We start from the raw sequence: 57,671 nt of genomic DNA, 5'->3' as shown, positions 1-57,671 counted from the left end.
GTCGAGGTTGCCGTCGTCGAGGAATCGCCGCTGGGTCGTGTCGATGCGGCTGGTGTCGCGCTGGGGGTCTTCGTGCTTCATCGCCTTGCGGTGGAGGTTCAGGAAGGCATCGAGGTAGGTCTTCTCCGTGCCGCCCTGGGACGGGATGTCCGCCTCGGCCATGGCTGTCTCGCGCAGGCCGTAGAAGCCGCGTGGGCCGGTGCCGGGGCCGTGCAGGACCATCGCGTCGTAGTAGATGAACTGACCCAGCGTGCCGAGCCCGTCGAGCTTCGCGAGGCGCACGGCGGGGTCGAAGTAGATGCGGTCGCGCTCGGTGTCCTGGGCCTTGCGGAAGGCGGCCTTCTGCGCCTCCTTCGCCCAGGCAGTGGTGAATCCCGGGTCCAGTCCCTCGTGGGAGTCGCTGCCGTCGACCTCGCGCAGGGCGGGCAGATAGCGGGCGAGGCCGTTGTCCGGGTGGCTCTTCGTGTAGCGCTCGACCAGCGTGAGCAGGTCGTGGGTGCCGGTGCAGAAGCCGACGATGCCGGCCGTGTAGCCGTTGCCGTCGCCGAGGTCCTCGATGTAGTCGTACTGGCCGCGCCAGTCGAGCGTGGAGTTCTCCGCGGTCGCCAGGATCTGCTGCGCGAGTTCCTTCTTGGCCGGGGCGCCGAGGCCGGGCGGCAGCTTGGCGATCAGGGCGTCGTCCCTCGCCCGTTCCGCCTCCGTTGTCGGTCCGGTGCCGGGCCGGCCCGCGCCGGAGGCCTGGGCTCCGCCGCTGTCCGACGAGCCCGGCAAGGGCGTCGAGCCGCAGCCGGACACCAAGAGGAAGATCGCCGCCGTGGCCACCGGGGCGACGGCGCGAAGGAGACGACGCGGACGATTCATGCCGCACAGAGTACGGGCGGTCGAAAGAGTGCTCGACCGCGGGTTTCCGTACCGGGGTGTGATCATGGCGGGGTGCCTCCGCTCAGAGCACCCCGCCCACTCAGAGCACCCCGCCCGCCTCGTCCCGGAACGCCTCGGTCCAGTAGTGCCGGCCTGCCTGCGTCGTCGTCCCCGTCGGGTCGACGGTCGACAGGACCTGGATCATCGTCGCGGCCAGTTGGTCGTGCGTGTCCGCGGTCAGGCCGTGGGAGAGGTCCTCGTCGATGGCTCGCTCGCGGTGGAGCAGCCAGAGGGTGAAGCCCAGGGTGGAGATGTCCGTGTTGAGGGGGTGGAGGGTGGCGTCGGACTCGCTCCAGTCGAGGACCGCGCCCGTCTCGCCGTCGAGCACGAGGCTGTGGTTCTCGACGAGACCGCCCAGGCGTATCAAGTGGGCTGCCCGGGGCGGGAGTTCGGCGGAGGGGTGTTCGGCGTGGTACTCGGCCAGCGTGGCCAGCGGCACGTCCGTGTCGAGGTGGAAGGGGAAGGCGTCCTCGGGCAGGCCCGTCTCGCGCAGGAAGCGGCGGGTCGCCTCGTGGGTGAGGGTGGCGGGGAAGTCGACGTCCTCGAAGCGGGCCACCTTGCCCCGGCCGAACTCCTGGTCCAGCAGGCGGGCCGGAAGGTCCAGGGCGAGCCCGGACAGCGTGCCCGGTCCGGCGACCAGGGACAGGGGGCGGATCAGCGCGGCCATCTTCCAGAACGGCGGCACCTCACCGCCCGTCCCCTCCTGGAACACGGCCAGCAGTTGGCGTGACGCCTCCGCCACGGTCTTCGGGCCGAAGCGGCCGGCGTAGGAGGCGAACCGGCCTCGCAGCGAGGCCAGTTCGTCCGTCGCGGTCGCGAACCGCAGCAGCCGCTCCAGCGACGGCGCGAGTGGGCGGCGGCCCATCAGGTCGGGGCGGTCGTGGAGGAAGTAGGTCGTCGAGATCTCGCCGGTCGTGCCGTTCAGCAGGACGGACTCCGTCTCCAGGCCGCCGGGGCCCACCAGTTCGCCTATGACCAGCTGGTCGCACAGGTCCGAGGCCAGGCGGTCGGTGTCGCCGGTCGAGTCCGCCACCGTCCTGAGGCCGTCCCGGCTCAGTTCCGCGAAGGTGAACAGGCCGCTGTCGCCCGGGAGTCCGGGTCCCGTCAGCCAGCGGCGCGTCGACGCGTGTGTGACGTACGGATCCAGCTCGGCCTCGGTCAGCGTGATCGTCGCCGGGCCGGCGTAGGTCGTGCTCATGTGTTCCCCCGAATGTGCTTCTCTCAAGTCCCGCGCAGGGCACGCGCAGCCGCCCCGTTCCGGCGGCCGTCCCAGCCGTCCCCACTGCCCAGAACACTACGCGGCACCACTGACAACGCCCCGGACCCGACGCGCCCCGGCCCACCGGATCAAGCGCCCCGTCCCAGGAGACGCTCAGACCACCCTCGCGCGTTCCCTTCCGGCGAGGATCTTCGCCACGGTTTCCTCCACCGCCAGTTCCGAGGAGTCCAGCCACAGCCCGATGCGCGGCGTCTTCGCCCGCAGCGCCCCGTCCAACTCCTCGACCGTCCAGGCCCCGTACCCCGTCTTCGCCCGCCCCGACTCACGCGCCGCGACGGCCTCCGGGCTCGGCGCCAGGACGACCACGTACAGCGGGCGGGTGCGCACCAGTTGGACGTACGCGATCAGGTCCGCGCCCAGCACCACGTCCTGCACCACGGCGGTGAAACCGGCTTCGGCGTACGCGTCCGCGGTCGCCGCCGACAGCCGGTACCGGAGCCGGAGTTGGGCCTCGCCCCCGCCGCCGATCTCACCCTCGCCGCCGATCCCACCCTCGCCACCGGGCTCGTACTCCTCGCGCCCGGACACGATCATGCGCCGGAACACGTCACCGCGGACATGCGCCGCCCGCGGCAAACTCTCCGCCGGCGCCTGCGCGACCGTCGACTTGCCGGAGGCCATCCCGCCCGTGATCAGTACGACGCCGCGCATCACACGAGGTACACGCCGCCCAGCACCACGATGATCGCCGCCAGCAGGAACAGCAGGACCCACACCGCGAACTTGCCCACGCTCGGCGCGGGTTCGTAGCGCGGCTCCTCCTCGGTCTCCGGCTCGGGCGTGCTCACTGTCCCGTCACCACCGCGGCCTGCGGCCGGATCGGCAGCCGGTTGACCGGGCGGCCCGTCGCGGCGCGGACCGCGGCGGCGATCGCTGCGGGCGACGTCACCACCGGCACCGCGCTGACCGCCTTCGCCCCGAAGGGGGCGACCACGTCCCGTTCCTCGACCAGCTTCACGATGCGGATCTCGGGCGCGTCCAGGGCGGTCGGCAGGGCGTAGCCGGTGAGGTCCGGATGGCGGATCAGCCCGCGCGCGCTGCGCAGGTTCTCCGTGAGGGCGATGCCCAGCCCCTGGGTGACGGCGCCCTCGATACGGGCCACCAGCTGGGTCGGGTTCAGGATCCGGCCGACGTCCTGGGCGAGCGCCAGCTCCACCACCCGCACCGAGCCCAGCTCGATGTCGACGTCCACCACCGCGCGGATCGCGCAGAACGCGAGGCCCACGAAGGCGTCGCCCTGGCCGGTCTCGTCCAGTGGTTCCGTCGGGTGCGGGCGGCACTGGGCGGTCGCCCACAGTTCCTTGCCGTCCATCGCCTCGGTGACGGTGGTCGACAGGACGCCGTCGTACGACGTGATCTTGCCGTCGGTGATCTGGAGCAGCTCGGTGGACATGCCGAACTTGTGCGCCAGGGGCTGCAGAAGCTGGGTGCGGACCATCTTGGCCGCCCGCTCCACCGCGCCGCCCGACACCCAGGTGTGGCGGCCGCGGCTGCCCGGGCCGGCCGGCGGCTGGTCGGTGTCGACCGGGGCCACGTGGACCTCGTCGATACCGAGGGTCTCCTGGACGATCTGCCGGGCCAGTGTGGTGAAGCCCTGTCCCGTCTCGACCGCCGCGCACAGCACCGTCGCCACGCCGTCCTGGACCCGGACCGTGGCCGTGGAGACCTCGTCCGCGCCCTCCGCGCCCAGCATGTGCACCATGCCCAGGCCGTAGCCGACGCCCCGGCGCACCGCGCCCGGTTCGCCCGCGCCCTCGGGGCCGCCGGGCAGCAGCCACTCGTCCTCGGGGGTGTCCTTGGGGAGCGTGGGCAGCGGGAAGTCCCGTACGGCCTGGAGCAGTTCGGCGACCGGCGCCGGGCAGGTCACCGTCTGGCCGGTCGGCAGGACATCGCCGGTGGCCATGACGTTGCGCAGGCGCAGCTCCGCCGGGTCCACGCCCAGCTTCTTCGCCAGCTTGTCCATCTGCGCCTCGTAGGCGGCGCACACCTGAAGGGCGCCCTCGCCGCGTACGTGGCCGGAGGGCGGGTTGTTGGTGCGTACGGCCCAGCCCTCGATGAACGCGTTCGGGACGACGTACGGCCCGCAGGCGAACGAGACGGCGGCGGCCAGCGCCTCCGACGAGGTGTCCGCGTAGGCGCCCGCGTCGAGCAGGATCTGCGCCTCGACCTTCACCAGCTTGCCCTCGGCGTCGGCGTGGTGGCGGTATCTCAGCAGGGTGGGGTGTCTGTGGACGTGCCCCAGGAAGGACTCTTCGCGCGTCGCGGTGAGCTTGACCGGGCAGCCGGTCTTCAACGCCAGCAGGCCCAGCGGGAGCTGGAAGCCCTGGTCCTCGCGGTCGGCGGTGGCGCCGGGGACGCCGGTGACGACGACCTTCACGCGCTCGGGTTCCAGGCCGTAGCAGGCGGCGGCCGTGTCGCGGTCGGTGTGCGGGTCGGTGGAGGCCACGTACAGCTCGACGCCGCCGTCGGGGCGCGGTACGGCGAGGCCGGCCTCGGCGCCGATCGGGGCGGGGTCCTGGCGGCCGATGCGGTAGAGGCCCTCGACGACGATCTCGCCGGCCGCGTCCGGGTCGCCGTGGCGCAGCGGGATGTGCCGGATCAGGTTGCCGTCGGGGTGCAGGGGCTCGGCCTCGAAGGCCTGCTCGGGGTCGGTGACCGGGTCGAGTACTTCGTACTCGACGATGACGGCGGCCGCCGCCATGCGCGCGGTGTCGGGGTGGTCGGCGGCGACGGCCGCGAGGGGCTCGCCGTGGTGGCGCACGACCTCGGAGGCGAACACCGGACGGTCGGCCTTGCCGCGGCCGTGGACCGGCCTGCCGGGCACGTCCTCGTGGGTGATGACGGCCCGTACGCCGGGCATCTCGCGCGCGTGGCTGGTGTCGATGGACACGATGCGCGCGTGCGCGTGTGGTGAGCGCAGTACGGCCGCCCACAGCAGGCCCTCGGCCCACAGGTCGGCCGCGTAGGGGAAGGTGCCCTCGGTCTTCGCACGGGCGTCGGCGGCCGGCAGAGCGGCTCCGAGGCCGTGCGGGATCGATTCGGGGGCGGGGGCTGCCTCCGCGGCGGTGGTCGCGGTGGCGGCTTCGTTGCTCACGCCTGGCCTCCGTCCTGTCCCTGTCCATTGCGGTACGAATGGTCGTGCCGTTCGACGGGTTCGAACGCCGACGGGTTGACGCCGCCGGCTCCCGGACCCGCCTGGTGCGGAATACGTGCCTCGTCCGCGTCCGTCTCAGTGTCCGCCGCGGAGTGCGCCTCGCGTTCCGCGACGACCTCCTTGACGGCCTCCACGACGCCCCGGTAGCCGGAGCAGCGGCACAGGTTGCCGCACAGCGCCTGGCGGGTCGCCATCTCGCTCGGCGCCGGGTTGCCCTCCAGGAGGTCGTGCAGGGTCATCGCCATGCCGGGCACGCAGAAGCCGCACTGCACGGCGCCGCACCTGGCGAGCGCCCGCTGCACGTCCGAGGGCTGTCCGTCGACGGCCAGGCCCTCGACCGTACGGACCTCGCTGCCGGCCGCGGTCACGGCGGGCACCAGGCAGGAGGCGACGAGCCGTCCGTCGACCTGCACGTTGCAGGCTCCGCACTCGCCCTGCGAGCAGCCGTCCTTGGCACCGGCGAGACCGAGCCGCTCACGCAGCACGTAGAGCAGGGACTCGCCGATCCACGCGTCGGTGACGGGGCGGTCGACGCCGTTGACGCGCAGGACGTAGGAGGCGAGGGGGTGTTCCTCGCCGGAGGGCGGGGGCGGGGGCGCGGCCTCGCCGTCCGGAGTCCGCGCGCTCTCCTCGTCGGCGTCCGCCTCCAAGGCGTGCTCGACGGGAGGCTCCGCGGCCTCGTCAACGGCCTCAGCGGCCCCCTGAGCCTCCTCGGACGCCTCGTCCGGCTCTCCGGCCTCACCGCCCCCGTGAGCGGCCTGTGAGGCGGCTACGACGGGCTCGGCGGGCGCTTCGGTGTACGGCGGCTCGGTGGGAGCGTCCGATGCTTCGGCGTACGACGGCCGGGCGGGCGCCTCGGACGTGTGCGACCGGGGCTGTTCGTGGTCGTGTCCGGCCGGGCCGGGCTCGACGGGTGCGTCGGTGTCCGGGGCGAACCCCCGCGGCGCGTGCGCGGCCGAGGCGAGGCCGCCTTCGCCGGGGGCGTGCGCGGCGGGCTGCTCGTGCGCGTGCCCCGCCTCCGCCGAGGGGTCGGCCGCGGGCACCTGCTGCGCCCACGGCTGTCCCGCGCCCTCCGTCGCCCACGGGGCGGGCGCGCCGCCCGGGAGCGTGGCCGGCGGGGTGCCGCCCCACTGCTCGACCAGGGACGACGTGGTGAACTCGCCCGATTCGTCCGGCAGGTCACCGCCGGCGACGGGGATCGACCACTGCCCGGTCACGTCGTGACCGGGCGCCGGAGCGCCCGTCTCCTCGAAGTTCCACTGCCCCGTGGCGCCCGGGTTGTACGTGAACCGGTCGTTGCCGGCGTCCTGGGGCGCCGCGTTCGGGTCGGGCCACTGGACACCCTCGGCGGGCCTCGCCCAGGCGTCCGTCGCCGCCGGGTCGTTGCCCGCGGGGCCGGCCGGGTTGGCCGTTATCTGCGGCGGCACATAGCCGTGACCGGGTGCGGCGAGCGGGTCGGCGGAGGCCAGAAGGGCGTCGATACCGCCTTCGGGGAGCTTCACGAAGGCGGTGGCGCCGTCGTCGTAGTCGCCCTGGGGCAGCGGGTCCCAGCGGCCCGCGCCCTGGGGCGTGCCTTCTCCGTGCTGGTCGTCGGTCACGACAGCGCCCTCCCCAGTGCTCGTCGGGCCAGCGCGGCGACGGTGCGCCGCAGGTGCAGTACGGCGGGCGGAAGCTGTTGTACGGAGCCGTCCTCGGCCGGGCCCGGTTCGGGGATGCAGGCCGCGGCGACGTACTCGCCGAAGGCGCTGAGGGCCTCCGGGACGATCGTGCGGCTGTTGTCCCAGTCGATCAGCCGGGCCACCCACTGCTCGGCGTCCAGGGGCCTGAGCGGCATCGGCGCTATGGCGCCCACCGCGCACCGGACCCCGCGGCGGGCGGGGTCGAGGACCAGGGCGACGGACGCGAGGGCCCGGCCGGGGCCGGTGCGGCCGGTCGCCTTGAGGAAGACCTGCGGCGCGTGCAGCAGGGGCACGCGCACGTAGCCGATGAGCTCGCCGGCGCGCAGCATCTCCATGCCGGCCAGCAGGTGCGACACCGGGATCTCCCGGCGGGCCCCGCCCGGGCCCGCGATGATCAGCGTCGCCTCCAGGGCGGCCAGCACCGGAAGCGCGTCCCCGGTGGGGGACGCCGAGGCGATGTTGCCGCCCAGGGTGCCCGCGTTGCGGATCTGCGGCGGGCCGGCGGCGCGCGCGGAGGCCGCGAGCGCCGGGATGAGGGCGGCGAAGTCGGGTCGGCCCATGCGCGCGTGGGTGAGTCCCGCGCCGAGCAGGGCGTGGCCGTCCTGGTACTGCCAGCCGCGGATCTCGCTGATCCGCCCGAGGCCGACCAGTGCGGCGGGCCTGAGCTGTCCGGAGTTGACGGCGGCCATCAGGTCGGTGCCGCCGGCCACGGGCACGGCGGCGGGCATGGCGGCCAGTGCCGCCACGGCCTCGTCCAGCGATGTGGGCAGCGTCACGGCCTGCGCCGCCTGCGGTGCGTGCGTGGTCAAAACCGGCTGCCCCTTCCCGCTGCCCCACCTGGTCCCACCTGTGTTGCCGTACGGTACGTGCTGACAGGGCGGACGTGGCAACTCTGGCACATCTTCGCAGGACCCGAGCGCGGGGGTCCGCTAGGAGGCATTCGCCCACCTCACCAGGGAGATGGTCCGTTTTCGTACGGCATCACCGGTGCGTACTGATTGACACTCTTCGTTGACTCTTGCGGGTTTTCTCCCTTACCTGTTCGGGGGCGGTCCGTCGATCGGGCGGCCGAGCACACCGGGCCGCCGCTGCCACGGCAGGGGCCCCGCCGGCGGCCGGTAGCCGACCCCCAGGGCGTCAAGTCGCCGGTAGTGGACGGCCATCCGCCGCTCGAAGTCGGCGAAGTCCCGTGCCGCCGGGGCGGTCAGGGGACTCCAGGCCACTTCCGCGAAGGCCGCCAGCCGGGGGAAGGTCTGGTAGTCCACACGCCCTTGGTCCTCCATCACCTCGGTCCACACGTTGGCCTGCGCGCCGAGGACGTGCGCGGCCTCCTCGGGCGTCAACTCCGGTGGAACGGGTTCGAACCGATAGACGTCCTCCAGTGTGCGGACGTAGGCGATGGGGACCGGCTCGTCCGCGCCCGCGTCCTGCCGGTAGTCCAGGTACACCTGCTGCTCCGGGCACATGACGACGTCGTGTCCGGCCCGCGCGGCGGCGATCCCGCCCTGGTACCCACGCCACGAGGAAACCGCCGCCCCGTCCGCGAGACCGCCCTCCAGGATCTCGTCCCAGCCGATGAGCCTGCGCCCGCGCGCGGAGAGCCACGTGTCGAAGTGTCCGATGAACCAGGACTGCAACTCGTCCTCGTCCGCGAGTCCGAGTTCTGCGATACGGGCCTGGACGAAGGGCGACTCCCGCCACTGCTCCTTGGCGCATTCGTCGCCGCCGATGTGAATGAACTCGGAGGGGAACAGCTCCAGCAGTTCCTCGAACACCCCCTCGTAGAAGCGAAGGGTGTTGTCAGAGGGTGCGAGTACGTTCAGAGAGATGCCCCAACTGTCCCAGACCGAGAGGGAGGTCGTGTCGATGACGTCGGTGTTGCCGAGTTCCGGGTACGCGGCGATGGCGGCCTGCGAGTGGCCGGGTACGTCGATTTCGGGGACGACGGTGATATGCCGCTCGGCGGCGTAGGCGACGATCTCCCGGATGTCGTCCTGGGTGTAGTAGCCGCCGTGCGGCTTCTCCTCCCACAGCGGTGAGGCCCGGTGACCGAATTTCGTCCGCGCCCGCCAGGAGCCGGTCTCCGTCAGCTTCGGGTACCGCTTGATCTCTACGCGCCAGCCCTGGTCGTCCGTCAAGTGGAAGTGGAAGACGTTGAGTTTGTGCGCCGCCATCAGGTCGAGGTAGCGCAGGACCCCCTCCTTCGGCATGAAGTGCCGGGCCACGTCGAGCATCAGGCCGCGCCAGCGGAAGCGGGGGGTGTCCTCGACGAATGTGCCGGGTACGAGCCACTGCCGGCCGGGGGCGACGGGAGCCCGCCGGAAGGCATCGGGACCGAGCAGCTGACGGAGTGTCTGCGCGCCCCAGAACACCCCGGCCGGTCCTCCGCCGTGGATGGTGATGTCGTCCCCGTTGACGTACAGCTTGTAGCCCTCCGCGCCGAGGTGGCCGGCGTCCTCGGGCTGGACGCGCAGCCGGACGGTCTCGCCGTCGTCCCCCGCGCCGGGCGGCAGCGCGAGCCCCGTCGCGGCGCCGAGCACGCCGCGCAGCCAGCGGGCGGTCACCTCGGTACCGGGACCGGCGTCGATCACGGTGGCCTCGTCGATCACGAAACCGCCCGCCGAGTCGATGTCCCTCCACGTCGCGGGCGCCGGAATCAATCCCGTCGTCAAAGTCACGTCAGTCCTTAACCGCTCCGCCCAGCCCGGAGACCAGTCGTCGCTGTACGAGTACGAAGAAGATCAGTACCGGAATGGTCATCACCGTGGAGGCGGCCATCACACCACCCCAGTCCGGGTCGTCCGGCTTGTAGAAGACGAGCAGCGCCATCGGCAGGGTCGACTGCGAGGTGTCGCTGATGATGAAGGACTTGGCGAACAGGAAGTCGTTCCAGGCCGAGATGAAGGAAAACACGCTGGTGGCCACAAGCCCGGGGAAGACCAGCGGGAAAAGGATCTGCCACAGGAATCGCGCACGGCTCGCCCCGTCGATGTACGCGGCCTCCTCCAGCGCCTCCGGTACGGCTTTCACGAAACCGCGCAGCATCCAGATCGCGAAGGGCAGCGAGAAGGCGATGTGCGGCAGGATCAGCGCGCCCAGTGTGTTCAGCTGCCCGAAGTCCCGCATGAGGAAGAACAAGGGGATCGTCAGGGCCTCCACGGGCACCATCTGCGCCACCAGAAACATGATCAGCAAGGTGGTCCGGAAGCGGAACCGGAATCGCGTCACGGCGGTCGCCGCGAGAAACGCGATCAGTGCCGAGACGATCACGACCGTGCACGCCACGACCAGGCTGTTGAGGAAGTAACGGCCGAATTCCTGCTGCCCGAAGACCCGCCGGAAGGAGTCCAGGGAGGGCGCGAGCGTCCAGGGCCGGGGCTCGGACGACTCGATCTCCCCGGCCGGTTTGAAGGCGCTGAGCACCATCCAGTAGAGGGGGAAGGCGACGACGACCGCGATCAGCAGCGCCGAGGCCTCGGCGGCCAGCCGCCACGGGCGCTGCACTCTCAGACGTGCAAGATTCACAGTTCCTCCCCCTGCCGGCGCAGCAGCCTCAGGTACACGAGCGTGGCGGCGAGCAGGAGCAGCAGCATCACCACGCCGATCGCGGAGCCGAGGCTGTACTTCGATGACGCGAAGGCCTGCTGGTAGGCGTACACGTTCAGGACGAGGTTCTGGCCGGCGATGCCGCCGCCGTTCGTCATGACGTAGATCTGGGTGAAGACCTTGAAGTCCCAGATGACCGACTGGATGGTGACGACGGTCAGGATCGGCCGGAGCATCGGCGCGAGGACCGAGCGCCAGATGCGCCACTGCGAGGCGCCGTCCAGGGCGGCGGCCTCCAGCACCTCGCCCGGGACGGCGCGGATACCGGCGTACACCGTGACCATGACGAACGGGAAGGAGCACCACACCACTTCGAGCAGGACGAGGAAGAAGGCGCTGTAGCGGCCGTACGTCCACGAGTGGTCGCCGAGTCCCAGGACCCGGTTCACGGGCCCGAAGTCCGGGTCGAAGAGGAGCAGCCACACCGTGGAGCCGGTGACGGCCGGGGTCGCCCAGGCGCCCAGCGCGGCCAGCATCAGGACGAGCCGGGGCAGGGCCCGCACGCGGGTGAGCAGTACGGCGAGCGCGCAGCCGACCGCCAGCGTCGACACGACACAGGCCGCCGCGAAGAGGACCGTCGCCAGCAGCACCTGCCAGAACTGCTCGTCCCCGAACAGTTCTGCGTAGTTGCCGAATCCCTCGAAAGTGGTCGGTTCGCCGCCGCTGACCTGGGCCTGGGTGTACTGGAAGAACGAGATCAGGCCCAGCTGGTAGATCGGGTAGACGAGCAGCCCACCGAGGACGACGAGGGCGGGGGCGAGATACAGCCAGGGGGTACTTATACGCCCCCAGGGGCGCGGGGCTGTGTTGGATCTGCGGCTACCGCCGCGTGGGCGCGACCAGCCCCCCACGACCCGCAGCCGCCAACGACCCGAAAGCCCCGAGCTCTCAGGCACCGGCGTCACCCGGCGGAGCCGAACGCGTCGTCCATCTTCGTCGCCGCGTCCTTCGAGGCCGCCGCCACGTCCTTCTTGCCGCTGATGACCTCCTGGAACATGGTCGGCAGGACCAGCGAGGAGTCGATCTGCGACCAGGCCGGCGAGGCGGGGACGAACTTGGTGCCCGCGGCGAGGGTCTCCACGAACGGCTTCACGAACGGCTCCTTCGCCGCGACCTCCTGCCGTACGTCCCCGAAGGTCGGCAGGAAGCCCATCGCGTCGAAGAGCTCGGTCTGCGTCTTCTTCGAGGCGAGCTGTTCCATCAGCTCGACGGCGAGCGTGCGGTGCGAGGTGCTCTTCAGTACGCCGATGTTGTTGCCGCCGGCGAACGCCGGGGCGATCGAGCCCGGGCTGACCCCGGGCAGCGGCACCACCGCGTACTTGCCCTTCACCTTCCCGGCCTCGACGGCGGTGTGGCTGAAGTCGCCGCCGATCGCCATGGCCGCCTTGCCCGCGGCGAACGCGGTGATGGTGTCGTTGCCGCCCATCCCCGCGCACTTGGCGGCGGGACAGTTGTCGTCGCCGAAGAGGGACGTGTACGCCTTGATGCCCTTCTGGGCCGCCGCGCTGTCGATGGCGGAGGCGTACGACCCGCCCTTGCCGGTGGCGAGCTCGCCGCCGTTGGCCCAGACGAAGGGCATCGCGCCGTACATGTAGGCGCCGCCGACGACGAGGCCGTACAGGTCGGGTCTGGCCGTGCGGATCTCGCGGGCGGTGGAGGCGAGTTCGGCCATGGTCGTCGGGAGTTCGAGTCCGAGTTCGTCGAAGACGTCGGTGCGGTAGTACAGGGCGCGGACGCCGACGTAGAAGGGCGCGCCGTAGAGCTTGCCGTCCACGGTGACCGACTGCTTCGCGGTGGGGTCGGTGTCCTTGGCCTCGCTCCAGTCGCCGAACTCCTTGGTGACGTCGAGGAGTCCGCCGTCCTTCACATAGCCGGCCGTGTCGGTGTTGCCGTACTCCATGACGTCGGGAGCGGACTTCGGGTCGTTGAAGGCGGCCTTGACGCGCTGGGCGCGGGTGTCGATCGGGATGTACTCGACGTCGACCTCGGTGCCCTTGTGGGCCTTCTCGAAGTCGGCGACGACGGAGTCGACGACCTTCTGCTTCGGGTCGTTGCCGACCTCCTGGAAGAGCCAGACGCGCAGGGTGCCGGTCTCCTCGTCCTTGTCGGAGGAGGCGTTGTCGGACGTCTGGGGGGCGCAGGCCGTGACGACGAGAGCGGCCAGGAGAAGAGCGGGGAGTCGGGGCGAGAGCTTCATGGACTGGTTCCTCCGAGCGTTGCAACATATGCAATGAAGGTTTCGCTCTGCACAACACAACGGAGGCTAGGGACTACATGAACATGCCGACAAGAGGTCTCAACCACTCTGTGACCAGGTGACGCACCCCGTGCAACGACAGAACACGACAAAGGCCCCCGAGGCGCATGAAAACGCGCCTCGGGGGCCACACGGACCTCGGCCGGAAAGGACTGTCCCGGCCGGAAGCACTACCCCGGCCGGACCGGCCGGAAAGAACTACTTGTCGCCGCCCTTGCCCTTGTCGTCGTCGCCACCGGCTCCCATGGACTCGTAGATCTCCTTGCACATGGGACACACCGGGTACTTCTTCGGGTCGCGGCCCGGCACCCAGACCTTGCCGCACAGCGCCACGACGGGGGTGCCGTCGAGGGCGCTCGCCATGATCTTGTCCTTCTGGACGTAGTGGGCGAAGCGCTCGTGGTCGCCGTCGCCGTGGGACACCTGCGGCGCCGGCTCTACGAGGGTTCCCGTCCCAGTACCTCGCTGCGGCTGGGGCTCAGGCTCAAGAGTGCTCATAACAGCCAGGGTACTGAAGCTCACACGCATCAGTTGAGCGAAGGGTCGTCCGGATACGTCGCCACCATCGCGAGCTCGTTGCGCTGGCGGCGCAGGACCTCGCGCCAGAGTCTTTCCGGGGCCGGGGAGGAGACGTCGCCGGGCTCGGACTCGACGACGTACCAGGCGCCCTCCACCAGCTCGTCCTCCAGCTGGCCCGGGCCCCAGCCGGCGTACCCGGCGAAGATCCGCAGGCTGCCCAGCGCCGAGGCGAGCAGTTCCGGCGGGGCCTCCAGGTCGACCAGACCGATCGCGCCGTGCACCCGGCGCCAGCCCAGCGGGGCCCCGTCGACCGACGCGCCGCCCGGGATGACGGCCACCCCGAGGGCCGAGTCCAGGGAGACCGGGCCGCCCTGGAAGACCACCCCGGGTTCGCCGGCGAGCTCCGCCCAGCCCTCCAGGATGTCCCCCACGTCCACCGGGGTCGGGCGGTTGAGGACGACACCGAGGGAGCCCTCCTCGTCGTGGTCGAGAAGGAGCACCACCGCGCGGTCGAAGTTCGGGTCCGCCAGGGCGGGCGTTGCCACGAGCAACCGCCCTGTGAGCGAGGACACCTCGGTCATGCCAGACATGATCCCGCATCTTCCCCATGTGCGGGGAGGCAATGCGGGTTCGTGAGTGAATGCAGCTCAGGGCGCACCGGTGCGCCGCACGCGCACGCCCTGCGCCGGTGACCCCATGTGCCCGACGCGGAACCGTTCGTGTTGTGACAGAGCTATGACGGTCCTGGACCGTCCTTGGGCTTACTGAAGGGGGGTGCGTGGCGATTACCCTTTCCCTCCTGGCCCCTGCCCCACTCATCGGAACGCGAGATACATGACCGTCAACGGCAATGACGACGTACTGCTTGTCCACGGCGGAACCCCGCTGGAGGGCGAGATCCGTGTCCGCGGTGCGAAGAACCTCGTACCCAAGGCCATGGTCGCCGCCCTGCTGGGCAGCGAGCCGAGTCGACTGCGCAACGTTCCGGACATCCGAGACGTGCGTGTCGTACGCGGACTGCTGCAACTGCACGGGGTGACGGTCCGTCCGGGTGAGGAGCCGGGCGAGCTGGTGATGGATCCGACGCACGTGGAGAGTGCGAACGTCGCCGACATCGATGCCCACGCGGGGTCGAGCCGTATCCCGATCCTCCTCTGCGGCCCGCTGCTGCACCGCCTCGGGCACGCGTTCATCCCCGGTCTCGGCGGCTGCGACATCGGCGGCCGGCCCATCGACTTCCACTTCGAGGTGCTGCGGCAGTTCGGCGCGACGATCGAGAAGCGGGCGGACGGTCAGTTCCTGGAGGCGCCGCGGCGCCTGCGCGGTACGAAGATCCGGCTGCCGTACCCGTCCGTCGGCGCGACCGAGCAGGTCCTGCTGACGGCCGTCCTCGCCGAGGGTGTCACCGAGCTCTCGAACGCGGCCGTGGAGCCGGAGATCGAGGACCTCATCTGCGTCCTGCAGAAGATGGGCGCCATCATCGCGATGGACACCGACCGCACGATCCGCGTCACCGGCGTGGACCGGCTCGGCGGCTACAACCACCGCGCCCTCCCGGACCGCCTGGAGGCCGCCTCGTGGGCGTCCGCGGCGCTGGCGACCGAGGGCAACATCTACGTCCACGGCGCCCAGCAGCGCTCGATGATGACGTTCCTCAACACCTACCGGAAGGTGGGCGGCGCCTTCCAGATCGACGACGAGGGCATCCGCTTCTGGCACCCGGGCGGCCAGTTGAAGTCCATCGCCCTCGAAACGGACGTGCACCCCGGCTTCCAGACGGACTGGCAGCAGCCGCTGGTGGTGGCCCTGACCCAGGCCACGGGCCTGTCCATCATCCACGAGACGGTCTACGAGTCCCGCCTCGGCTTCACCTCCGCGCTGAACCAGATGGGCGCGCACATCCAGCTGTACCGCGAGTGCCTGGGCGCCTCCAACTGCCGCTTCGGCCAGCGCAACTTCCTGCACTCCGCGGTCGTCTCCGGCCCCACCCGCCTCCAGGGCGCCGACCTGGTCATCCCCGACCTCCGCGGCGGCTTCTCGTACCTCATCGCGGCCCTGGCGGCCCAGGGCACGTCCCGCGTCCACGGCATCGACCTCATCAACCGCGGCTACGAGAACTTCATGGAGAAGCTGGTGGCGCTCGGCGCGAAGGTGGAACTCCCTGGTAAGGCACTCGGCTGACCACAGCCCGGCAGCCCCGGCCCCGAGCAGCACAGGCCCCGGCCGGGGGTCCGGGGGTTGCCCCCGGGCAGACACAGCATGGAGAAGCTGGTGGCCCTGGGAGCCAGGGTCGAACCCCCGGGCAAGGCACTCGGCTGACCACAGCCCGGCAGCCCCGGCCCCGAGCAGCACAGGCCCCGGCCGGGGGTCCGGGGGTTGCCCCCGGGCAGACACAGCATGGAGAAGCTGGAACTCCCTGGCAAGGCGCTCGGTTAGCCACTGCCTGATGACGACGATGGGGCGGCCACCCTCACCGGGTGGCCGCCCCATTCGCGTTGCTGAGCCCCGTACGCAAGTCCCGTCGCGTACGCGAAGGCTTACTTGCCCTTGGCGGCTTCCTTGAGCTTGCTGCCGGCGGAGACCTTCACGCTGTAGCCGGCCGGGATCTGGATCGGGTCGCCGGTCTGCGGGTTGCGCGCGGTGCGAGCGGCACGGTGGGTGCGCTCGAAGGTCAGGAAGCCGGGGATGGTGACCTTCTCGTCGCCCTTGGCGACGATCTCACCGACGGTCTCGGCGAACGCGGCCAGAACGGCGTCGGCGTCCTTGCGGGTGACCTCGGCGCGGTCGGCCAGCGCGGCCACCAGCTCACTGCGGTTCATGTTGTTACTCCCGTGTTCTTCTTGCTGTTGAGGCGTGCCACGCGGCGGAGCCGCACATTGGGCACAGCGAAGTCGATGCTGCCAGGGCCCTCGGACACTACCGGGACCCGGGTCCGTCGCCGGACCCTCGCGCCCAGAGACGCATCCTGCCCCTACCTGCGGCGGGAAAGCCAATCCGGCACCCCCAGGAGTCGTGAGAACACCCTTGGGAGTCACACGAAAAGAGGGCTGAGCCTGGCCGACACGATAAACGTCGGCCAAGAGGGCCGGGTTCCACGACGCGCCGGTGTCAGGCCTGCCGTGGCAATCCTCACAACCGGGCCGCGCCCGCGAGGGATCCCGGGCGGCTACGAGGCCGCGCCCGCCGCCTTCGCGGCCTCCCGCACCGCCCCGGCGACCGCTCCCGCGACCTTCTCGTTGAAGACGCTCGGGATGATGTAGTTCGCGTTCAGCTCGTCCTCGGTCACCACGTCCGCCAGCGCCTTCGCCGCCGCGATCATCATCTCGGTGTTCACCGTGCGGGACTGCGCGTCCAGCAGACCGCGGAAGACACCCGGGAAGACCAGCACGTTGTTGATCTGGTTCGGGAAGTCGCTGCGGCCGGTGGCCACGACCGCGGCCGTCTGGCGGGCGATCGCCGGGTCGACCTCGGGGTCGGGGTTCGCGAGCGCGAAGACGATCGCGTCGTCGGCCATGCCGGCCACGTCGTCGCCGTCCAGCACGTTGGGTGCCGACACGCCGATGAAGACGTCCGCGCCGTGCACGGCCTCCTTCAGCGTGCCCGTCAGGCCCTCGGGGTTGGTGTTGTCGGCGATCCAGCGCAGCGGCGAGTCCGCGGCGGCGTCCACGAGGTCCTCGCGGCCGGCGTGCACGACGCCGTGGATGTCGGCGACGACGGAGTTCTTCACGCCCGCGGCGATCAGCAGCTTGAGAATGGCCGTACCGGCCGCGCCCGCACCGGACATGACGACCCGGATGTTCTCGATCGCCTTGCCCGCCACACGCAGGGCGTTCGTCAGGGCGGCGAGGACGACGATCGCGGTGCCGTGCTGGTCGTCGTGGAAGACGGGGATGTCGAGGGCCTCGCGCAGCCGGGCCTCGATCTCGAAGCAGCGGGGCGCGGAGATGTCCTCGAGGTTGATGCCGGCGAAGCCCGGGGCGATCGCTTTGACGATCGCGACGATCTCGTCGGTGTCCTGGGTGTCCAGGCACAGCGGCCAGGCGTCGATGTCGGCGAAGCGCTTGAAGAGGGCCGCCTTGCCCTCCATGACCGGCATGGCGGCCATCGGGCCGATGTTGCCGAGGCCCAGGACCGCCGAGCCGTCGGTCACGACCGCAACGGTGTTGCGCTTGATGGTGAGGCGGCGGGCGTCCTCGGGGTTCTCGGCGATGGCCATGCAGACGCGGGCGACACCCGGCGTGTAGATCATCGAGAGGTCGTCACGGTTGCGGATCGGGTGCTTGGACTGCATCTCGATCTTGCCGCCGAGGTGCATGAGGAACGTACGGTCCGAGACCTTGCCGAGCGTGACGCCCTCGATGTCGCGCAGCTGCTCGACGATCTCGTCGGCGTGCGCGGTGGAGGTGGCCGCGATGGTGACGTCGATCCGGAGCTTCTCGTGTCCGGACGCGGTGACGTCGAGGCCGGTGACCGAGCCTCCGTGGGACTCGACGGCCCCGGTGAGCTGGGAGACCGCGGTTCCGCTCGCGGGCACCTCCAGCCGGACCGTCATCGAGTAGGAGACGCTGGGCGCCGTTGCCATGGCCGACTTCCTCTGCTTTCACCTGTGCGCTGGATGCCGTCCGATCGTCGCACCTACCGTCGAGTAGGCGTTAGCCGGGTGGGATTGCGAACGTTGTGTTCGCGGGCCCGGGGGCATGAAAGAGACCCACGTCACGTGGTGACGTGGGTCTCTCGAACATGCTGAACGTTCAGCGGCACCGACCCGCCATGCTCGCCTCGCGGCAAGTGGTCGCTCGTAGCGACGAAGGTTGGGCCCGGGGGCTTGGATCGGGCCGGTGCCACACCCAGGCTAACAAACGGATCCCGTAAGTCCCTCCCGTCGCCCGACCGCCACCCCTCAACGACGGCGCTTTGCGCCGGTACCTTCCGATTCGTCCCGAGAGTTCCTCCGGATCAGTCTCTCAGCAGGTCCGGAACTCCCTCGCCGTCCGGCGCGTCCCGCTCCGCCGAGACCACTGTGAGCTGCTGCGTCGCCCGGGTCAGTGCCACGTACAGCACCCGCAGCCCGGCCGGTGACTCGTCCGCGATCTCCGCCGGGGAGACGACGACCGTGGCGTCGTACTCCAGGCCCTTCGCCTCCAGGCTGCCGAGCGCCACGACGCGGTCGCCGAGCCCGGCGAGCCAGCGCCTGGCCTCCTCTCGGCGGTTCATGGCGACGACGACACCGACCGTGCCGTCGACGAGGTCGAGCAGCCGGGCGGCCTCGGCCCGGACGGTCTTCGCGAGGGATTCCCGTGCGGGTACGGCCGCGAAGCGTGGCTGTACGCCGGTGGAGCGCACCGCCGACGGGGACTCGGCGCCCGGCATCGCCAGCGCCAGCACCTTCGCGGCCAGCTCGGCGATCTCGGCCGGGTTGCGGTAGTTCACGGTCAGCTGGAAGCGGCGGCGCGGGCGGCTGCCGAGGGCCTCGTCGCGGGCCTCGGCCGCCTCGTCGGGGTCGGACCAGGACGACTGGGCGGGGTCGCCGACGACCGTCCAGGTGGCGTGCCGGCCGCGGCGGCCGACCATGCGCCACTGCATCGGCGTGAGGTCCTGGGCCTCGTCGACGATGACGTGGGCGTACTCGACGCGCTCCTGGGCGAGCCGCTCGGCCCGCTCGCGCTGCGACTCCTCGCGGACCGGCATCAGCTCCTCGAGGCCGGTGAGGAGGTCGAGCGGGTCGGCCTCGCGCCTGCGGCGGGGGCGGGCCGGGGTGCCGAGGATCGACTGGAGCTCGTCCAGCATCGCGATGTCGTGGACGGAGAGGCCGTCGCGTCTGAGGGAGCGGGCGACCCTGCGTACCTCGCCGGGGTTGAGGATCCGCCGGGCCCAGCGGCCGAGGCGCCGCTCGTCGGCCATGGCGTCGAGTACGGCCTTCGGGGTCAGCTCCGGCCACCACGCGTCCAGGAACTCGATGAAGCTGTCCTCGGCGCTGACGTCCTCGTCGAAGGAGGAGCGCAGCTCGGCGGCCAGCTCCGGGTCGGTGTGCCGGCCGCCCGCGCCGGACCGCGACCACAGGGCGTCCAGGAGCAGCTTGCGGGCGCGCGGGCGCAGCATGTTCACGGGTGCGGTGCCGCTGAGCACGTTCTGGCGGATGCCGTCCAGCTCGCCGGCCTCCAGCTCCAGGCGGCGCCCGAAGGCGACCACGCGGAGCCGGGTGGGCGGGCCCGTGGGGGCCTGCGGCCCGGGGTCCGGGTCGTCGAGGGCGAGCTGTCCGGCGGGGGCGTCCGCGCGCGTGGCGCCGCCCGAGCCCGCTTCCAGGGCGCCCCGCGCCGCCTTCCGCAGGACCTTGAGCATGCGGTACGACCCCTTGGCCCGCGCCACCGCCGGCGCGTCGTACAGCGTGGCCTCCGCCCCGTCGACGAGCGAGCCGATCGCGCGGATGGCGACCTGGCCCTCCTCGCCGAGGGAGGGCAGGACGCCCTCGGTGTACGCCACGAGCAGCGGGGTCGGGGAGACGATGAGGATGCCGCCCGCGTACCGCCGGCGGTCCTGGTAGAGCAGGTACGCGGCCCGGTGCAGGGCGACGGCCGTCTTGCCGGTGCCCGGGCCGCCCTCGACGTAGGTCACGGAGGCGGCGGGGGCGCGGATCACCAGGTCCTGCTCGGCCTGGATGGACGCCACGATGTCCCGCATGGTGTGGGTGCGGGCCTGGCCGAGGGCGGCCATCAGGGCGCCGTCGCCGATCACGGGCAGTTCCCGGCCGTCCAGGAGTGCCTTGATCTCGGGGCGCATCAGGTCGTCCTCGACGCCGAGCACCCGGCGCCCCTTGGAGCGGATGACGCGGCGGCGGACCACCCGGCCGGGGTCGACCGGCGTGGAGCGGTAGAACGGGGCGGCGGCGGGCGCCCGCCAGTCGATGACCAGCGGGGCGTACTCCTGGTCGAGGACGCCGATGCGGCCGATGTGCAGGGTCTCGGCGATGTCGGCGGTGTTGTCCGGGCGGACCGCGCCCTCCGCCGGTTCCACGGCGGTGTAGGCGCCGTCCGGCCCCTTCTGGCCGTCCTTGCCGGGGAGCAGGTCGATACGGCCGAAGAGGAAGTCCTCGAACTCGTTGTTCAACCGGTTGAGGTGGATGCCCGCCCGGAAGACCTGCGCATCCCGCTCGGCGAGCGCGCCGGGCGTACCGACCTGGCCACGCTTGGCCGCGTCGTTCATGAGGAACTCGGCCTCGTGGATCTTCTCCTCAAGGCGCTGGTACACCCGGTCGAGGTGTTCCTGTTCGACGCTGATCTCTCGGTCACGCACGGAATCGTGCGTGGAGTCCTGAACCGAGTCGACCGCGGTTTCCTGCTGAGCCTGAGCGGCCACCGGGCCCCCTTCTGACGTGCTGGGCAGCCGTCAACCGTACGCGAAGGGGGCCCCGAGAAGCTATGTGCGCGCTCAGTGGATCACACGTTGCCCTTGACGAGCACGTCCCCGTCGAGAGTCATGACCTCGAATCCCTTCATCTCGTCCGGGGCGAAGGACGCGCCGCCGACGATGTAGAGCGGGTTCTTGGACTTTTCGGTCTTGCCGTCCGCGAGGCCGTAGCCCCAGGCCGGGACGGACCAGTTGGAGGCCGTCACCCGTTCGCCGTTCTCGCCGATGAAGATCAGGGAGCACTTGAGCGGGCCTTTGACGTTCTTGAGCTCCAGGACCGACTCGGTGCCCCAGTCCTTCTTCGCCAGGGCCACGGTCGCGCTCACGCCCGTCGTCGGGTCCGTCGCCGAGACCTTGTCTTCGATGGTGCCGAACAGGTCCTTGGCCGGGGTGGCCGAGAGGGTCACGCCCTCCTTGGCGCCGCCACCGCTCGAGTCGCCGCCGGTCGCTGCCGTCGCGGCGATCGGACCGCCGACGATCAGCGCGACCGCGGCCGCCACCATGTAGAAGCTCTTGCGGCGCTTGCGGGCGCGGCGCTCGGCGACCTCGTCGACGAGCTTGTTCACGACCCGCGGGCTGGGCTTGGCGGACAGCGACTCGCCGATGGCGGGTGTGCCGGAGCCGGGCAGGTCCGCGAGGGCGGCGAGCATCGGTTCCATGCCGGCGAGCTCGTCGAGCTGCTGGGCGCACCATTCGCAGGTGGCGAGATGGGCCTCGAAAGCGGTTGCTTCGGCGTCGTCGAGGATGCCGAGGGCGTAGGCGCCGACGGTCTCGTGCTCGTTCGGACCCGGAGATCCCATCATGGGACCAGACATACCCGCACCACCCGTACCGAATCCCTGGTTTCCCCCGTACACACTCATCACGCCGTCACCCCCCGCTCCTCCAGTGCCAGCTTCATCGACCGCAGGGCATAGAAGACCCTGGAGCGCACGGTGCCACTCGGTATACCAAGCGTCTCAGCCGCCTCATTGACGGTACGCCCCTTGAAGTACGTCTCGACGAGCACCTCCCGGTGAGCCGGGGTCAGGTCGTCGAGCGCGTCGGACAACGTCATCAGCCACAGCGCCTTGTCGATCTCGTCCTCCGCGGGGATGACCTCCAGCGGCGACGGATCGACCTCCTGCGGCCGGGCCTGCCGGCTGCGGTGGCCGTCGATGACGATGCGCCGGGCGACCGTCACCAGCCAGGGGCGTACCGATCCGGTCGCTCGATTGAGCTGGCCGGCGTTCTTCCAGGCACGGATGAGCGTCTCCTGCACGACGTCCTCGGCACGTTGCCGGTCTCCCGCGACAAGGCGGAGCACATAGGCGAGCAGGGGTCCGGCGTGTTCTCTGTAGAGCGCACGCATGAGCTCCTCATCAGGTTCCGAGGGCTGGGACATGCGATGTCGGGCCCTCGATCCACGTTCATTGGCCACGACGGAATCCTTGCGCACGCCCACCTCCGATGTCCGGGGGTTCCCCCAGTCGGTCGCTCCTCCACGGGTACGGACGCGGGGAGTTGGATGTTCAACGTGGGGTGACAGTTTTCTCGTGGGTGACGTGACGAGGCCGGACATGAGCGCACATTCCCACCTCGTGATCTTTACATTTCCGCCACATCGGCAAGATCACGCCGGCTGCCCGCAGGCCGCCAAAGGTAAACGGCGTGTAATCGAAATCACTTCGACAGCCGTTCCACAGAAGGAACATAACGGTCACTCAGGCGCGGGTGACCGCCGCCCGACGCCGATGCCGGGCCACCCGCTCCCGGTTCCCGCAGACCTCACTGGAGCACCAGCGCCTCCTGCGCCCCCGGGACGTATCCAGGTAGACGATCGGGCAGTTGTCCCCTTCGCACTGCCGCAGCCCGGCCCGCATGACCGGATCCGTGAGCAGCTCCACGACGTCCCGCGCGACGGCACCGAGCAGCGCCGCGCACTCGGGCGGGCCGTCCAACTCGCGCACCAGCGTGCCGTCTTCGCAGGTCACGGCACGCGGCGCGGGCGGCGCGGCGCGGGCGATCTCATTGACGCGGGCGAGCGCGAGATCGTAGGGCAGGCCTTGGGGCGCGAGTCCGCCGGGCACCAACTGGCCGATGCGTTCGCGTAGTTCACGGAAGCCGACGAGCCAGGACGCGTCGGCGTGCGCCAGCCCGGTGCCCGCCGGGACGAGTCCCGACCCGGCGATCCAGGCGCGCAGCACCGCGACGGAGTCGAGGCGTTCGTCGGGATGGGTGGTCGCGAGGAGATCCAGGCAGATCCGCCCCGCATCGAACCGCAGCTCGTACGCGGCCGTGGCCGTACCCAATGCCATGTGCCTGTCACCGCCTTGGGGTCACCCCGGTGAGGAACCGTTCCCTCTTACAGTGCCTGCCCGCTCCTGCGGCCGGAACCCCTCGTACCGGCGGTAGGCGGGGCCCACACCACGGAACGGCACCGCCAAAGGCGCGCCGGGCGCGGCCATGGTCTCGGGTACGTGCCGGGACAGCGCACCTGCGGACAGGCCCTACGCGTCGCCGTACTTCGTGTCGGCGGACGGGTCCAGGGCCAGCCGGTAGCCGCGCTTGACGACCGTCTGGATCAGCTTCGGCGCGCCCAGGGCCGTACGCAGGCGGGCCATCGCCGTCTCGACGGCGTGCTCGTCGCGCCCCGCGCCCGGCAGTGCCCGCAGCAGTTCGGAGCGGGCCACGACCCATCCCGGGCGGCGGGACAGGGCGCGCATGAGGGACATGCCGGCCGGCGGTACGGGCTTGAGGTCGCCGTCGACCAGGACCGCGTGGCCGCGGATCTCCACCCGGTGCCCGGCGATCGGCAGGGAACGCGCCCGACCGGGCATCTCCTGGCACAGGAGCTGGACGAGGGGGCCGAGCCGGAAGCGTTCGGGCTGGACCGTGTCGATGCCCTGGGCCTGGAGCGGCAGCGCGGTGACCGGGCCGACGCAGGCCGGCAGGACGTCGTGGTTGAGGGCGGCGAGCAGCTCGGGCAGCAGCCGGCGGTCCTCGGCGCGGGAGAGCAGGGAGGCGGCGGCGGGGGCGCTGGTGAAGGTGACCGCGTCCAGGCCGCGCGAGACGGCCGCGTCCAGGAGCCGGTCCACCGGCCCGATGTCCTCCGGGGGCATCCACCGGTACACGGGGACGCCCAGGACCTCGGCCCCTGCGGCCCGCAGCGACTCCACGAAGCCGGGCAGCGGCTCGCCGTGCAGCTGTACGGCGATACGGCGGCCGTCGACGCCCTCCTCCAGGAGCCGGTCGAGCACCTCCGCCATGGACTCGGACGACGGCGACCACTCCTCGTTGAGGCCGGCCGCCCGGATCGAACCCTTGACCTTGGGACCGCGCGCGAGGATCTCGACCTCGCGCAGCCGGTCGAGCAGGGTCTCGCCGAGCCCCCACCCGTCGGCGGCCTCGATCCAGCCCCGGAAGCCGATCGCGGTCGTGGCGACCACGATGTCCGGGGTCTGGTCGATGACCTGCTTGGTCGCCGCCAGCAGTTCGCTGTCGTCGGCCAGTGGCACGATGCGCAGGGCAGGGGCATGCAGAACAGCGGCTCCGCGCCTCTGAAGCAGCGCGCCCAGCTCGTCGGCCCGGCGTGCGGCCGTCACTCCCACGGTGAACCCGGCGAGGGGTCCATGGTCCGGTCGCTGTACCTCGTACATAACTCTCGTTCCCGCACTCGAGTCGTCGCACCTGCCACCAGGTGTGGCACCTGCATGCCGACCGAGCCTGTCAACGGCTCGTGACAGGCTCGGTTCGGCTTCATGTCGCTGGTGTTACGTCACACCTCCGCGTAGCTGAGCTGCGGCTTCGCCTCAGAGGCCGAGCTCGTGGCCTGCGACCGGGACGCCGAGCGGCGAAGGTATACGGCCCAGGTGACCACGAAGCAGGCGGCGTAGAAGGCGAGGAAGGCGACGAAGGCGCCGGTGCCGGAGCCGTAGGAGAGGAAGGACTGCCGGAAGGCGAGGTTGATGCCGACGCCGCCGAGCGCGCCGACCGCGCCGATCAGACCCATGGAGGCACCGGAGAGACGACGCCCGTAGGCGGCGGCCGCTTCCCCGTCCAGGCCCTTGGCCACGGCCTTGGTCTGGAAGATGCCGGGGATCATCTTGTACGTCGAGCCGTTGCCGAGGCCGGTGAGGACGAACAACACCACGAAGGCGACGGTGAACAGGGCCAGCGACTTCTCCATGCTGGCGGCGATGAGGACCGCGGTCGCCGCGCCCATGCCTACGTAGTTGTACAGCGTGATCTTCGCGCCGCCGTACTTGTCGGCCAGCCAGCCGCCGAAGGGCCGGATCAGCGAGCCGAGCAGCGGGCCGATGAAGGTGACGTACGCCGCCTCCAGCGGGGTCCGGCCGAACTGGTTGGTCAGCACCTGGCCGAAGGCGAAGCTGTAGCCGATGAAGGAACCGAAGGTGCCGATGTAGAGGAAGGACATGATCCAGGTGTGCGCGTCCTTCGCGGCGTCCTTGGCGGCGCCGGTGTCGTTCTTCACGTTCTCGATGTTGTCCATGAAGAGCGCGGCGAGGACGGCGGCGACGACGATGAAGGGGATGTAGATCCCGAGCAGCACACGCGGACCGCCGCTGGCACCGATGACGGCGAGTCCGGCCAGCTGGAGCACCGGCACGCCGATGTTGCCGCCGCCGGCGTTGAGGCCGAGTGCCCAGCCCTTCTTACGGAGCGGGAAGAACGCGTTGATGTTGGTCATCGACGACGCGAAGTTGCCACCGCCGATACCGGCCAGCAGGCCGACCAGCAGGAAGGTGTTGAAGGAGGTTCCCGGCTCCATCACCGTGAACGCGGCGACGGTCGGGACCAGCAGGAGGGCGGCCGAGACGATCGTCCAGTTCCGTCCGCCGAAGATCGCGACGGCGAAGGTGTAGGGGACGCGGACGACGGCGCCGACCAGCGTCACCATCGAGGTCAGCAGGAACTTGTCGGCCGGGGTGAGCCCGTACTCCGGGCCCATGAAGAGCACCAGCACGGACCACATGGTCCAGATCGAGAACCCGATGTGCTCGGAAAGGACGGAGAAGATCAGGTTGCGGCGGGCGACCTTCTCTCCGGTTTCCTTCCAGAAGGTCTCGTCCTCCGGATCCCACTGCTGGATCCAGCGGCCGCCCCTGCTCGGGGGTGCGGGGGCTGTGCTAGGGGCTGTCATGACGCCTCCACGGTGCTCCGGGGCTTGGTTCAGGGAGTGGCTGAGTCCCGAAGGTAGGGAGGGCGCGTTTCCGCCCTGTGGCACACCGTGACCGGAAGGGAACTTTGCTCTCACCAAGAGTGGAGGCGGGATGAGAGGTTTCGGAACCTCATGTGACTCGGTTCATATGTGAGCGAACACGGGCAGGCCGGAACGCCGGTCACCGGTGGCTGTCCTGCCGGGTCGCCGGGCCGTTCAGGCGTCTGAGCCCGGCGTCCATGACCGGCGTGGCGGCCTGGGCGGTTCACTCGGTCGAGTGCCACCGAAGTCCTGGGCGATCGCCGAGACCGTCGTCACCGAGCCGGCCAGGCCCACCGGCGTGTGCGCCTCGCGCAGCGGGACCGTCTGCTCGGCGAGGTCGAGGGCCGCCTCGATGTCGGCCCGCATCGCCGCGATCTGCTCCGCGGACGGCGGGTCGCTCACCACCCCGTCCCGCACCAGGTGCCGCTCGGTCATCCGGACACAGCCCCCGTCGACCGAGCGCGCCGCGGTGCCGGTCGTCGGCGCGGGGCGCGCTGCCGACCGGCACCGGGTCTCAGTGCTTCCGTGTCCGTTTCCGCCTCGCCCCGTCCGGCCACAGCTGCGGCCGGCGTTTCGCCGCCAGGTCCTCCGCCCACCCGAAGGCCACGACGCACCCGCCGATGAGGATCCAGACGAACACCAGGACCGGCCAGGGGCTCTCCAGGAGCCCGGGGGCGTTCTCCGAGAGGGTGTCGACGCTCCACAGGTGGTCCCAGAGGGTGGCGGCGACGAGGATGCACGTGTTGTGCCAGAGGTAGATCGTCACCGCGCGGGAGTTGAGGAGGGTGATCGGCCGCGCCCAGCGGCGCAGTCGGCTCGGCCACTCCGACCAGGACGGGCTGATGTGCAGGAGCAGCATCACCGTGGCGAAGGACCACAGGGACTGGGCGAAGGGGATGGCGTCGAGGTCGTGGCCGGTCTCGAAGCCGTGGGCCAGGGCGTACCAGAGGCCCAGGCAGGCGATCACCGGTGCGACCGAGGGGACGATGTAGCCGGGGATCCGCCGCAGGAGGCCCTCCTGGTGGGCCAGGCCCAGGATCCAGCAGGCGCCGAAGGTGCTGAAGTCGGTCAGCGCCGACGGGAACCGCTCCCCCGGCAGGGTGAGGTAGCCGAACTCGAAGGCCGCCGCCAGGACGATCGGCGACACGAGCGTCGCCCAGGGCAGCGCGCGCAGGGCCTTCAGGAGGAAGGGGGACAGCAGCACGAACCAGAGGTAGGCGCGGATGTACCAGAGGGGTCCGGCCAGGTCCACGGCCCAGTCCTCGCTGAGGATGCCGGCCACCCCGGACAGGCCCTCGGCGTACGGCGGGTCGCTCAGCGGCAGGATCCAGTAGGTGAGGTGGAGCCACCACCAGCCGGGGTGTCCCTCGTCGTTCGGGCTCCAGCCCTGCGCGACCATGCCGGTCACGCCGATCGCGCCCAGCAGCCACAGCGGGGGCAGCAGGCGGCGCATCCGGCCGCGTACGACCGTCAGGGCCGGGCGGCTGCTCAGGGAGCGGGCCATGAGGTTGCCGGCGAGCGCGAACATCACGCCCATCGACGGGAACACGAGCGGGAGCCAGGCCCAGCCCATGAGGTGGTAGAGGACGACCCGGAAGAGGGCGAGGGCCCGCAGGAGGTCGAAGTAGCGGTCGCGGACGGGGGCCGCCCGCTCGGGGGCCTTGGGCTCGTCCCACGTGACGGGTTGTACGGGTGCGGTACTCATCCCACCGGCCTCTTTTCCGTGACCTGCCGGCCCTGCGCGGGCATGTTCGGCGGGGCCGACACCCCGCCCATGCGCCGCAGCTTCTGCCAGCGCAGCCGGCCACCGGTGAGGGCGGTGATCCAGGACTGGAGCAGGACGACGTACATCAGCTGGCGGTAGAGGATCTGCTGCAGGGGCAGCGAGATCAGCGGGGTCAGCCGTTCGCGGTCCAGGATGAAGGCGTAGGTCGCGCAGGCCAGCTGGATGGCGAGGACGCCGAACCAGGCCAGGATCGTCTTCCCGGTGGGGCCGAAGACCAGGCCGTAGATGAGGAAGACGTCGATCAGCGGCGCGAGCAGCGGGGCCAGCACCATGAAGAGGGACACCAGCGGGAGCCCGACCCGGCCGAAGCGGCCCGAGGGGCCCCGGTCGAAGACGGCGCGGCGGTGTTTCCAGATCGCCTGCATGGTGCCGTACGACCACCGGTAGCGCTGGGACCACAGCTGCTGCACGGACTCCGGGGCCTCGGTCCAGGCGCGGGCGTTCTCCGCGTAGACGACCTTCCAGCCGTCGCGGTGGATGGCCATGGTGATGTCGGTGTCCTCGGCGAGCGTGTCGTCGCTCATGCCGCCGACACGTTCCAGGGCGCTGCGGCGGAAGGCTCCGACGGCGCCCGGGATGGTGGGCATGCACTGCAGGACGTCGTACATACGGCGGTCGAGGTTGAAGCCCATCACGTACTCGATGTGCTGCCAGGCACCGATGAGGGTGTCCTTGTTGCCGACCTTCGCGTTGCCGGCGACCGCGCCGACGCGGGGGTCGCCGAAGGGCTGGACGAGTTCGCGGACGGTGGACGGTTCGAAGACGGTGTCGCCGTCCATCATCACGACGAGGTCGTACCGGGCGTTCGCCACGCCCCGGTTGAGGGCGGCGGGCTTGCCCGCGTTGAGCTGGCGGACCACGCGGACGCCCGGCAGGTTCAGGTTCTCCACGATGCGGGCCGTGCCGTCACTCGAACCGTCGTCGATGACGATGACCTCGACGGGATGGTCGCTCTGCATCAGGGAGCGGACGGTGTTCTCGATGCACTTGGCCTCGTTGTACGCCGGAACCAGCACCGACACCGGTTCGGTGATCGGCGGCCCCCAGCGGAAGTCGCGGCGGCGCACCCGGCGGGCGTGCAGGGCGGAGAGCAGGAGCATCAGGCCGAAGCGGGCGATGACCAGGAAGCCGATGATCGCGAGGCCGACCACCAGGACGGCCGTGATGTTGTCCGAGGCCTGGACGAGGAAGACCCACGCCTTGCCCTTCCACAGGTCGACGCCGGCCACCCGGGTGTGCGCGCTGGGGGCGTCGAGGGCCTCGGTGAGGTTGTCGAACGCGTAGCCCTTGGCCTTCATCTGCGGCAGGAACCGGTCCAGCGCCTCGACCGTCTGGTGGCGGTCGCCGCCGGAGTCGTGCATCAGGACGACCGCGCCCTTGCCGCCCTTGGGCGTGACGTTGCGGATGATCCGGTCGGCGCCGGGCTTGCGCCAGTCCTGGCTGTCGACGCTGGTGACGACGGTGATGTAGCCGCGGGTGCCGATGTACTGGGTGACCGGCCAGGAGTTGTTGTCCATGGAGGAGGCGAACGAGGAGTACGGCGGCCGGAACAGCGAGGTGCGGATGCCGGCGGCGCCGGTGATCGCCAGCTGGTTCTGGGACAGCTCCCAGTCGATGCGCTCCTTCGACTGGAGGGAGAGGTCGGGGTGGTTGAAGGTGTGCAGACCGATCTCGTGGCCCTCGTCGACCATGCGCCGGACCAGGTCCGGGTAGCGCGAGGTCATGGTGCCGGTGACGAAGAAGACGGCGTGTGCCTTGTGCTTCTTGAGGACGTCCAGGACCTTGGGGGTCCAGGTCGGGTCCGGGCCGTCGTCGAAGGTGAGGACCATGTGCCCGTCGGGCAGTTTCAGGCTGGTGGTGCGGCCGGTGCGGGTGTCGATGACCGGGCCGCCCTTGACGATCTCCTCGGGCACCTGGTCGGCGGACGACTCGGTCTGGACGCGGTGGTCCGCGAGGATCTCGCTGTGCACATAGCCGCGCAGCATCAGCATCGCCATCAGCGCGGCGAGGAACAGCACGGGCAGCAGCAGACGCATGGGCAGGCGGCGGCGCCGGGAGCCGACGGCGGCTCCGGTCGCGGCCCCGGGACGGCGGGTGCGGGTTGCCATCAGAGGTTGTGCTCCGGGGACGGGGATGCCATCGGGTGGATGTGCATCGGGAGGACGTGCACACGAGCGGGCGTGCACCGGGATTACGGGATGCGCTGCGAGGCCCCCGCGAAGAGGACCTCGCAGCGCCGCCTCTCAGAGGACGGGCTCCGAGGAAGGCGCGGGCGCGGCTCCCGTGCCGTCCGGCTCCGTGGTGATCGGGGTCGGGTCGTTGGGGCCGTCGGCCACCGTGCCGGTGCCGGGGTCGCCGACTCCTGTGGTCTCGGTCGGGGTGGCCGTGGGTCCGGTGTCCGTCGGCGTCGGGTCGGGCGGCTCACTGGTGACCGGCGGGTCCGTCGTCGGTGTCGCCTTCGGCGGGGTCGACCCGGTGCCAGGGCCCGGGGCGGTTGCCGTGCGGCTCGGCGAGGGGTCGGCGGACGTGCCCGCCCCGGGGCTGACGCCGGCGCCGGGCCCGGTGGCGCCGGCGCTCGGGACCGGGGCCGTGCCGGTGCCGGCCGTCGGGGTGGGTTCCGGCAGGCCGCCGGGCGTACCGGAGGGCGGTGCCGACTCGGCGGGCAGCGGCGAGGTGTCGACCTTGCCGGCCGGCTGGCCGTCCTGCTGGCCCGGTACGGGCAGCCAGGGCGCGTTGGAGTTGCCGGACAGCAGCGTGGCGACGATGACGACGGCGTAGACCGCGCAGGCCAGACCGACGGCGATGCCGATCCGGCGGTACCGGCGGCTGCGGCGGCCCGACTCGTCGACGAACACCGGGCCGTCGGAGCCTTCCGGGCCGGCGGCCGGACCGCCGACGGGCCCGCCGCCCTTGGCCTGGCGTACGAGGAGGTCCTCCAACTGCTGGCCTATGCCGTCGAGTTGGACCGTCACCTCGTGCGGGTCGTGCGTGGGGTCGTGGTCGTCCGGGTCGTGGCCGGAACCGGACGTGCCGGTCTCGCCCCACGGGTCACGGACAGCGGCGGTCCGGGCGGCGGCCTCCGGGCGGCCCGGCAGCTCGGCTGCGGGCGGGAGGGCGTCGGTCTCGGCGGTCCGGCCGGTGCCCGGGAAGGCCCGGCCGGCTCTGCGGGATATCGCGGTGCCGGCGGCGTCGGCAGAGGCCCGGTCGCCCTCGCCCGAGGTTCCGCTTCGTCTCGGGATTCCGGTTCCGTTGGTCTCCGGGAACGCCTGGGTGCCGCCCCTGGTAGCCGAATGGACCCCGGTCGCTGCGACCTCGGGCCATTCCGGTTGGGCGTCTTCCGGCCACTTCTTCACGTGCACGCACATCCCCCCAGGGACAGTTCCGGGTGCGCGCACGACCCAAGCACCCGTCGGCCGAACCGAGCCCCCACCCGGTCCGAGCGCCCCCCTTATCACACTGTGCTCAGGGTACGAATGTAGCGCACAAGGAGGTTGTGTGCGTGCAGGGTGCTCAATTGTGGACACTCATCAGGTTCACGTCATTGGCTGGAACCCACCCCCCGGCGGGCCGCCGCAGCCACTCCTCCTCGACCGAGAGTTCGAGCGCGGCCCGGCGCAGGGCATCAAATCCCGGGTGCACCAGCCCCTTTCGCCACACCAACGACACCGGTGACAGCGGCACGGGGTCGACCAAGGGACGCCTGACCGTCGCGGGCATGGCCGGAAAATCCACTACGACGAGGATCGGGTTCCGCGTCTTCGCCATGAGCCGCTGGAACTCCTCGTCCCCGACGGCCAGCGGAGCCGGCGAGGCGACCTCGATACCGCGCCCCTCGAACAGCCGGCGCGCGAGGTCCGTCCACTCCGGCGTACGCGGGTTGCCCGCCCCCGCGTACACGCACTCCCCGGCGAGCGCGGCGAGCGGCACCGCCTCCAGTGCCGCCAGCGGGTGGTCCTCGGGCAGGACGACCGCCATGGGCTCGTAGCGCACGGGCTGGTGGTCGAGGCCCGACCGCAGCGCCGGGTCCAGGCCGGCGAACCGCCCGAAGGAGGCGTCGAGGCGGCCCGCGAGCAGCTCCCCCGCGGCATAGGTCAACCCGCTCTCGTAGCGGGCCATCAGCTCCAGCTCGGGGACGAGTTCCCGGGCCCGGTGCAGGACGCGCCGGCCGGTGGCCAGGCCCGGCGAGTTCAGGTCCACCAGCAGCGGCCGGGCCTGCCCGAAGGCGGCGAGCAGTTCGTCCTGTGCCTGCAGCGCACGGCGTGCGTACGGCACCAGCCGCTCGCCGTCGGCCGTCAGCGTCACCTGCCGGGTGGACCGTACGAACAGCTCGGCCCCGAGGTCCCGCTCCAGTCGCCGTACGTCCCGGCTGAGCGCCTGCTGGGCGACGTAGAGCCGGGCCGCGGCCCGCGTGAAGTGCAGCTCCTCGGCGACGGCGAGGAAGGCGCGCAGCAGACGGGGGTCGAGGTGGTGGCCGGAGGCGGGCATCCGGGGAACCTACAACGCGGGTGCGTGAATGAGTACGGAGTTTTCACAACAGGAGTGCGTGAATCGGCACGGAGAAGGTGTTGGACCCCGTGATCCGGTACGGGCCACGGTGGCCGCATGCCGCAACCGACCCCGCGAAGGCCCCCGTTGTACACGGTCACCGCCGACACCCTCGTCGCCGTCGACTTCAACCCCCGTACGGCCGGGGAACCCGGCCCCTACCGCCGTCTCTTCACCGTCCCCGGCACCCGCGCCTTCACCGCCGGCAACCTGCTGGCCCGCCTGCCCATGGGCATGTTCAGCGTGAGCGCGGTCGTCATGATCGCCGGCACCCGGGACTCGTACGCCCTGGCCGGCGCGGTCACCGCGACGGGCCTCGCCGCGACCGCGGTGGTCGCCCCGTGGACCGCGCGGCTCGTCGACCGGTACGGGCAGGCGCGGATCGCCGTACCCGCGACGCTGCTCGCGGCCCTCGGCTCGCTCGCGCTGCTGCTGTGCGTACGGCACGACGCCCCCGCCTGGACCCTCTTCGCCTCCTACGCCGCCACCGCCACGACCCCCAACCTCGGCGGCATGTCCCGCGCCCGCTGGGCCCACCTGCTGAAGACCGAGCCGGACGCCCTGCACACCGCGAACTCCTTCGAGCAGGCCGTGGACGAGCTGTGCTTCATGCTGGGCCCGGTGCTCGCGGCCTTCCTGTGCATGACGTTCTTCCCGGAGGCGGGCACGCTGGTAGGGGTGGTGCTGCTGGTGAGCGGCATGCTGCTGTTCGCCGCGCAGCGCTCCACCGAGCCGCCGGTCGCGAAGCGGTCCCCCAAGAGGGCCACGACCCTGTTCCGCGCCGCCGGCATGCCGCCGCTGCTCGCCGTGTGCCTGGCCATGGGCGTGGTCTTCGGGGCGATGGAGGTCGTCACGATCGCCTACGCGGACGCGCGGGGACACCCCTCGGCGGCGGGCGCGGTCCTCGGCCTCCAGGCGGCCGGTTCGTGCGCGGCGGGCCTGCTGTACGGGGCGGTGCGGCCGGCCGGGTCCGCGGCGAGCCGCTACCCGTGGTGCATCGCCGCCATGACCGCCCTGCTGACGCTGCCGCTGCTCGCCACCGCCCTGACCGGCTCGCTCCTCGTCCTGGCGGGCGCGCTGCTGGTCGCCGGGATGGCGACGGCACCGACGATGGTCACCGGCATGACCCTGGTCCAGGAACGCACCCCTGAGGGCCGTGTCAACGAGGGCATGACCCTCGCGGTGACCGGCCTGCTCGGCGGAATCGCCGCCGGCAGCGCCCTCGGCGGCTGGCTGGCGGAACACGCCTCGGCCACGGCCGGGTTCGGGGTCCCGGTCACGGCGGCCGCGGTGGCCCTGCTGATCACGCTCGCCCGCCTCGCCGAAGACGCCTGACGCGTACGGTCGGTCGAACCGCTTCAACGATTCCCGCGCAACCCATTGACGCCTCTCACAGCCGCCACATACCTTCCCCCGTCGAAGCGCTTCGACGTCACGCATCGAACCGTTCGACGGACCCTGCGTGACGCCCGGGACCCATCCGACTCCGACCTCCCTGGAGGCACTGGATGTTGACGGCACGAAGGCGAGTGACGGCCCTGGCCGCGGCGGCTCTGAGCGGAGCCCTGCTCCTGACCGCCTGCGGCGGCTCGGACGGCGGCTCCGCCGACGGCAAGACCTTGAAGCTGTGGCACTACGAGGCCCCGAACAGCGCGATGGGCCAGGCCTGGACCGAGGCCATCAAGGAGTTCGAGGCCAAGCACCCGGGCGTGAAGGTGGAGTTCGAGGCGAAGGGCTTCGACCAGATGCAGAAGACCGCCCCGATGATCCTCAACTCCTCCGAGGCGCCCGACCTCATGGAGTACAACAAGGGCAACGCGACGGCCGGCCACCTCTCGAAGCAGGGCCTGCTCACCGATCTCAGCGCCGAGGCCACCGAGCGCGGCTGGGACAAGAAGATCGGCGCCGGTGTGCGCACCACCAGCGTCTACGACGCCGAGGGCGTCATGGGCTCCGGCAAGTGGTACGGCGTGCCCAACTACGCCGAGTACACGATGGTCTTCTACAACAAGGACCTCTTCGCCAAGTACAAGATCCCCGAGCCGAAGACGTTCGACGAACTGACCGCCGCCATGGACACGTTCGTCGAGAACAAGGTCACCCCGCTCGCCAACGCGGGCGCCGAGTACCCCGCCCACCAGTACCTCTACCAGCTGGCCCTGTCGAAGGCCGACCGCGCCTGGGTCGACGCCTACGAGCTGTACAAGGGCAAGGTCGACTTCCACGACGCCGCCTGGACGTACGGGGCCGAGACCTTCGCCGACTGGGTGCAGAAGGGCTACATCAGCAAGGACTCCACCAGCGCGAAGGCGGAGGACGCCGGCGTCTCCTTCCTCCAGGGCAAGTCGCCGATCCTGTTCTCCGGCAGCTGGTGGTACGGCCGCTTCCAGGACGAGGCGACGTTCGACTGGGGCACCTTCCTGTGGCCCGACTCGAACCTCACCCTCGGCTCCGGCGGCAACCTGTGGGTGGTCCCCAAGGGCGCCGATAACAAGGAACTCGCCTACGACTTCATCGACATCACCATGTCGAAGAAGATCCAGAACCTGCTCGGCAACAAGGGCGGCGTCCCGGTCGCGGCGGACGCGAGCGCCATCACCGACCCGGAGTCCAAGACGCTCATCGACAACTTCAACACCCTCTCCGAGCGCGACGGCCTGGCCTTCTACCCCGACTGGCCGGTCTCCGGGTTCTACGACGTCCTCGTGTCCGAGACGCAGAAGCTGATGACGGGCAGCGCGAAGCCGGACGACTACCTGGACGCACTGCAGGAGGCGTACGACAAGGACGCGCCGAAGCGATGACGGTCACCGTCGAACGCGGCGGGCGGGTGACCGGCAAGCACGACCCCACCGGGAACCCGCGCCGCCGCCCCCGCGACTCGTACGCCCTGTTCCTGCTCCCCGGCGTACTCGCCTTCCTCACGGTCATCGTCGTCCCGTTCCTGATGAACACGGGCGTGAGCTTCACCGACTGGGAGGGCGTGGGCTCCCCCGACTGGACCGGGCTCGCCAACTACCGCGAGCTGCTGGACGACTCCGAGTTCTGGACGTCCTTCCGGCACAGCCTGTTCATGGTCGTCGCGATGGCCGCCGTACCGACGGCGATCGGGCTGGTCCTGGCCGCCGCGCTGTTCGACTACGTCGGCAAGCACTTCGGCAGCAGGGTCGCGTCCGTCCTCCGCGCCTGCTTCTACCTCCCCCAGGTGCTGCCGATCGCGGTCGCGGGCATCGTCTGGAGCTGGATCCTCGCGCCCGAGAACGGCACCCTCAACGAGTTCCTCGCGGCCGTCGGCCTGTCGTCCTGGCAGCAGGACTGGCTCGGCGATCCCGACCTCGCGCTCTACAGCGTCATGGGCGTGATGGTCTGGGTCCAGATCGGCTTCCCGCTGGTCGTCTTCATGGCGGGCCTGCAACGCGTCGACCCCCAGCTGTACGAGGCGGCCGAGCTGGACGGCGCCGGCTGGTGGCGCCGCTTCTGGCACATCACGCTGCCGCAGATCCGCCCGGAGACCTACGTCGTCCTGACCTGGTGCTCGATCGCCGCGCTCAAGGTGTTCGGCGCGGTGTACGTCCTCACGAAGGGCGGCCCGGGCGGCGCGACCAACGTGCCCTCCTACTTCTCCTTCACCACGTTCTTCGAGAAGACGCAGGTCGGCTACGGCGCCGCGATCTCCACCGTGCTCACGGTGATCATCCTCGCCCTCTCCCTGATCGGCCTGAAGCTCCAGACCCGCGCCGAGGACGACGAGAGCCTGTCCGCGAGCCCCCGTCGCAGCGCAGGCGGGGGCTCGCGGACAGGCTCTCAGGAAGGGACCCGCGCATGACGACCGCGCTCCGCCGCTACCCGGTCCTCGTGGCCCTGTGCATCGCGGCCCTGTTCATGATCGTCCCGTTCGCGATCGTCGCCGTCAACGCGGTCAAGTCCCCGACCGAGTACGCCCAGAACGGCCCCCTCAGCCTCCCCGAGGGCCTCTACCTCGACGGCGTCAAGGACTTCTGGGAACGCGTGGACTTCGGGCAGAAGCTGGTCAACTCGGTGCTGATCAGCGGGGCGGTGGCCGTACTGGCCGTGGTCCTCTCGGTGCTGAACGCCTACGCGATCGGCATCGGCCGCATCAAGGGCCGCACCTGGGTCCTCGCCTTCTTCGTCCTCGCGAACATGCTGCCGCAGGAGGCGCTGGTCTACCCGATCTACTACCTGAGCAAGGAGGCCGGCCTCTACGACACCAGGCTGAGCGTGATCATCGTGTTCACGGTGATCCAGGCGGCCTTCGGCACGTATCTGCTGTCGTCGGTGCTGAGCCGGTTCCCCCGCGAGATCATCGAGGCCGCCCGGATCGACGGGGCGAACAAGTGGCAGGTGCTGTGGCGGATCGTCGTCCCCGTCAGCCGGCCCACCATCGGCGTGCTGCTGGTCTTCTTCTTCATCTGGACCTGGAACGAGTTCCTGCTCCCCCTGGTCATGCTGATCTCCAACGACAACCAGACGGTGTCGGTGGCCCTCGGCGTCCTCCAGGGCCAGCGCCTGATGGACGCCACGATGACCAACGCGGCCGCCCTCCTCGGCGTGCTCCCCGCCCTCGTCTTCTTCCTCGTCTTCCAGCGAACCCTCACCCGTGGCATCGCCGCGGGTGCCGTGAAGTAAGGAACCCCCCACATGAAGTTCACCGACGGCTACTGGCTGCTGCGCGAGGGCGTCACCGCGGCCTATCCGGTCGAGGTGCTCGACGTCACCGCGCAGGACGGCACGCTGGAGATCCACGCGCCGACCCAGCCCATCCGCCACCGCGGCGACCTGCTGAAGGGACCGGTCGTGACGATCAGCGCCCACGCGCCGATGCCGGACGTCATCGGCGTCACCTTCACCCACTTCAACGGCGAGCAGCCGCGCGGACCGGAGTTCGAGGTGGGGCGCCAGGAGGTCCCGCCGCAGGTGTCGTACGACGACGAGCACGCGACCCTGACCTCCGGCGCGCTGTCGGTCCGGGTGGCGCGTACCGGCCCCTGGCAGGTCGACTTCCTCGCCCACGGCCGCACCCTCACGTCCAGCTCCACCAAGGGCATGGGCATCATGCGGGACGCCTCGGGCGGGCACTACCTGCGCGAGCAGCTCAACCTCGGTGTGGGGACCTCGGTCTACGGCCTCGGTGAGCGCTTCGGCCCCCTGGTGAAGAACGGCCAGGTCGTCGACATCTGGAACGCCGACGGCGGCACGGCGACCGAGCAAGCCTACAAGAACGTGCCCTTCTATCTGACGGACGCGGGCTACGGCGTCTTCGTCGACCACCCGGGCAAGGTGGCCTTCGAGGTCGGCTCGGAGATCGTCTCCCGGGTGCAGTTCAGCGCCGAGACCCAGCAGTTGACGTACTACGTCATCCACGGCCCGACCCCGAAGGACATCCTGCGCAAGTACACCGCCCTCACCGGCCGCCCGGCCCTCCCGCCCGCCTGGTCCTTCGGCCTGTGGCTGTCGACGTCCTTCACGACGTCGTACGACGAGGAGACCGTGACCTCCTTCATCGAGGGCATGCGAGAACGCGAACTCCCCCTGTCCGTCTTCCACTTCGACTGCTTCTGGATGCGCGAGTTCAACTGGTGCGACTTCCAGTGGGACCCGCGGGTGTTCCCGGACCCGGAGGGCATGCTGGCGCGGCTGCACGCGCGGGGTCTGCGGGTGTCCGCGTGGATCAACCCGTACATCGCCCAGCGCTCCCCGCTGTTCGCGGAGGGCAAGGCGCTGGGGCACCTGCTGAAGCGGCCCGACGGCAGCGTCTGGCAGTGGGACCTGTGGCAGCCCGGCATGGCGCTGGTCGACTTCACCAGCCCGGCGGCCCGCGAGTGGTACGCGGCCAAACTGGAGGGGCTGCTCGCCCAGGGCGTCGACTGCTTCAAGACCGACTTCGGCGAGCGGGTGCCCCTCGACGTGGCCTGGTCCGACGGCTCCGACCCGGAGCGGATGCACAACTACTACACGTACCTCTACAACCGCACGGTCTTCGACGTGCTGCGCAAGCACCGGGGCGAGGAGGAGGCGGTCGTCTTCGCCCGGTCGGCGACCACCGGCAGCCAGAAGTTCCCGGTCCACTGGGGCGGCGACTGCGAGGCGACGTACGAGTCGATGGCGGAATCGCTGCGCGGAGGCCTGTCCCTGGGGCTGTCCGGCTTCGGCTTCTGGAGCCACGACATCGGCGGCTTCGAGGGCACCCCCACCCCCGCGCTCTTCAAGCGCTGGCTGGCGTTCGGCCTCCTGTCCTCCCACAGCCGCCTGCACGGCAGCTCCTCCTACCGGGTCCCGTGGCTGTTCGACGAGGAGTCGGTCGACGTGCTGCGGCACTTCACCCGGCTGAAGCTGCGGCTCATGCCGTACCTGTACGAGGCCGCGCGCACCGCCCACACCGAGGGCCTGCCGGTGATGCGGGCTATGGTCCTGGAGTTCCCGGACGACCCCGGGTGCGCGCATCTGGAACGGCAGTACATGCTCGGCCCGGACCTGCTGGTCGCGCCGGTGTTCAGTGACGAGGGGGAGGTGACGTACTACGTCCCCGAGGGCACCTGGACCCACTTCGTGACCGGCGAGACGGTGACCGGGCCGCGCTGGGTGCGCGAGACCCACGGGTTCTCGAGCGTGCCGCTCCTCGTGCGGCCCGGCGCGGTGATCCCGGTGGGCGCGGTGGCCGACCGGCCCGACTACGACCACGCCGACGGGGTCACGCTGCGGGCGTACGGCCTGGAGCGGGGCGACCAGGTGACGGTACGGGTCGGGGACGTGACCTTCACCGTCGTACGCGAAGGGGATCTGCTGCGGGCGTCCTGCGGTGATCCGGTGGCGCCCTGGGGGCTGGCCGTCGGTGAGCGCGAGGTGCGGGCGCAGGCCGGGACCGGTTTCCTGACCGTGGAGTGGGCCTGATGGTGAAGATCACGGACGTGGCGCGGCACGCCGGGGTCTCCCCGAGCACGGTCTCGTACGCGCTCAGCGGCAAGCGCCCCATCTCCGACGACACGAAGCGCCGGGTCGAGGAGGCCATCCGCGAGCTGGGCTACCGGCCGCACGCGGGCGCGCGGGCGCTGGCCAGCAGCAAGTCGAACGTGCTGGCGCTGGTGGTGCCGTTACGGGCCGGCATCCACATACCGGTGGTCATGCAGTTCGCGGTGTCGGTCGTGACGACGGCCCGACGCTACGACCACGACGTACTCCTCCTCACCCAGGAGGAGGGCGAGGAGGGCCTGCGCCGGGTCGCCGACACGGCGTTGGTGGACGCGCTGATCCTGATGGACGTCCAGCTCCAGGACCCGCGTCTGCCGCTGCTGCGGGTGCTGGAGCGGCCCTCGGTGATGATCGGCTTCCCGGCCTCCTCCGAGGGCCTGACCTGCATCGACCTCGACTTCAAGGCGGCCGGCGAGGTGTGCGTGGAGCATCTGGCCGGGCTCGGGCACCGGGCGGTGGCCCTGGTCGGGTCGCCACCGGAGGTGTACGTCCGGCAGACCGCGTTCGCCCAGCGCGTGGTCCAGGGCTTCACCGCCGCCGCCGACCGGCACGGACTCGCCTCCTCCGTCCACCCCTGCGAGGCCGCGTCCGGCGCCGCCCGCAAGGTCGCCGAACAACTGTTGCGCGACCAGCCCGCCCTGACAGGGGTCGTCGTCCACAACGAGCCCCTGCTGGAGCCCCTGATCGACGCCTTCGAACAGCTCGGGCTGCGCGTGCCCGGCGACCTGTCCGTCACCGCCATCTGCCCGGACGAACTCGCCGAGTCCATCCGGGTCCCGGTGACCTCCGTCGCCCTGCCGTCCGCCGACATCGGCACCCGGGCGGTGGAGCTGCTGATGCGCAAGCTCGACGGCACGGAGGTACCGGAGGCGACGCTGCTGGCGCCGCGGCTGACGGAACGGGCGAGCACGGCGCCGCGCAACGCCTGACGCGCGGCGCCTTCGCCTGCGCCTGGTTCAGCCGAGCCCCCAGGTCCGGCCGAGCCGGTGGGCGGCACACAGGTTCACGTCGAGGACGTACGCCCCGGCGGTCCCGCACTGCTCGCTCCCGCTGCCGGGGTCGACGGGCTGCCCGTGCCCCATGCCGGTGACGCTGTAGGTCTCCACGACGGCCTTCCCGCCCGCGTCCCGGAAGACCTGGTGGGGATACCCGGCCACGGTGTCACTGACGTCGGCGGTCTGGTCCGCCCCGTGGACGTTGGTCCACTGCTTCGTCAGGTCCGTCATGTTGACGGGCTTCACGGTGTAGTCGGCCGTGCCCTGGAAGGCGGTCAGCGTGGGCCAGGGCCCGGTGTACCCGGGCCGCGCGGCCCGCACCCGGTCGCCCCACTGCTGCGGGGTCTGGGTGGCTCCGACGTACATGCAGACGTACGGCGACCCGGCGGCCTGCGCGCACCCGTACGGCAGCCCGGCGACGATCCCGCCGCCGGCGAACTTCTCCGGGTACGCCGCCATCATCACGGCGGTCATGCCGCCCCCGGCGGACAGGCCGGTGACGTAGACGCGCGAGGCGTCGCCGGTGACGTCGGCGAGCTGCCGGTCGACCATCTGGGCGATCGACGCGGCCTCGCCCTGCCCGCGCTGCATGTCCCCGCTCTGGAACCAGTCGAAGCAGCTCGACGCGTTGTTGGCGGCCTGCTGCTGCGGCAGCACGACGGAGAAGCCCCAGCGGTCGGCGAGCTGGAGCCAGCCGCTGCCGGTGCCGTAGCCGGAGGCGTTCTGCGTGCACCCGTGCAGCGCGACGACGACGGGCCGGCCGGTCGGCAGCCCGTCGGGGACGTACCGGAACATGCGCAGGGCACCGGGGTTGGTCCCGAACCCGGTGACCTCCTGGAGGGAGGCGGCCTCGGCCCGGCCCGGGGTGAGGAAGGCGGCGAGGAGGGCGACCAGGAGGGTCGCGAGGACGGTGAGGCGGTTTCGGCTTGCGGCTCTGGTCTGAGTCATGGGGAGGGACCGTAGAAGCCTGAACGACCCGTCGATATGGGGTGGCACACCACATTGGCCGGGGCACGCGTGTGCTCCTCCCGGGTTCAGCTGCACGCGGCACTGCACGCGGCATGACACAGGCCCCGCCGCTCGGAAGCGACGGGGCCTGTGCCCACATGGGGTACCCGCTCAGGCGCGGGCGAGTGGAGATGGCGGGAATCGAACCCGCGTCCAACGGTGCAGAATCAGGGCTTCTCCGTGTGCAGTTCGCTGCGATTTTCTCGGCCCCGGCGATCACGCGAACAAGTCGCCGACGGGCCCAGTCACTGTTTGATTTCCCATCGAACCCCGTGACCGGGCTCGATGGTTTAGTTCCCTAGATTATGCCAGGGTCCGGGTCGGGAACATCCCCGGTCTGACACCCGTAAGGGCCTTCACTCACTGCTTATTAGGCAGCGAGGGCGAAGGCGCGGGAATCGCTCTTGGAATTGGCGATTATTGGTTGCGACATATGGTTAACGAGATCATTGCCGCTTCCTCGACACGCTTCCCCTGCTTCGACAGCCGCTGTCGAAACCGATCATCCCCATGTTGTTTTTTCAATGCCCTCCGGAGACCGGAGGGGCGCGCCGCACCCGCTGTGGGGTGCAGTTGCCATCGTACGTGACCAACGCGGGACGATGCCACCGTATTCCCGGCGGTCTCGCCCTGCCGGCCCCGCTCCTACTGGGCCCGCTGCTTCCGCTTCGCCGCCGCGATCGCGCGGTCCGACTCCCGCCGGTCCTGCTTCTCCCGCAGCGTCTGGCGCTTGTCGTACTCCTTCTTGCCTCGCGCGAGGGCGATCTCGGCCTTCGCCCGGCCGTCCTTGAAGTACAGGGCGAGGGGCACGATCGTGTGACCCGTCTCCTGGGCCTTGGACTCCAGCTTGTCGATCTCCTCGCGGTGCAGGAGCAGCTTGCGCTTGCGGCGCACGGAGTGGTTGGTCCAGGTGCCCTGGCTGTACTCCGGGATGTGGGCGTTGTGCAGCCACGCCTCGTTCCCGTCGATCTGGACGAAGCCGTCGGTCAGCGAGGCCCGGCCCTGGCGCAGCGACTTCACCTCGGTGCCGCTGAGCACCAGCCCGGCCTCGTAGACGTCGACGATCGCGTAGTCGTGCCGTGCCTTCTTGTTCTGGGCGACGATCTTGCGCTTGCCGTCCTTGGCCTTCACGGCCCCCGAGCCCTGCTTGGGCTGGGATTCCTTCGGTACGTACATTCCCTTGCTCATAGTCCCGCCATTTTCGCACTACGGAGGGGGTCTGCGGGAAGCCGATTAACGGCTACCGCCCCAGACCGCTCAGTACGGTCTCCGCGCGCTCCAGCACCTGCCGGTCCGCTTCCAGGTCCGGCGTGATCCCGGCGCCGTCCACGCCGCGGCCGGAGGGGGTGCGGTAGTGCCCGACGGTCAGCTCGGCGACGGACCCGTCGGGCAGCCGGCTCGGCATCTGGACCGAGCCCTTGCCGAAGGTCCGGGAGCCCACGACGACCGCGCGGCCCCGGTCCTGCAGGGCACCGGTGAGCAGCTCGGCCGCGCTCATCGTGCCGCCGTCGACCAGCGCGACCAGGGGTCTGGTGGTGTCGCCGCCGGCCTCGGCGTGCAGGGCGCGCTGCTCGCCCTCGACGTCGTAGGTGGCGACGAGACCGCCGTCGAGGAAGGCGGAGGCGGCGGTGACGGCCTCGGCGACCAGGCCGCCGGAGTTGCCGCGCAGGTCGAGGACGATGCCTGCGCCGGCCGGGGCCTGCCGTACGGCGGTGCGGACCCGCTCGCCGACGCCCTTGGTGAAGGCGGCGATCCTGATGACGGTGATGCCGCCGGCCAGTGTGCGTTCGGTCACGTCGTCCGTGGAGAGGCGGGCCCGGCGCAGAGTGACGTTCCACGCGCGCGTGCCGCGTTCCAGGCCGAGGCGGACGGCCGTACCGGCGGCCGCGTCCTTGGCGTCGCCGCGCAGTAAGGAGACGACCTCGGTGACGGGCCGTCCGTCGACCTTGGCGCTGTCGACGCTGCGCAGCCGGTCGCCCTTGTGGATCCCGGCGGCGGCCGCGGGCGATCCGGAGGCCACCCGGGTCACCTCGATACGGCCGTCCCGGTCGCTCCGCGCCCACAGGCCGACGCCGGTGTACCGGCCGTCGAGGGCCTCCTCGAACTCCTCGTACTCGCCCTCGGAGTAGACGGCGCCCCAGCGGTCCCCGCTGCGGCTGACCGCGCGTTCCGCGGCCTCCACGGGGGACTGGCCGTCGGCCATGGCGTCCTCGGCGGCCTTGGCCACGTCCTCGTGGCGGCTCGCCGAGGCGGCCGAGATCGTCGGGTCGGAGGGGGATTTCCGGTCGCGGCCGTCGGCCTCCGGGAAGGATCCGGTCGCGGCGCCGGCGACGAGGACGCTCGTGAAGACCAATGTCAGGGCGGCCCCGCGGCGGATGCGGCGGGGCTGGCAGAACAGGTCTCGGCCTGACATGCGGGTGAGTCTAGGACAACGCGAAGGGCCGCACGGTCGGTTGACCGTACGGCCCTCTTGGCATGCGTCACACCTTCAGGTACTTGCGCAGCGCGAAGAACGCGGCAAGCGCGGGCATCAGCAGACTCGTCGCCAGGATGAGCGGCAGCTTCGTCAGGACGGCGTCCCAGCCGATGAAGTTGATCAGGTTCAGCTTCTCGGACAGGGCGAGGCCGTGGTCGATGAGGAAGTATCTGGCGATCACCAGGAACCCGCACGCGACCGTGCCGCCGATCAGCCCGGCGACCGCGGCCTCCATGATGAACGGCGCCTGGATGTAGAAGCCCGAGGCGCCGACCAGGCGCATGATCCCGGTCTCGCGCCGCCGGCTGAACGCCGAGACGCGCACCGTGTTGACGATCAGCATCAGCGCGACGACCAGCATCAGCGCCATCACCGCGCGCGCGGCCCAGTTCATGCCGTTCAGCAGCCCGAAGAGGTTGTCGAGGATCCCCTTCTGGTCCTGCACCGACTGCACGCCGTCCCGGCCGTCGAAGGCGGTGGCGATGACCTGGTACTTCTCCGGGTCCTTCAGCTTGATCCGGTACGACTCCTGCATCTGGTCCGGCGTGAGGGAGCTGGCCAGCGGGGAGTCGCCGAACTGCTCCTTGTAGTGCTTGTAGGCCGCGTCCTGCGACTCGTAGGTCACCTTCTGCACGACGGACGTCATCTTGTCCAGGTCGGCGAGGATGGCCTTCTTCTGGTCCTCGGTGACCGCGCCCTTGGCGCAGTTCGGGTCGGACTCGGCGTCGCTCTTGTTGCAGAGGAAGACCGAGACGTTGACCTTGTCGTACCAGTAGCCCTTCATGGTGTTGACCTGGTCGCTCATCAGGAGCGACCCGCCGAACAGGGCGAGTGACAGGGCGACGGAGACGATCACCGCGAAGGTCATCGTCAGGTTGCGGCGGAGACCGACACCGATCTCGGACAGTACGAACTGGGCGCGCATGGCGTCTGGTTATGCCTTTCCGTGGACGTGGCGGTCAGTGCTGGTAGCCGTAGACGCCGCGTGCCTGGTCACGGACGAGGCGGCCCTTCTCCAGCTCGATGACGCGCTTGCGCATCTGGTCCACGATGTTCTGGTCGTGCGTCGCCATCACCACGGTCGTCCCGGTCCGGTTGATCCGGTCGAGCAGCTTCATGATGCCGACGGAGGTCTGCGGGTCGAGGTTGCCGGTGGGCTCGTCGGCGATGAGCAGCTTGGGGCGGTTGACGAAGGCGCGCGCGATGGCCACGCGCTGCTGCTCACCACCGGACAGCTCGCCGGGCATCCGGTCCTCCTTGCCGCCGAGCCCGACGAGGTCGAGCACCTGCGGCACGGACTTGCGGATCTCGCCCTTCGACTTGCCGATGACCTCCTGGGCGAAGGCCACGTTCTCGGCGACCGTCTTGTTGGGCAGCAGCCGGAAGTCCTGGAACACGGTCCCCAACTGGCGCCGCATCTGCGGCACCTTCCAGTTGGAGAGGCGCGCGAGGTCCTTGCCCAGAACGTGCACCTGACCGTGGCTGCACCGCTCCTCGCGGAGGACCAGCCGCAGGAAGGTGGACTTTCCGGAGCCCGAGGACCCCACGAGGAACACGAACTCGCCCTTCTCCACTTCCAGGGAGACATCCCTGAGTGCGGGGCGGGTCTGCTTGGGGTAGACCTTGGATACGTTGTCGAATCGGATCACGGATGCACCACGGGTCGCCGGGGGTAGATGAGCGTGACCATACGCGAACCGGGCAGGCGAGCGCAGGCACCGGCTGTGGTTGCGTGACAGATGTGTGTTTTGTGCCTGCCCCGGCCCCATGGGACCCCGCGCTGAATTCCGGGGAACCTGGCACAGTGGAGGGGGGAACGTTCGCGTTCCCTCAGGCGTTGTGTACATGGAACCGGTGCAAGGAGGGCGAGCGCATGACGTACGACCGGCTGGTGTGCGCGAACTGCGCGGCGCCCGTGAGCGAGGGCCGGTGCCATGTGTGCCGTGCGAGCCGCGAGCGGCTGCAGCAGGAGAACCTGTTCGCGGGTCTCAACCCCATGGCACTGATCACATTGCTCGCTGTACTGATCGCGGCGGTCGCCCTCCTGGCGCACCAGACCGCGTAGGACGCGATCCGAGAACGTACGAGGCGTACGGGACGTACGAAGGGCCCGGAGCGGTTACCCGCTCCGGGCCCTTCACCGTACGGCCTGCGTACGGTCGGTAAGCAGACGGCCACCGTCAGGCGGCCGCGCCACCCCGGCCGCCCATGAGGCGCGGCAGGATGCGGAAGCCGACGCCGCCCGCGATCATCGTGGCGGCACCGATCACCAGGAAGGTGGTCTGAGCGGCACCGGTGTCGGCGAGCTCCTCACCGCTGCCCTGGGCCGACGTGTCGGCCGGGGTGTCCGTGCCGGTGTCGGTGAGGGACGAGGAGCCCTCCTCCTGGGCGGAGTCGCCGGAACCGCCGTCGGGGTCGGTGTTGCTGTTGCCCCCGCCGTTTCCGTTGCCGTTTCCATTGCCGTTCCCGTTGCCGTTTCCGTTCCCGTTGCCCGGGCCGGTCGGGTCCTCGGTGGGCTCGGTGGGCTCGCCCGTGGGCTCCTCGGGCTCGTCGGGCTCGGTGGGCTCGGCCGTCGGCACCTCCGTGGAAGGAGCCCCCGTCGGCAGCTCCGTCGGGACCGGCGGCGTCGGAGTCGGCGTCGGAGTCGGCGTCTCCTCGGCGCACAGGACACCGAGGATGCAGTCCTCGGACTCCGCGGCGGATGCGGCACCGGCTGCGGTCAGCGAGGCGCCGGCGGCAATCACGGCACCGGCGGCGACCCGCGCGATCCGGATGCGCGTCTTCTTGGTCATCTGGTTGCTACCCCCAGTAGCTCATCGTCAATGAGGCGGCGCCCGGGGCCGTGATCAACGGAGGAGGTAGCTGCACGAATGCCCCCCGGTTCACATGCGCCCCAGAGATACGCATGCCGCGCGTTACCCTTCCCATTTTTCAAAGCAACGTCAAGGCCGTTGCGCGCGCAATGTCCAACTAAGCGATCTTTGCCGGACAATGAAGCGTGTGAGTGTGATGTAAAACCCAGACATCAAGCACTCATTCGGTCACGCAAAAGGCAACTGCCGCCAGCCGGGCGACAGTTGCCTTGTCGACAAACTTACTTCTCCTGCTGCTTGCGCCAGCGAATTCCGGCCTCCAGGAACCCGTCGATCTCACCGTTGAACACGGCCTCCGGGTTTCCGACCTCGTAATCGGTGCGCAGGTCCTTGACCATCTGGTACGGGTGCAGCACGTACGAACGCATCTGGTTGCCCCAGGAGTTGCCGCCGTCGCCCTTGAGGGCGTTCATCTTGGCCTGCTCCTCCTGGCGGCGCCGCTCGAGGAGCTTGGCCTGGAGCACGTTCATCGCGGTCGCCTTGTTCTGGATCTGCGACCGCTCGTTCTGACAGGACACCACGATGCCGGTGGGGAGGTGGGTGAGCCGCACCGCGGAGTCGGTGGTGTTGACGCCCTGGCCGCCCGGCCCGGACGACCGGTACACGTCCACCCGCAGCTCGGACTCGTCGATCTCGATGTGGTCGGTCTGCTCGACCACGGGCAGGATCTCGACACCCGCGAAGGAGGTCTGGCGCCGCCCCTGGTTGTCGAAGGGCGAGATGCGCACGAGCCGGTGGGTGCCCTGCTCGACGGAGAGGGTGCCGTAGGCGTACGGAATCTGCACGGCGAAGGTGGTCGACTTGATGCCGGCCTCTTCGGCGTACGACGTCTCGTAGACCTCGGTCTTGTAGCCGTGCTGCTCCGCCCAGCGCAGGTACATCCGCTGGAGCTTCTCGGCGAAGTCTGCGGCGTCGACGCCACCGGCCTCGGCGCGGATGTTGACGAGCGCCTCGCGCGCGTCGTACTCACCGCTGAGGAGCGTGCGGACCTCCATCTCGTCCAGCGCCTTCCTGACGGCGACGAGCTCGGCCTCGGCCTCGGCCTTGGTGTCCGGGTCGTCCTCCTCCTCGGCCATCTCGAACAGCACGGAGAGATCGTCGATCCGCCCGCGCAGCGTCTCGGCCTTCCTGACCTCGGCCTGGAGGTGGGAGAGCTTGCTGGTGACCTTCTGCGCCTCGTCCGGGTTGTCCCACAGGGACGGCGCGGCCGCCTGCTCCTCGAGCACGGCGATTTCCGCCCTCAGCCTGTCGAGGTCCAGAACGGCCTCGATCGACTCCATGGTCGAGGAGAGGGACTTGAGCTCTTCGGATACATCGACGACTGCCACGCCTCCAGCCTAACGGCTCCGCCAAGCGGGGGGCGCCGGTGCGGGCGCGGGCTGGGGGTTCCGCCCCCGGACTCTGTTCTTGGGCGACTTCTTGTCCCACCGAGACGGGTGGTGGATGGGCATAGGCCGGGGGTCCAGGGGGCGGAGCCCCCTGGTGGGGTTGAAGGGGCGAAGCCCCTGGCGGTCACGGTGTCGCCGGTGACGAGTTCTTCGTGTCCTGGGGCGTGCCGGGGTCGTCACCGGACGTGGCCGCCCAGGTGCCGACGCCGGCCGCGGCGACCAGGAGCACCGCGGCCGCGCCCAGTACGACACGCCGGCGGCGCGTGGCCGCACGGTGCCGGGCGGAACCGGGGCGGGGAGCGCCGGCGGCCCGGGGCGCACGGGCGGTACCCCTCGCACCCCCGGCCAGCTCGTCCGGCGCCGGCACCCTCATCGACGTATGCGTGTCCCGGTTGGAGTCGGCCGGCTTCGCGCCCGGTACCAGCGGCACCGCACCCCGCCGCCGTACCGGCGCCGAGGACACCGGCTCGTCCTGAGGCTGGCCCTCGTCCGCGTCCTCCTCGGACTCGGTGTCCGGCTCGTCCACGTCCAGCGGCGGCATGCCCGCCAGCATCGGCAGCAGCTCCCGCAGCCGCCCGCCCAGCTCGGAGGCGCGCAGCCGGGAGGCCGGTGCCTTGGCCAGACACTGCACCATCAGCTGCCAGAGCTCGTCCGGGATGCCGGGGAGCGGGACGACCGTCTCCGTCACGTGACGGCGCAGCACCGCACCGGGATGTCCGCCGCCGAACGGGGTGAAGCCCGCCAGGAGCTCGTACAGGACCGTCGCCAGGGCGTAGATGTCCACCGAAGCCCGGGGCGGCAGGCCCTCCACGATCTCCGGTGCCAGGTAGTCCGGGGTGCCGATGATCTTCGTGGCCCGGGTCCGCCGCGGTGAGTCGATCAGCTTGGCCACGCCGAAGTCGGTCAGCAGCGCCGGATGGGAGCCGCCGGGGCCCAGCGGGCCCTGCATGTCCAGGAGCACGTTCTCCGGCTTGACGTCACGGTGGACGACCCCGGCCGCGTGCGCCGCCGCCAGCCCGTCGGCGATGTCCGCGACGATCGCGACGGCCGCCTCGGGCGCGAGCCGCTTCTCCCGGTCGAGCCGGGTGCGCAGGTCGGTGCCCCGGACGAGGTCCATGACCAGCGCGAGGTCGTTGCCGTCGACGACCAGGTCGCGCACGGAGACCACGTTCGGGTGATCCAGGCCGAGCAGGGCCGTGCGCTCCTGCACGAAGCGTCCGACGAGCTCCTGGTCGGACGCGAGGTCCTCGCGCAGCAGCTTGACGGCGACGGGTCCCTCGGGCCCCTCGCCCAGCCACACCGTGCCGGCGCTGCCCCGCCCCAGGATCTGGTGGGCGGTGTACCGGCTGCCGATCTTCCGTGCCAAGGCTGCTCCTACTGACGCGTGTTGCCGACAAAGCTACGCGCCGCAAGAGCCAACCTTCACCGCGGAGACGGAAATCACCCGCTGGGTGTCGACAAATCCCCAGAGTCGCCCGGATCTCAGGTATCTCAGAGGATCTCAGGGCTCTCGGGGCCGCTACTGGCCGGAGGAGTTCCCGCTCAGGTCACCGATCCACCCGGACACCGTGTCGAACATGTCGCCGATCTGCTGCCAGTAGCTCTTGCCCGTGCCGATCCACTCCTGCAACGGGCTCAGCTCCCAGACCAGCCAGCCCGCGACGAACAGGATGACGATCGTGAACAGGCAGCCCTTGAGGCAGCCGAGCCCGGGGATCTTCATCGGGTTGGCGCTGCGCTGCCGCGGCTCGCGCGGTTCGCGGGCGGGCCGCCGCGGCTCCGGCTGCGGGGGCGGCGCGTACCGCTGCGGCTGCGGTTGCTGACGGGGCTGGGGCTGCTGCTGCGGGGCGTACTGCTGCGGCTGTTGCTGCTGCGGATGGCCGTAACCACCGGGCTGCGGCCGCTGCGCGGGCCGCTGCTGCTGGGGTCGCGGCTGCTGGTCCGGCCGGGCGACCTGCCGCTGGGGGCGGCGGCGCAGCGGGTCCTGGCTGGGGTCGAGGTACTGGACCTGCGTCTGTTCGTTGCGGTCGCGGGCGGCCCGCAGCTGGTTCTGCCAGGGGTGCGGGTCCTCGGGCTGACCGGGCTGACCGGGCTGACCCGGCTGCTGCCCCTGCTGTCCGCCCGGCTGGTGCTGCGGCACCGGCGGCATGACGGCGGTCGGGTCGGCGGCACCGAAAGCTCCCCCGCCGGGGGCGCCGGTCTGGGGCATGACGCTGGTCGCGGCGTTCGGGTCGTACGCGCCCGCGCCGTGCGGCAGCACCTGGGTCGGGTCGGCGGCGCCGGGCATGCCCGGGACGGCCGCCGGGGCCGGGTCGGGTGCCAGCAGCGCGCCGACCGATTCCGCGGCGGCGATCTGCGCGGAGTTCGCGTGCACGCCGACGCCCGCGGCGACGGTGCGCAGGGCGCGCGCGAGGTTCTCGGCGCTGGGGCGCTGGTCGGGGTTCTTGCGCAGGCAGCGCTCTATGACCGTCCAGAGCGGGTCGGGGACCGTGGACGGGCGGCGCGGCTCGGCGCTGAGGTGCTGGTGGAGGACTTCGAGGGCCGAGCCGCCGCCGAACGGGGGGCGGCCGGTGACGAGCTCGTACATCAGGATGCCGGCGCCGTAGATGTCGACGGCGGAGGTCTGCGGGCGGCCCTCGGCGGACTCGGGCGCGACGTACGCGGGCGTGCCGACGAACTCGTGCGTGCGGGTCAGGCCGGGCGAGTCCGCGAGGCGCGCGATGCCGAAGTCGGTCAGCATCGGGTGCATCTGGCCGCCGTTCTGCTTGAGCAGGACGTTCGCCGGCTTCAGGTCGCGGTGGACGACGCCGTCGGCATGGCTGGCGGCGAGCGCGTCGGCGATCTGCGCGGTGAGCAGGGCGGCGCCGACGGGCGAGAAGGGGCCGTTCTCGCGCAGGTAGCGGTGCAGGTCGGGGCCCTCGACGAGGTCCATGACCAGGGCGAGCAGATCGCCCTCGACCACCAGGTCGCGCACCCGCACGATGTTCGGGTGGGTCAGCCGGAGCAGGACGGAGCGCTCCCGCAGGAACCGCATCACGATGTCGGGGTCGCTCGCGAGCTCCTCCTTGAGGACCTTGATCGCGACGGTCTCGCCGGGCTGGCCCTGCACGGCCGCCTCGGCGCCCGCGGTCTCGCGCTGGCGGGCTCGCCAGACGGTCCCCGTGGCGCCGCGTCCGAGCGGCTCCTCGAGGAAGTACTTGCTGCCTACCGGCCGCACGTCATGCGCTCCCTGTTGCTGGCTTGCCTGCTTGCTTACCTGACCCCTGCACCGGGTGTCCGGCGTGCTATGGGTGTTCCGACCCACTGTAGTGCCGCTGTCCGGAACGCCGCTGTGTCGTCTTTCTGTGCGTCTTACGTACCGGTTCCCGTCCGTGTTCGAAGGAAAGACGCTCGACTCGATCCCGTTGGTTGCCACAGCCGCGCGTGAGCGATCTCAAGTGATCACGAGTCGGGCACTGGTCAGGCACTTTTGCGGGCAGAGCCGACCAATCAAGATCATTTGATGATGGGTGGCGGGCGCGTTGTCAGTGGCAGGTGCGAGGATGCCTCCTGTACTGGCCGACGTGCTCGTGGTGGGGGAAGTCCGTGGCGTGGGACCGCCGTTCCGGCTTCGTCCTCGTCCCCGGGTGCCCGCGCAGAAGGGACCGCTGACGGCGATGCAGATCCGGCTGACCGTCGTAGACCCGCTGGGGCCGCCCGAGCGGCCCCAGGGCCGCGCCGCGAGCTGTGACGTGCTGGTCACCGCGCCCGCGGGCACCGCCCTGGCCGCGGTGGCGTCGGCGCTCGCCTCGGCGGTCCCCGCGGACGCGGGCGCCCCGCCGGAGCGGAGCCGGGAGGCCGGCGGCGGCCCGGTCGTGCTGTACGCCGGTGCGGAGCGGCTCGACGCCCAGCGCTGCACCCTGGGCGAGCCCCCGCTGATCGACGGCGCCGTGCTGTCCCTGGGCGCCCCCGGCGAACCGGAGCCCCACCCCGAGCTGGACGACGCGCCGACCCAGCTCCACGTGATCGCCGGCCCGGACGCGGGCGGGGTCCATCTGCTGCACGGCGGCCAGATCCACATCGGCCGCTCCGCCGACGCCGACGTCCCGCTCGACGACCCCGACGTCTCCCGCCTGCACTGCGCGGTGACGGTCGGCCCCGACGGCCGCGTCTCGGTCGCCGACCTCGACTCCACGAACGGCACCTCGCTGGACGGCGCGCGCGTGGGCACCCGCCCGGTCCGCTTCACGCCGGGCGCGCTGCTCAGGATCGGCGAGTCGGCCCTGCGGCTGGCCCCGGCGGGCGGCCCGGGGGCACGCGTGCGGACGACTCCCGACGGGGAGGGGCAGGTGCGGGTACCCACCGGGGACGCGGCGCCGCCCCAGGCTCCCGCGCCCGGCGGCGGGCCCAGCCCGTCCGGCTCCTCGAGCCCCTCCAGCTCCTCCGGTCCCTCCGACAGGACGCATCACGCGTACGGCTCGGCGGGCTGGGGCGCCTCGACCGGCACCCCGGACGCGCAGGGCCACGCCCCCGTCGAACCACCCCTCGTCGTACCGGGCCAGGGCGGGGCGCCGCACATCGAGACCAACGGGGCTCGGCCGTACGGCCGGACGAGCGCCGTACCTCGGGACGGCTCGGGCTCCGGCTCGGGCTCCGGCTCGGGTTCCCGCTCAGGCGGCAGCGGCGCGACCCACGCCGGGCGGTTCGGCGTCGCCGCGGCGGGCGGCGCCTCGGTCCCCGGGCCCGGAGACCTGGGGCAGACGCGCGAAGGCCCGGCCGATGCGAGCAGGCCCGGCGCCGCGGACGACGACACCGATCCCGCCACCGCCCACGACACCGACACCGGCCGCCGCAAAGGAACCCCCCTCCGCGGCACCGACGTACCGCCCGGCCTGCGCAAACGCGGCGGGCTCTCGGCGTGGGCGCGTCGCCTGACCGGCGGGCGCGGCGAGCAGGAGACGGCCGGGGACCCGACCTACGACGAAACCGGCGGCACCGCCTCCCCGGCATCGCAGCCGGCACCTCCGGCCCCGCCGTCCCAGGCCCCCGAGGCCTGGCCTGACCCGGCGGCGCTGCTGCTGACGGCGCTGGGCCCCGGGCCCCGGCTGTGGGAGCGCGGCCCGGGCCACCCGGAGGCGCTCACGGTGCGGCTCGGCACGGCGGACCGTGCGGCGCCCGACGGCTCGGGGCTGCTGCCCGTCGTTCCGGTGACCGCCGATCTGCGCGAGGCCGGGGCGCTGGGGCTGGCCGGACCGCGCGAGCGGCTCGCCGGGCTGGCCCGCGCGGTCGTCGCCCAGCTCGCCGCGCTGCACTCCCCCGATGCCCTGGAAATCGTCCTGATCAGCGCCGACCGCTCCCGGCCCGCGGCGGAGCGCACCGCCGAGTGGTCCTGGCTCGGCTGGCTCCCGCATCTGCGCCCGGGGCACGGCCAGGACTGCCGCCTGCTGCTCGCCTACGACCGCGAACAGGCCACGGCCCGCACCGACGAACTCCTCCGCCGCCTGGAGGACCACCTGGCCGATGCCTCGGTCCCCGCCGCCCGGCGGACGGCCCCGTCGTACGGCACGGACACGAGTGCCCCCGGCGACCGCCCGCCCCGAGGTGCGAACCACCGCCCTGCCTGGGCCCGGGACGACGACGCGGTGGACGACGGGGAAAGGAGCGGTTTCCCCGGCCCGTACACGGTGGTCGTCGTGGACGGCGATCCCGGGGGCGCCGCCGTGCGCGAGGCGGTGGCGCGGCTGGCGCTGGACGGCCCGCGGGCCGGCATCCATGTGGTGTGCCTCGCCGAGACGGCACCCGCGTCGCCCGCGTCGCCGGTGACGGAGACGTACGAGGCGGCCTGCGCGGCGGCACCCGCTTTCCGTGAGTGCGGTGCCGTGGCGCTGCTCAGCGGCGACGTGGCGACGGCACTGCGGCTGATGCGGGTGGCACGGGCGGGTGCGGGTACGGACGGTTCAGCGACGCCCGCCACGCGCGCCACGCCCACCTCCCCGAGCACCCCCACCACCCCCGTCGGCCCGGTGGGCCACGGCACCGTCGCCGCCGTGGACGCCGTCTCGCTCGCCTGGGCCGAGCGGTTCGCGCGGGCGCTGGCGCCGTTGCGGGCGGAGGGCATCGCCGGTGAGCGGCACGCGCGCGTGTCGGCGCCGCTGCCCCAGGCGGCCAGGCTGCTGGACGAGCTGGGGCTGGCCCGGGCCACCCCGGCGTCGCTGATGGCCCGCTGGGCGGACGCGGCCGACGACACGGAGTCGCTCGGCGGGCGGGCCTGGGCCGTGCTCGGCGCCGGACCGCGCGGCCCGGTCTGCGCGGACCTCGCGCTGGACGGCCCGCACCTGTTGATCGAGGGACCGGCGGGCAGCGGCCGTACGGAACTGCTGCGGGCGATCGTCGCCTCGCTGGCCGCCGCCGAGCGTCCCGACCGGCTGAGCGTGGTGCTGATCGACGGCCGGGACAGCGTGGGCACGGACGGCGGCGGACACGGCGAGGGCCTGCGCGTCTGTACGGACGTACCGCATGTCACCACCCACCTCACCGCCAACGACCCCGTGCGGATGCGGGAGTTCGCCCAGTCCCTGAGCGCCGAGCTGAAGCGGCGCGCGGAGCTGCTCGGGCGGTCCGACTTCACCGAGTGGCACACCGGGCGCGAGGTGTCGGGCCGCATAGTCGCCCAGCGCACGCCCCCGGCCCGCGGCGTGTCCGGCGGCACCGCGGAACACACCGGAGACCTGGACACCCCGTCCAGCTCCACCATCCGGCTGCGCCCGGCGGCCGCCCGACGGCAGGCGGAGGCGGCGCCGCCGCTGCCCCGCCTCGTCGTGATCGTGGACGACCTGGACGCTCTGGTCTGCCCCGCGCTGGGCTCGCCGGGCAGACCCGCGGCGGGTTCGGTGATACGCGCGCTGGAGGCCGTGGCCCGCGAGGGCGAGCGCCTCGGCGTTCACCTGGTGGCCGCGTCCGGCGTCGGCGGCCGTACGGCCCAGTCGGACCCGGCACGGCTGGCCACCCTCCGCGTCACGCTGGACACCCCGGCCTTCGGCCCCGACGAACCGGCCCCCGGCCGCGGCCGCCTGGCCTGGGCGGACGGGCGGGTCACGCCGTTCCAGGGGGGCCGGGTGACGGGACGGATCCCGCGTACGGCGACCTTGCGGCCGACTGTCCTGCCCCTGGAATGGGAGCGGATGGGCGATCCCCCGACCCGACGCCCGGTGCGCGAGCTGGGCAACGGCCCGACGGACCTGGCCCTGCTGGCCAGCGCGCTGGAGCGGGCGGCGCGCGAGGTCGCGGCGACCGAGGTGCCGTCACTCCTGTAGCGCCGGTTCGGCAGCGCCGGCCTGCACGGTCCCGCACAAATTCTGCCCGTCCGGCGCTTGAGGACGAGGCCGTTCACGCCGATAGCGGGGATCTGGGGGCGCCGGCCCCCAGCGGACGCGAGCCACCACCCGCCCGTACCTGGTCACGAGGGGGTCACGATCCCCGGCTTGACACGCGACGCGCTCTTGCCGCCCCCAACCCCCCGGGCGTAGACCAGATCGCACGGGACAGCGCTCGAACGTTCGACGAGGCACGAAGAACGGGGCAGTGATGCGCAGCACGAGCAGTACATATGGGAAAAACAGGGCCGTACACACCGCGGCCGCTCTCCTGGCGGGAGCCCTCGCGCTCTCGCTGACGGCGTGCGGCGGCGATGACGACAACAACAGCGGTGGCGGCAGCCAGGCGACCGCCACGGAGACCGGCACCACCGTCACCCTCCCCAAGCTGGACGGCAAGAGCCTGGAGGTCGCCGCGGTCTGGACCGGCACCGAGCAGGCGAACTTCAAGAAGGTTCTCGCGGAGTTCGAGAAGCGGACGGGCGCGAAGGTGACCTTCGTGCCCGCGCAGGACCCGATCGTCAACTTCCTCGGTTCGAAGATCGCGGGCGGCCAGCCGCCGGACATCGCGATGCTCCCGCAGCCGGGCGCCATCAAGCAGGCCGTGGACAAGAAGTGGGCCAAGCCCCTCGGCGCCGAGGCCCTGAAGGAACTGCAGGAGAACTACTCCCAGGGCTGGCAGGACATCGGCAAGGTCGACGGCAAGCAGTACGGCGTCTACTACAAGGCCGCCAACAAGTCGCTGATCTGGTACAACGCCCAGGTCTTCGAGAACGCGGGGGCCACCGAGCCCAAGACCTGGGACGAGCTCCTCACCACCGCGCAGACGGTCTACGACTCCGGCGTCACACCGTTCTCGGTCGGTGGCGCGGACGGCTGGACCCTGACCGACTGGTTCGAGAACGTCTATCTCTCCCAGGCGGGCCCGGAGAAGTACGACCAGCTCGCCAAGCACGAGATCAAGTGGACGGACCCGTCCGTGAAGGACGCGCTGACCACGCTGGCGCAGGTCTGGGGCAAGAAGGACTATGTCGCGGGCGGCGCGACCGGCGCACTGCAGACGGACTTCCCGGCCTCGGTGACGCAGGTCTTCACCGGCGGCGACCAGCCCAAGGCGGGCATGGTCTACGAGGGCGACTTCTCGCAGGTCAACATCGTCCAGGCCGGTGCGAAGGTCGGCACGGACGCGAAGGTGTTCCCGTTCCCGGCCGTGGGTGACACCGCGCCGGTGGTCTCCGGCGGTGACGCGGCGGTGATCCTGAAGGACTCCGAGGCGGCGCAGGCGCTGGCCACCTTCCTCGCGTCCCCGGACGCGGCGACCGTCCAGGCGAAGCTCGGCGGCTACCTCTCGCCGAACAAGAACGTGGCGGACTCGGCGTATCCGAACGCGGTGCAGCAGAGGATGGCCAAGGCGCTGATCGCGGCCGGTGACGACTTCCGCTTCGACATGTCCGACCAGGCCCCGCAGGCCTTCGGCGGCACGCCCGGCAAGGGCGAGTGGAAGGCGCTGCAGGACTTCCTGAAGAACCCGAAGGACATCGCCGGCACCCAGCAGAAACTGGAGGCCGACGCGGCGGCGGCCTACGGCGGCTGACGCGATGGCATCTGCCAATGCGGCAGGGGGCGCTCCGCCCCCTGCCGCTCCCAAGTCGCGCAAGAGCGTGACCGGCACCCGCAAGAGCGTGGCTGCGCTGTTCCTGCTGCCCGCTCTCGTGCTGCTGGGCGCGCTCGTGGTCTACCCGATCGGGTACTCGCTCGTCCGCAGCTTCTACGACCAGTCCGGCAACGGCTTCGCCGGATTCGACAACTACGAGGCCCTCTTCACCGACGAAGGCATCCGCACCGCCCTGAAGAACAACGTCATCTGGGTGGTGTTCGCCCCCACGATCGCCACCGCGCTCGGTCTGATCTTCGCGGTGCTGACGGAACGGGTGAGCTGGGGCACGGCGTTCAAGCTCGTCGTCTTCATGCCGATGGCGATCTCGATGCTGGCGGCGGGCATCATCTTCCGGCTGGTCTACGACCAGGACCCGGACAAGGGCGTGGCGAACGCGGTGTGGGTGGGTGTCCACGACACGTTCGCGGAGGCGTCCGCGTTCCCGAAGGCGCACCCGGGCCGCGATTCGCCGCTCGTGGCCCAAGGGGGGAGTTTCATCACCAAGGCGACGGTCAGCACCGGCGACACCGTCACCCTGCCCCTCGTCGGCGTCGCCCCCGAGCAGATGCCCGGTGACGCGGA

The 57,671-nt window shown here is 71.2% G+C and carries 45 protein-coding genes, 1 other RNA gene and 1 pseudogene (2 of these 47 only partly in view); 11 read left to right on the top strand and 36 right to left on the bottom strand.

Translation table 11 applies throughout. The features are described 5' to 3' along the window. The 13 genes from OG252_RS30770 to OG252_RS30710 form a co-directional block, all read right to left on the bottom strand. On the bottom strand, positions 1–861 hold the 5' portion of the coding sequence (locus OG252_RS30770; RefSeq protein ID WP_329340171.1) for a chitosanase. Its footprint begins 54 nt before the window's first position; only the first 861 of its 915 coding nucleotides appear in the window; it begins with the start codon at positions 859–861; the stop codon falls past the left edge of the window. Positions 862–961: 100 nt separating this feature from the next. Further along, positions 962–2,119 (bottom strand): SUKH-4 family immunity protein, encoded by a 1,158-nt coding sequence (locus tag OG252_RS30765; RefSeq protein ID WP_329340169.1) that lies wholly within the window; start codon positions 2,117–2,119, stop codon positions 962–964. 174 nt (positions 2,120–2,293) lie between these two features. Continuing rightward, positions 2,294–2,851 carry an AAA family ATPase gene (locus tag OG252_RS30760; RefSeq protein WP_329340167.1) on the bottom strand — a complete coding sequence of 186 codons (558 nt, stop codon included), beginning with the start codon at positions 2,849–2,851 and terminating at the stop codon, positions 2,294–2,296. Then, on the bottom strand, positions 2,851–2,988 hold the full coding sequence (locus tag OG252_RS30755; protein WP_266438879.1) for a hypothetical protein: 138 nt from the start codon (positions 2,986–2,988) through the stop codon (positions 2,851–2,853). The genes OG252_RS30760 and OG252_RS30755 overlap by 1 nt, the downstream gene beginning before the upstream one ends. After that, a complete protein-coding gene (locus OG252_RS30750) occupies positions 2,985–5,294 on the bottom strand; it encodes a xanthine dehydrogenase family protein molybdopterin-binding subunit (protein WP_266438877.1) in 2,310 nt (769 codons plus the stop codon). Before OG252_RS30750 ends, OG252_RS30755 begins: the two co-directional genes overlap by 4 nt. Next, complete coding sequence (locus OG252_RS30745; RefSeq protein ID WP_329340164.1) at positions 5,291–6,952, bottom strand: 2Fe-2S iron-sulfur cluster-binding protein; 1,662 nt, start codon at positions 6,950–6,952, stop codon at positions 5,291–5,293. Before OG252_RS30745 ends, OG252_RS30750 begins: the two co-directional genes overlap by 4 nt. Continuing rightward, positions 6,949–7,842, bottom strand: a complete 894-nt coding sequence (locus OG252_RS30740; protein ID WP_329340162.1) for an FAD binding domain-containing protein — start codon at positions 7,840–7,842, stop codon at positions 6,949–6,951. The genes OG252_RS30745 and OG252_RS30740 overlap by 4 nt, the downstream gene beginning before the upstream one ends. Positions 7,843–8,067: 225 nt before the next feature. Then, positions 8,068–9,711: a beta-N-acetylhexosaminidase gene (locus OG252_RS30735; RefSeq protein WP_329340160.1), complete on the bottom strand. Its 1,644-nt coding sequence runs from the start codon at positions 9,709–9,711 to the stop codon at positions 8,068–8,070. A 1-nt stretch (position 9,712) separates the two neighbouring features. Continuing rightward, on the bottom strand, positions 9,713–10,558 hold the full coding sequence (locus OG252_RS30730) for a carbohydrate ABC transporter permease (protein ID WP_266438866.1): 846 nt from the start codon (positions 10,556–10,558) through the stop codon (positions 9,713–9,715). After that, on the bottom strand, positions 10,555–11,499 hold the full coding sequence (locus OG252_RS30725; protein WP_406498968.1) for a carbohydrate ABC transporter permease: 945 nt from the start codon (positions 11,497–11,499) through the stop codon (positions 10,555–10,557). The genes OG252_RS30730 and OG252_RS30725 overlap by 4 nt, the downstream gene beginning before the upstream one ends. Positions 11,500–11,540: 41 nt before the next feature. Beyond that, entirely contained in the window at positions 11,541–12,836 is a 1,296-nt protein-coding gene (locus OG252_RS30720; RefSeq protein WP_266438863.1) for an extracellular solute-binding protein, read from the bottom strand. 258 nt (positions 12,837–13,094) lie between these two features. Further along, complete coding sequence (locus OG252_RS30715) at positions 13,095–13,394, bottom strand: DUF3039 domain-containing protein (RefSeq protein ID WP_266438861.1); 300 nt, start codon at positions 13,392–13,394, stop codon at positions 13,095–13,097. Positions 13,395–13,423: 29 nt separating this feature from the next. Next, entirely contained in the window at positions 13,424–13,996 is a 573-nt protein-coding gene (locus OG252_RS30710; RefSeq protein ID WP_266438858.1) for a YqgE/AlgH family protein, read from the bottom strand. A gap of 253 nt (positions 13,997–14,249) precedes the next feature. On the opposite strand from OG252_RS30710, the gene murA reads away from it, so the two are divergent. Then, positions 14,250–15,596: a UDP-N-acetylglucosamine 1-carboxyvinyltransferase gene (murA, locus tag OG252_RS30705; RefSeq protein WP_266438854.1), complete on the top strand. Its 1,347-nt coding sequence runs from the start codon at positions 14,250–14,252 to the stop codon at positions 15,594–15,596. A gap of 356 nt (positions 15,597–15,952) precedes the next feature. Here murA and OG252_RS30700 read toward each other — a convergent pair whose 3' ends face one another. The 13 genes and pseudogenes from OG252_RS30700 to OG252_RS30640 all read right to left on the bottom strand — a co-directional run bounded on the left by OG252_RS30700 (position 15,953) and on the right by OG252_RS30640 (position 32,293). After that, positions 15,953–16,234, bottom strand: coding sequence for an HU family DNA-binding protein (locus tag OG252_RS30700; RefSeq protein ID WP_007382399.1), 282 nt, complete (start codon positions 16,232–16,234; stop codon positions 15,953–15,955). A gap of 347 nt (positions 16,235–16,581) precedes the next feature. Next, positions 16,582–17,997 (bottom strand): NAD-dependent malic enzyme, encoded by a 1,416-nt coding sequence (locus tag OG252_RS30695; RefSeq protein ID WP_266438852.1) that lies wholly within the window; start codon positions 17,995–17,997, stop codon positions 16,582–16,584. A gap of 374 nt (positions 17,998–18,371) precedes the next feature. Then, positions 18,372–20,768 carry a HelD family protein gene (locus OG252_RS30690; protein WP_329340156.1) on the bottom strand — a complete coding sequence of 799 codons (2,397 nt, stop codon included), beginning with the start codon at positions 20,766–20,768 and terminating at the stop codon, positions 18,372–18,374. A gap of 80 nt (positions 20,769–20,848) precedes the next feature. Beyond that, positions 20,849–21,682: an anti-sigma factor family protein gene (locus OG252_RS30685; RefSeq protein WP_323186045.1), complete on the bottom strand. Its 834-nt coding sequence runs from the start codon at positions 21,680–21,682 to the stop codon at positions 20,849–20,851. Next, positions 21,682–22,203 (bottom strand): sigma-70 family RNA polymerase sigma factor, encoded by a 522-nt coding sequence (locus OG252_RS30680; protein ID WP_010039908.1) that lies wholly within the window; start codon positions 22,201–22,203, stop codon positions 21,682–21,684. Before OG252_RS30680 ends, OG252_RS30685 begins: the two co-directional genes overlap by 1 nt. Before the next feature lie 319 nt (positions 22,204–22,522). Further along, complete coding sequence (locus OG252_RS30675; RefSeq protein ID WP_329340154.1) at positions 22,523–23,116, bottom strand: CGNR zinc finger domain-containing protein; 594 nt, start codon at positions 23,114–23,116, stop codon at positions 22,523–22,525. A gap of 192 nt (positions 23,117–23,308) precedes the next feature. Continuing rightward, a complete protein-coding gene (locus tag OG252_RS30670; RefSeq protein WP_266438842.1) occupies positions 23,309–24,457 on the bottom strand; it encodes a uroporphyrinogen-III synthase in 1,149 nt (382 codons plus the stop codon). 119 nt (positions 24,458–24,576) lie between these two features. Further along, positions 24,577–25,962, bottom strand: coding sequence for a nitrate/nitrite transporter (locus tag OG252_RS30665; protein WP_266438840.1), 1,386 nt, complete (start codon positions 25,960–25,962; stop codon positions 24,577–24,579). Between the two features lie 306 nt (positions 25,963–26,268). Then, positions 26,269–26,490: pseudogene (locus OG252_RS30660) on the bottom strand (exopolyphosphatase); the annotation flags it as partial. Positions 26,491–26,536: 46 nt separating this feature from the next. After that, the gene (locus tag OG252_RS30655) at positions 26,537–27,727 is read right to left on the bottom strand and encodes an acyltransferase family protein (RefSeq protein WP_329340150.1); all 1,191 of its coding nucleotides are present in this window, start codon (positions 27,725–27,727) and stop codon (positions 26,537–26,539) included. Further along, entirely contained in the window at positions 27,724–29,916 is a 2,193-nt protein-coding gene (locus OG252_RS30650) for a polysaccharide deacetylase family protein (protein ID WP_329340148.1), read from the bottom strand. Before OG252_RS30650 ends, OG252_RS30655 begins: the two co-directional genes overlap by 4 nt. Positions 29,917–30,051: 135 nt before the next feature. After that, positions 30,052–31,173: a hypothetical protein gene (locus OG252_RS30645; RefSeq protein WP_443068436.1), complete on the bottom strand. Its 1,122-nt coding sequence runs from the start codon at positions 31,171–31,173 to the stop codon at positions 30,052–30,054. Positions 31,174–31,318: 145 nt separating this feature from the next. Continuing rightward, complete coding sequence (locus OG252_RS30640; RefSeq protein ID WP_329340144.1) at positions 31,319–32,293, bottom strand: LysR family transcriptional regulator; 975 nt, start codon at positions 32,291–32,293, stop codon at positions 31,319–31,321. 117 nt (positions 32,294–32,410) lie between these two features. Between OG252_RS30640 and OG252_RS30635 the strand changes: the two genes are divergently transcribed. The 6 genes from OG252_RS30635 to OG252_RS30610 all read left to right on the top strand — a co-directional run bounded on the left by OG252_RS30635 (position 32,411) and on the right by OG252_RS30610 (position 40,269). Next, positions 32,411–33,688, top strand: coding sequence for an MFS transporter (locus OG252_RS30635; RefSeq protein WP_329340141.1), 1,278 nt, complete (start codon positions 32,411–32,413; stop codon positions 33,686–33,688). A gap of 173 nt (positions 33,689–33,861) precedes the next feature. Beyond that, positions 33,862–35,157, top strand: a complete 1,296-nt coding sequence (locus OG252_RS30630; protein ID WP_266438825.1) for an extracellular solute-binding protein — start codon at positions 33,862–33,864, stop codon at positions 35,155–35,157. After that, the gene (locus tag OG252_RS30625) at positions 35,154–36,179 is read left to right on the top strand and encodes a carbohydrate ABC transporter permease (protein WP_329340139.1); all 1,026 of its coding nucleotides are present in this window, start codon (positions 35,154–35,156) and stop codon (positions 36,177–36,179) included. The genes OG252_RS30630 and OG252_RS30625 overlap by 4 nt, the downstream gene beginning before the upstream one ends. Beyond that, complete coding sequence (locus OG252_RS30620) at positions 36,176–37,000, top strand: carbohydrate ABC transporter permease (RefSeq protein WP_266438820.1); 825 nt, start codon at positions 36,176–36,178, stop codon at positions 36,998–37,000. Before OG252_RS30625 ends, OG252_RS30620 begins: the two co-directional genes overlap by 4 nt. Before the next feature lie 12 nt (positions 37,001–37,012). Further along, the gene (yicI, locus tag OG252_RS30615; RefSeq protein WP_266438817.1) at positions 37,013–39,262 is read left to right on the top strand and encodes an alpha-xylosidase; all 2,250 of its coding nucleotides are present in this window, start codon (positions 37,013–37,015) and stop codon (positions 39,260–39,262) included. Beyond that, complete coding sequence (locus tag OG252_RS30610; protein ID WP_329340136.1) at positions 39,262–40,269, top strand: LacI family DNA-binding transcriptional regulator; 1,008 nt, start codon at positions 39,262–39,264, stop codon at positions 40,267–40,269. The genes yicI and OG252_RS30610 overlap by 1 nt, the downstream gene beginning before the upstream one ends. 27 nt (positions 40,270–40,296) lie before the next feature. On the opposite strand, the gene OG252_RS30605 is transcribed toward OG252_RS30610, so the two are convergent. The 6 genes from OG252_RS30605 to ftsE all read right to left on the bottom strand — a co-directional run bounded on the left by OG252_RS30605 (position 40,297) and on the right by ftsE (position 45,468). Further along, positions 40,297–41,283 carry an extracellular catalytic domain type 1 short-chain-length polyhydroxyalkanoate depolymerase gene (locus tag OG252_RS30605; protein ID WP_329340134.1) on the bottom strand — a complete coding sequence of 329 codons (987 nt, stop codon included), beginning with the start codon at positions 41,281–41,283 and terminating at the stop codon, positions 40,297–40,299. Positions 41,284–41,466: 183 nt separating this feature from the next. Next, positions 41,467–41,853, bottom strand: a transfer-messenger RNA (tmRNA) gene (ssrA, locus tag OG252_RS30600). Between the two features lie 135 nt (positions 41,854–41,988). Next, on the bottom strand, positions 41,989–42,531 hold the full coding sequence (smpB, locus tag OG252_RS30595) for an SsrA-binding protein SmpB (protein WP_266438811.1): 543 nt from the start codon (positions 42,529–42,531) through the stop codon (positions 41,989–41,991). A 52-nt stretch (positions 42,532–42,583) separates the two neighbouring features. Continuing rightward, entirely contained in the window at positions 42,584–43,756 is a 1,173-nt protein-coding gene (locus OG252_RS30590; protein WP_329340131.1) for a S41 family peptidase, read from the bottom strand. 67 nt (positions 43,757–43,823) lie between these two features. Further along, positions 43,824–44,744 carry a permease-like cell division protein FtsX gene (ftsX, locus tag OG252_RS30585; protein ID WP_307675201.1) on the bottom strand — a complete coding sequence of 307 codons (921 nt, stop codon included), beginning with the start codon at positions 44,742–44,744 and terminating at the stop codon, positions 43,824–43,826. Positions 44,745–44,778: 34 nt separating this feature from the next. Then, the gene (gene ftsE / locus OG252_RS30580) at positions 44,779–45,468 is read right to left on the bottom strand and encodes a cell division ATP-binding protein FtsE (protein WP_266438802.1); all 690 of its coding nucleotides are present in this window, start codon (positions 45,466–45,468) and stop codon (positions 44,779–44,781) included. Between the two features lie 224 nt (positions 45,469–45,692). On the opposite strand from ftsE, the gene OG252_RS30575 reads away from it, so the two are divergent. Continuing rightward, positions 45,693–45,884 (top strand): hypothetical protein, encoded by a 192-nt coding sequence (locus OG252_RS30575; protein ID WP_266438800.1) that lies wholly within the window; start codon positions 45,693–45,695, stop codon positions 45,882–45,884. A 115-nt stretch (positions 45,885–45,999) separates the two neighbouring features. On the opposite strand, the gene OG252_RS30570 is transcribed toward OG252_RS30575, so the two are convergent. The 4 genes from OG252_RS30570 to OG252_RS30555 form a co-directional block, all read right to left on the bottom strand. Beyond that, positions 46,000–46,611 carry a hypothetical protein gene (locus OG252_RS30570; RefSeq protein ID WP_266438798.1) on the bottom strand — a complete coding sequence of 204 codons (612 nt, stop codon included), beginning with the start codon at positions 46,609–46,611 and terminating at the stop codon, positions 46,000–46,002. 302 nt (positions 46,612–46,913) lie between these two features. After that, positions 46,914–48,020 (bottom strand): peptide chain release factor 2, encoded by a 1,107-nt coding sequence (prfB, locus tag OG252_RS30565; RefSeq protein ID WP_266438795.1) that lies wholly within the window; start codon positions 48,018–48,020, stop codon positions 46,914–46,916. 184 nt (positions 48,021–48,204) lie between these two features. Further along, entirely contained in the window at positions 48,205–49,446 is a 1,242-nt protein-coding gene (locus OG252_RS30560) for a serine/threonine-protein kinase (RefSeq protein ID WP_329340124.1), read from the bottom strand. A 153-nt stretch (positions 49,447–49,599) separates the two neighbouring features. Continuing rightward, the gene (locus OG252_RS30555) at positions 49,600–51,297 is read right to left on the bottom strand and encodes a serine/threonine-protein kinase (protein WP_329340123.1); all 1,698 of its coding nucleotides are present in this window, start codon (positions 51,295–51,297) and stop codon (positions 49,600–49,602) included. A 439-nt stretch (positions 51,298–51,736) separates the two neighbouring features. On the opposite strand from OG252_RS30555, the gene OG252_RS30550 reads away from it, so the two are divergent. The 3 genes from OG252_RS30550 to OG252_RS30540 all read left to right on the top strand — a co-directional run. After that, the gene (locus OG252_RS30550; protein WP_329345222.1) at positions 51,737–55,372 is read left to right on the top strand and encodes an FHA domain-containing protein; all 3,636 of its coding nucleotides are present in this window, start codon (positions 51,737–51,739) and stop codon (positions 55,370–55,372) included. 271 nt (positions 55,373–55,643) lie between these two features. Then, positions 55,644–57,026 carry an ABC transporter substrate-binding protein gene (locus tag OG252_RS30545; protein ID WP_266438789.1) on the top strand — a complete coding sequence of 461 codons (1,383 nt, stop codon included), beginning with the start codon at positions 55,644–55,646 and terminating at the stop codon, positions 57,024–57,026. 4 nt (positions 57,027–57,030) lie between these two features. Then, positions 57,031–57,671: the 5' end (the start) of a carbohydrate ABC transporter permease gene (locus OG252_RS30540; protein WP_329340122.1), read on the top strand. The gene runs 703 nt beyond the window's last position; the window shows 641 of its 1,344 coding nt (coding positions 1–641); its start codon is at positions 57,031–57,033; the stop codon falls past the right edge of the window.

This window comes from Streptomyces sp. NBC_01352, from assembly GCF_036237295.1.
GTDB lineage: Bacteria > Actinomycetota > Actinomycetes > Streptomycetales > Streptomycetaceae > Streptomyces > Streptomyces plumbiresistens.
Note: the sequence above shows the minus strand (reverse complement) of the source record. Positions and strands in the feature narration are given on the sequence as shown.

Coding starts and splice junctions, on each gene's coding strand:
- OG252_RS30625 (WP_329340139.1), top strand. CDS start 35,154: ATGACGGTCACCGTCGAACGCGGCGGGCGGGTGACCGGCAAGCACGAC.
- ftsX (WP_307675201.1), bottom strand. CDS start 44,744: ATGCGCGCCCAGTTCGTACTGTCCGAGATCGGTGTCGGTCTCCGCCGC.
- OG252_RS30620 (WP_266438820.1), top strand. CDS start 36,176: ATGACGACCGCGCTCCGCCGCTACCCGGTCCTCGTGGCCCTGTGCATC.
- OG252_RS30765 (WP_329340169.1), bottom strand. CDS start 2,119: ATGAGCACGACCTACGCCGGCCCGGCGACGATCACGCTGACCGAGGCC.
- OG252_RS30680 (WP_010039908.1), bottom strand. CDS start 22,203: ATGTCCCAGCCCTCGGAACCTGATGAGGAGCTCATGCGTGCGCTCTAC.
- smpB (WP_266438811.1), bottom strand. CDS start 42,531: ATGAGCAAGGGAATGTACGTACCGAAGGAATCCCAGCCCAAGCAGGGC.
- OG252_RS30665 (WP_266438840.1), bottom strand. CDS start 25,962: ATGACAGCCCCTAGCACAGCCCCCGCACCCCCGAGCAGGGGCGGCCGC.
- OG252_RS30630 (WP_266438825.1), top strand. CDS start 33,862: ATGTTGACGGCACGAAGGCGAGTGACGGCCCTGGCCGCGGCGGCTCTG.
- OG252_RS30570 (WP_266438798.1), bottom strand. CDS start 46,611: ATGACCAAGAAGACGCGCATCCGGATCGCGCGGGTCGCCGCCGGTGCC.
- OG252_RS30610 (WP_329340136.1), top strand. CDS start 39,262: ATGGTGAAGATCACGGACGTGGCGCGGCACGCCGGGGTCTCCCCGAGC.
- OG252_RS30715 (WP_266438861.1), bottom strand. CDS start 13,394: ATGAGCACTCTTGAGCCTGAGCCCCAGCCGCAGCGAGGTACTGGGACG.
- OG252_RS30650 (WP_329340148.1), bottom strand. CDS start 29,916: ATGGCAACCCGCACCCGCCGTCCCGGGGCCGCGACCGGAGCCGCCGTC.
- OG252_RS30700 (WP_007382399.1), bottom strand. CDS start 16,234: ATGAACCGCAGTGAGCTGGTGGCCGCGCTGGCCGACCGCGCCGAGGTC.
- OG252_RS30590 (WP_329340131.1), bottom strand. CDS start 43,756: ATGTCAGGCCGAGACCTGTTCTGCCAGCCCCGCCGCATCCGCCGCGGG.
- OG252_RS30575 (WP_266438800.1), top strand. CDS start 45,693: ATGACGTACGACCGGCTGGTGTGCGCGAACTGCGCGGCGCCCGTGAGC.
- OG252_RS30645 (WP_443068436.1), bottom strand. CDS start 31,173: ATGTGCGTGCACGTGAAGAAGTGGCCGGAAGACGCCCAACCGGAATGG.
- OG252_RS30635 (WP_329340141.1), top strand. CDS start 32,411: ATGCCGCAACCGACCCCGCGAAGGCCCCCGTTGTACACGGTCACCGCC.
- murA (WP_266438854.1), top strand. CDS start 14,250: ATGACCGTCAACGGCAATGACGACGTACTGCTTGTCCACGGCGGAACC.
- OG252_RS30670 (WP_266438842.1), bottom strand. CDS start 24,457: ATGTACGAGGTACAGCGACCGGACCATGGACCCCTCGCCGGGTTCACC.
- OG252_RS30655 (WP_329340150.1), bottom strand. CDS start 27,727: ATGAGTACCGCACCCGTACAACCCGTCACGTGGGACGAGCCCAAGGCC.
- OG252_RS30685 (WP_323186045.1), bottom strand. CDS start 21,682: ATGAGTGTGTACGGGGGAAACCAGGGATTCGGTACGGGTGGTGCGGGT.
- OG252_RS30720 (WP_266438863.1), bottom strand. CDS start 12,836: ATGAAGCTCTCGCCCCGACTCCCCGCTCTTCTCCTGGCCGCTCTCGTC.
- OG252_RS30710 (WP_266438858.1), bottom strand. CDS start 13,996: ATGACCGAGGTGTCCTCGCTCACAGGGCGGTTGCTCGTGGCAACGCCC.
- OG252_RS30675 (WP_329340154.1), bottom strand. CDS start 23,116: ATGGCATTGGGTACGGCCACGGCCGCGTACGAGCTGCGGTTCGATGCG.
- yicI (WP_266438817.1), top strand. CDS start 37,013: ATGAAGTTCACCGACGGCTACTGGCTGCTGCGCGAGGGCGTCACCGCG.
- OG252_RS30550 (WP_329345222.1), top strand. CDS start 51,737: ATGCAGATCCGGCTGACCGTCGTAGACCCGCTGGGGCCGCCCGAGCGG.
- OG252_RS30640 (WP_329340144.1), bottom strand. CDS start 32,293: ATGCCCGCCTCCGGCCACCACCTCGACCCCCGTCTGCTGCGCGCCTTC.
- OG252_RS30545 (WP_266438789.1), top strand. CDS start 55,644: ATGCGCAGCACGAGCAGTACATATGGGAAAAACAGGGCCGTACACACC.
- OG252_RS30760 (WP_329340167.1), bottom strand. CDS start 2,851: ATGCGCGGCGTCGTACTGATCACGGGCGGGATGGCCTCCGGCAAGTCG.
- OG252_RS30695 (WP_266438852.1), bottom strand. CDS start 17,997: ATGGCAACGGCGCCCAGCGTCTCCTACTCGATGACGGTCCGGCTGGAG.
- OG252_RS30605 (WP_329340134.1), bottom strand. CDS start 41,283: ATGACTCAGACCAGAGCCGCAAGCCGAAACCGCCTCACCGTCCTCGCG.